Origin of the sequence: Bacteroides sp. 41_26, assembly GCF_949740115.1 — a bacterium.
In the GTDB taxonomy this organism is placed as follows: Bacteria; Bacteroidota; Bacteroidia; order Bacteroidales; family Bacteroidaceae; genus Bacteroides; species Bacteroides nordii.
Genome location: NZ_CATJGZ010000063.1, coordinates 1 through 57,671, shown reverse-complemented (window position 1 = coordinate 57,671; position 57,671 = coordinate 1). Strand labels below are relative to the sequence as shown.

The 57,671-nt window shown below is 42.6% G+C and carries 34 protein-coding genes, 1 tRNA gene and 4 pseudogenes (1 of these 39 running past the window's edge); 14 read left to right on the top strand and 25 right to left on the bottom strand.

The genetic code is table 11. The features are described from left to right. Positions 1-3,169 carry the 3' portion of an ATP-binding protein gene (locus QX565_RS07865; RefSeq protein ID WP_289292322.1) on the top strand. It extends 431 nt beyond the left edge of the window, so the window shows 3,169 of its 3,600 coding nt (coding positions 432-3,600); its start codon lies beyond the left edge, outside the window; it ends in the stop codon at positions 3,167-3,169. 448 nt (positions 3,170-3,617) lie between these two features. Here QX565_RS07865 and QX565_RS07860 read toward each other — a convergent pair whose 3' ends face one another. The 9 genes and pseudogenes from QX565_RS07860 to QX565_RS07820 all read right to left on the bottom strand — a co-directional run bounded on the left by QX565_RS07860 (position 3,618) and on the right by QX565_RS07820 (position 19,037). Continuing rightward, the gene (locus tag QX565_RS07860; protein WP_289292321.1) at positions 3,618-4,976 is read right to left on the bottom strand and encodes a glucoamylase family protein; all 1,359 of its coding nucleotides are present in this window, start codon (positions 4,974-4,976) and stop codon (positions 3,618-3,620) included. Positions 4,977-5,136: 160 nt separating this feature from the next. After that, positions 5,137-7,500, bottom strand: a pseudogene (locus QX565_RS07855) (glycoside hydrolase family 3 N-terminal domain-containing protein); the annotation flags it as partial. Between the two features lie 405 nt (positions 7,501-7,905). Beyond that, positions 7,906-9,438: a RagB/SusD family nutrient uptake outer membrane protein gene (locus QX565_RS07850; RefSeq protein WP_289292332.1), complete on the bottom strand. Its 1,533-nt coding sequence runs from the start codon at positions 9,436-9,438 to the stop codon at positions 7,906-7,908. Between the two features lie 257 nt (positions 9,439-9,695). Beyond that, positions 9,696-12,749 carry a SusC/RagA family TonB-linked outer membrane protein gene (locus QX565_RS07845; protein WP_221651216.1) on the bottom strand — a complete coding sequence of 1,018 codons (3,054 nt, stop codon included), beginning with the start codon at positions 12,747-12,749 and terminating at the stop codon, positions 9,696-9,698. A gap of 461 nt (positions 12,750-13,210) precedes the next feature. Next, a pseudogene (locus QX565_RS07840) lies at positions 13,211-14,095 on the bottom strand (carbohydrate kinase family protein); the annotation flags it as partial. Positions 14,096-14,157: 62 nt separating this feature from the next. Beyond that, positions 14,158-14,239: transfer RNA gene (locus QX565_RS07835), tRNA-Leu, on the bottom strand. A gap of 83 nt (positions 14,240-14,322) precedes the next feature. After that, positions 14,323-15,327, bottom strand: coding sequence for a S41 family peptidase (locus tag QX565_RS07830; protein WP_289292317.1), 1,005 nt, complete (start codon positions 15,325-15,327; stop codon positions 14,323-14,325). A gap of 78 nt (positions 15,328-15,405) precedes the next feature. Next, complete coding sequence (locus tag QX565_RS07825) at positions 15,406-16,269, bottom strand: DUF3316 domain-containing protein (protein WP_289292315.1); 864 nt, start codon at positions 16,267-16,269, stop codon at positions 15,406-15,408. 116 nt (positions 16,270-16,385) lie between these two features. Beyond that, positions 16,386-19,037 carry a DNA gyrase/topoisomerase IV subunit A gene (locus QX565_RS07820; protein WP_221651220.1) on the bottom strand — a complete coding sequence of 884 codons (2,652 nt, stop codon included), beginning with the start codon at positions 19,035-19,037 and terminating at the stop codon, positions 16,386-16,388. A gap of 183 nt (positions 19,038-19,220) precedes the next feature. On the opposite strand from QX565_RS07820, the gene QX565_RS07815 reads away from it, so the two are divergent. The 13 genes and pseudogenes from QX565_RS07815 (at position 19,221) to QX565_RS07755 (ending at position 35,378) form a co-directional block, all read left to right on the top strand. Next, entirely contained in the window at positions 19,221-20,762 is a 1,542-nt protein-coding gene (locus QX565_RS07815; RefSeq protein WP_002558859.1) for a glycine--tRNA ligase, read from the top strand. 11 nt (positions 20,763-20,773) lie between these two features. Further along, the gene (gene bamJ / locus QX565_RS07810; RefSeq protein WP_289292311.1) at positions 20,774-21,412 is read left to right on the top strand and encodes a BamJ family beta-barrel-assembly machinery protein; all 639 of its coding nucleotides are present in this window, start codon (positions 20,774-20,776) and stop codon (positions 21,410-21,412) included. Positions 21,413-21,714: 302 nt separating this feature from the next. Further along, on the top strand, positions 21,715-22,098 hold the full coding sequence (locus QX565_RS07805; RefSeq protein WP_289292309.1) for a ubiquitin-like protein: 384 nt from the start codon (positions 21,715-21,717) through the stop codon (positions 22,096-22,098). A 137-nt stretch (positions 22,099-22,235) separates the two neighbouring features. Further along, entirely contained in the window at positions 22,236-24,914 is a 2,679-nt protein-coding gene (locus tag QX565_RS07800; RefSeq protein ID WP_289292308.1) for an outer membrane beta-barrel protein, read from the top strand. Between the two features lie 156 nt (positions 24,915-25,070). Continuing rightward, positions 25,071-26,615, top strand: a complete 1,545-nt coding sequence (locus QX565_RS07795) for an acyl-CoA carboxylase subunit beta (protein WP_289292305.1) — start codon at positions 25,071-25,073, stop codon at positions 26,613-26,615. Positions 26,616-26,636: 21 nt separating this feature from the next. Beyond that, positions 26,637-28,148, top strand: a complete 1,512-nt coding sequence (gene accC / locus QX565_RS07790; protein ID WP_195348717.1) for an acetyl-CoA carboxylase biotin carboxylase subunit — start codon at positions 26,637-26,639, stop codon at positions 28,146-28,148. 14 nt (positions 28,149-28,162) lie between these two features. Next, positions 28,163-28,684: a biotin/lipoyl-containing protein gene (locus QX565_RS07785; protein WP_221651222.1), complete on the top strand. Its 522-nt coding sequence runs from the start codon at positions 28,163-28,165 to the stop codon at positions 28,682-28,684. 210 nt (positions 28,685-28,894) lie between these two features. Further along, positions 28,895-29,482, top strand: coding sequence for a cytochrome c nitrite reductase small subunit (gene nrfH / locus QX565_RS07780; RefSeq protein WP_221651223.1), 588 nt, complete (start codon positions 28,895-28,897; stop codon positions 29,480-29,482). A 94-nt stretch (positions 29,483-29,576) separates the two neighbouring features. Next, complete coding sequence (gene nrfA, locus QX565_RS07775) at positions 29,577-31,055, top strand: ammonia-forming cytochrome c nitrite reductase (RefSeq protein WP_289292302.1); 1,479 nt, start codon at positions 29,577-29,579, stop codon at positions 31,053-31,055. Between the two features lie 282 nt (positions 31,056-31,337). Continuing rightward, positions 31,338-32,579 carry a cytochrome c biogenesis ResB family protein gene (locus tag QX565_RS07770; RefSeq protein WP_289292300.1) on the top strand — a complete coding sequence of 414 codons (1,242 nt, stop codon included), beginning with the start codon at positions 31,338-31,340 and terminating at the stop codon, positions 32,577-32,579. Beyond that, entirely contained in the window at positions 32,576-33,367 is a 792-nt protein-coding gene (locus tag QX565_RS07765) for a cytochrome c biogenesis protein (protein WP_289292299.1), read from the top strand. The genes QX565_RS07770 and QX565_RS07765 overlap by 4 nt, the downstream gene beginning before the upstream one ends. Before the next feature lie 6 nt (positions 33,368-33,373). Next, positions 33,374-34,641, top strand: a pseudogene (locus QX565_RS07760) (alginate export family protein). A gap of 50 nt (positions 34,642-34,691) precedes the next feature. After that, a complete protein-coding gene (locus QX565_RS07755) occupies positions 34,692-35,378 on the top strand; it encodes a Crp/Fnr family transcriptional regulator (RefSeq protein ID WP_289292296.1) in 687 nt (228 codons plus the stop codon). Here QX565_RS07755 and QX565_RS07750 read toward each other — a convergent pair. From QX565_RS07750 to QX565_RS07675, 16 genes and pseudogenes are all read right to left on the bottom strand, one after another. After that, on the bottom strand, positions 35,375-37,141 hold the full coding sequence (locus QX565_RS07750) for a serine hydrolase (RefSeq protein WP_289292294.1): 1,767 nt from the start codon (positions 37,139-37,141) through the stop codon (positions 35,375-35,377). The two genes, QX565_RS07755 and QX565_RS07750, sit on opposite strands and share 4 nt — an antisense overlap. 206 nt (positions 37,142-37,347) lie before the next feature. Next, positions 37,348-38,163, bottom strand: coding sequence for an N-acetylmuramic acid 6-phosphate etherase (gene murQ / locus QX565_RS07745; RefSeq protein ID WP_002558894.1), 816 nt, complete (start codon positions 38,161-38,163; stop codon positions 37,348-37,350). A 15-nt stretch (positions 38,164-38,178) separates the two neighbouring features. Next, a complete protein-coding gene (locus tag QX565_RS07740; protein ID WP_221651230.1) occupies positions 38,179-39,015 on the bottom strand; it encodes an ATPase in 837 nt (278 codons plus the stop codon). After that, a complete protein-coding gene (locus QX565_RS07735; protein WP_221651231.1) occupies positions 39,012-40,175 on the bottom strand; it encodes an acyltransferase family protein in 1,164 nt (387 codons plus the stop codon). Before QX565_RS07735 ends, QX565_RS07740 begins: the two co-directional genes overlap by 4 nt. A 36-nt stretch (positions 40,176-40,211) precedes the next feature. After that, positions 40,212-43,094, bottom strand: a complete 2,883-nt coding sequence (locus QX565_RS07730) for an FAD-binding and (Fe-S)-binding domain-containing protein (protein WP_289292291.1) — start codon at positions 43,092-43,094, stop codon at positions 40,212-40,214. 2 nt (positions 43,095-43,096) lie between these two features. Further along, the gene (locus tag QX565_RS07725; protein ID WP_289292289.1) at positions 43,097-44,335 is read right to left on the bottom strand and encodes an exo-beta-N-acetylmuramidase NamZ family protein; all 1,239 of its coding nucleotides are present in this window, start codon (positions 44,333-44,335) and stop codon (positions 43,097-43,099) included. A gap of 21 nt (positions 44,336-44,356) precedes the next feature. Then, positions 44,357-45,664, bottom strand: coding sequence for an MFS transporter (locus tag QX565_RS07720; RefSeq protein ID WP_289292287.1), 1,308 nt, complete (start codon positions 45,662-45,664; stop codon positions 44,357-44,359). 10 nt (positions 45,665-45,674) lie between these two features. Then, the gene (locus tag QX565_RS07715; RefSeq protein WP_289292286.1) at positions 45,675-47,024 is read right to left on the bottom strand and encodes a SpoIID/LytB domain-containing protein; all 1,350 of its coding nucleotides are present in this window, start codon (positions 47,022-47,024) and stop codon (positions 45,675-45,677) included. Next, complete coding sequence (locus QX565_RS07710) at positions 47,021-47,959, bottom strand: DUF4922 domain-containing protein (RefSeq protein WP_025868138.1); 939 nt, start codon at positions 47,957-47,959, stop codon at positions 47,021-47,023. Before QX565_RS07710 ends, QX565_RS07715 begins: the two co-directional genes overlap by 4 nt. Before the next feature lie 8 nt (positions 47,960-47,967). Continuing rightward, positions 47,968-49,434: a glycosyltransferase family 2 protein gene (locus QX565_RS07705; RefSeq protein WP_025868139.1), complete on the bottom strand. Its 1,467-nt coding sequence runs from the start codon at positions 49,432-49,434 to the stop codon at positions 47,968-47,970. Positions 49,435-49,457: 23 nt separating this feature from the next. Further along, positions 49,458-51,317, bottom strand: coding sequence for an outer membrane protein assembly factor BamB family protein (locus QX565_RS07700; protein WP_025868140.1), 1,860 nt, complete (start codon positions 51,315-51,317; stop codon positions 49,458-49,460). A gap of 36 nt (positions 51,318-51,353) precedes the next feature. Then, positions 51,354-52,802: a sodium:solute symporter gene (locus QX565_RS07695; protein WP_025868141.1), complete on the bottom strand. Its 1,449-nt coding sequence runs from the start codon at positions 52,800-52,802 to the stop codon at positions 51,354-51,356. A gap of 57 nt (positions 52,803-52,859) precedes the next feature. Beyond that, the gene (locus tag QX565_RS07690) at positions 52,860-54,026 is read right to left on the bottom strand and encodes an exo-beta-N-acetylmuramidase NamZ family protein (RefSeq protein ID WP_289292280.1); all 1,167 of its coding nucleotides are present in this window, start codon (positions 54,024-54,026) and stop codon (positions 52,860-52,862) included. Between the two features lie 303 nt (positions 54,027-54,329). After that, positions 54,330-56,042 carry an ISL3 family transposase gene (locus QX565_RS07685; protein ID WP_002558379.1) on the bottom strand — a complete coding sequence of 571 codons (1,713 nt, stop codon included), beginning with the start codon at positions 56,040-56,042 and terminating at the stop codon, positions 54,330-54,332. A gap of 789 nt (positions 56,043-56,831) precedes the next feature. After that, positions 56,832-57,245: a hypothetical protein gene (locus QX565_RS07680; RefSeq protein ID WP_122201059.1), complete on the bottom strand. Its 414-nt coding sequence runs from the start codon at positions 57,243-57,245 to the stop codon at positions 56,832-56,834. A 173-nt stretch (positions 57,246-57,418) separates the two neighbouring features. Further along, positions 57,419-57,671: pseudogene (locus QX565_RS07675) on the bottom strand (hypothetical protein); the annotation flags it as partial.

Below are 57,671 nucleotides of genomic sequence, written 5' to 3'. Positions count from 1 at the left end.
GATCGACGAGTTGAAAAAGACGATAGAGAAATTGCAGAGCCAAGACTCGGATTTTGCTACCAGAATCAGTAAACTGGAAAATACGGTTGAGAGTCTGAATACTGTGTTGGCAGGTAAGGCTGACCAAACTACAGTTGCTGCATTGTCAACAGCTATCGACGAGTTAAAGAAAAGTGTTGCTGGGGTTGATACAAAAATAGCAGCTGCACTTGATCCGATTCAGAAAAGCATAACTAAATTGCAGGAAGATCTTGCAAAGAAAGCTGATGCAGCTACCGTAGCCGCTGATATCGAGAAGGTGAAGTCGGAAATGACAGCTGTTACCGATGCTCTTAAAACAGAAACTGCTGCTAATCTGGCTGCTGTGAAAGCTGAATTGGTTGGTAGAATTACTGCTTTGGAAACAGCTAAAGGACAGATGGATGTTCAGATCGGTAAACTGGAAACAGATATTACTGCATTGAAAGAGCGTATTACTAAACTGGAAAATCAACCGGCTACAGATCTTAATGCTGTAAAGGCTGATATTGCAGCTAATAAAACAGCAATTGATGGTGCTTTGAGTACAATCGGTAGTATTCAGGGGACGATTACCGGCATTGAGGATAGACTTGATGGGCTTGGAACAGAAGTAGGAGCTGTAAAGAAATACATTGATGAGGCCAATTCTACATTGAATACTGCTATTACTACAAAAATTGCTACTGATATAGCAGCTGCTGTAAGTAGTCTGCAGAGCGAATATGCACAGGCAGATGCTGAACTTGCCGGACGTATTGAAACATTGGAAGGGCTTGATGTATTTGATAAATCTGACTACGACGAATTAAAGCAAAACTTTTCTTCTTTGAAGGAAACTGTAGGTAATGAAGAGTCCGGTTTGATTAAGCAATTGAATGATCTTGAGGTTACAGTTAGTAATTTGATTACGGATGCTCTTGCAAAGACGGGCCCTGGTACTATTGATCAGGCTATTGCTAATAAGATTCAGGCAACTCTGGAGAACAGTGCCGTTATCAAAGCTGCTATTGAGGCTGCAATTTCTGATGTAACAGGCAAGGTTGATAAGATAGACCAGGAGTTGAATTCTGTATTGGAACGTATCCAAAGTATTGTATTTGTTCCTCAGTATAAAGATGCAAACGGTACTACCATTGTTCCTGCCTATACTATTAATGGCGTAAATGGTACAGTAGAAATGACATTCCGTATTGCTCCTGCTGAAAAAGTGGCGGATCTTGTTAAATTAGCACTTGCTAAACCTGAGATCTTCTCATTCTATCAGGAAGATGCATTGGAAACAAGAGCTACAAGTGAAAGCTCATTGAAAATTGTTGCTGGTGGTGTTAAAGTCGGAACCAATGCAGGTACAATTGTAATTAAGGCTAAAGTGAGTGATGCTTTAGTTGATAATCTTTATCCGGTTGCTTTGAAACTTGCTACATCTAAGGAATATGGTACGGAAGAAGAACCGAACAGTAGACCTGTAAATGACGTTACAACTGATTACTTTAATCTTCGTGTTAAGGGTATCACTAACGGAACTTATGCTCTTTCTCCTTCAACAAAAGAGATAGCATATACAGATGTTGAAGAGAAACCTGTTAGTCTGTTTAAAGTAAACTATACGGATGGAAGCAGACCGTTGACGCTGGCTGAATGTGGATTTACTCAGAATCTGGAAGTATACTCTATCTATTGTACAGCAGAAAGCAGATGGGTGGTGTTGGCTTCTACAGCTTCAGCTGACGTGAACGCAATTAAGGCTGAATTAACGGCTAAAGGATTTGAAGTAACAAAAGCTGCTGTTAAATTGAAATCAGTGAACATTAATAATGTAGGTAATGAACTCAAGGTTAAACTGGTGGATAACAACGTATTTGGAGTTAATACACAAAGTGTACCTAATAAGCAATTCGAGGTAACTTATACTGTGACCAATAATACAGAAGGTGCTACTATTGCTTATGGATCAATTGCTAAAAAGGATCTTCAAACAGGGTCTTCTAATGCATTTACTGAGAAAAACGGTGCATTTATGTGGTCTGATAATGCTTCTAACGCGGCGCAAACCTTTATCATCAAGGCTAATAAAGCTAATAACTTTACAGATCAACTTATAGCCGGTGCTACTGCACAAGAGATTTTAGATGCTATCAAGAATCTGGCTTCTGCTAAGATTGAACATAAAGTGGGTAATGCTCTTGCAACTGCTGCTCAACCTACATTTAACTTCGATGTTGATGCTGATAAGATAACAGTTACTTTGCCTGCCAATGCAGAGCGTAAGACTTATGCTATGAGTACGATTTACCATACTGATCTTTATGGTGATATTACACTGACTGCTACTTTGAACCTGTCTTATCCTACAGCAGCTGACTTGTTGAAACATCAGGAAGTACGTTGGACGGATGCCAAGACTTATTTCTTGGAATATGATAAACCGGCCGGTGATGCTGCATATCTTATCAATAATGAATTGAGCATTGGTTACTTCTATTATTCAAATGATGTAGACTATATCTATGAGTTAGTTCCGACTAAAGATTTGAATGGCGACCGTACCATTGATGCAAAAGACATTCCTACAGGTGTGACATTGGATGCTGACGGCAATATTGAATTTACTGAATACGTTGATTTGTCAGAATTCAAAGTTAAACTTTCTGCGAAAATTGCATCGAATGTAGCTGCATCCGAAGAATTCAGTATCAAGATGTATTATCCGTTGAGCGAGCAGATTTCTTCAAAGGATCTGACATATAAGAAGGCTGATATTCTTCTTGGCAATACGCTGGATGTTGCTACTGCTCTTAACTTGAAGGATCGATTTGGAACAGATGTTATCACAAAAGGTGCGATTGTAACTTACGGTAAGACTGTATATACTATGGTAACAGGAACTAAACCTGCTTCAGAAACAGGACAAGTAACTTTCCCTGAAACAGACCGCGTTCGTTACATCGTTAAGGATGGTAAAGTAGGTACTACGGATCAGACATTGTCTGCTAAGGAATATTTCAATATTGCTGGTGGTAAATTCTCATTGAAGAAAAACATCAATCTGACTAAGCCTGTAACTGTAGAAGTTGAAGCAGCTGTTGATTATGTTTATGGTACTCAGAAGAGTGCGAAGTTCACTATTACTATTGAACCAACCGAGTAATTCATTTTAATAAATGGAGAGGTCATTTTTAGTTGAAAGAAGATGGCCTCCTCCTTTGGATATATTGTTTGTTTCTGAAATTACTTCTTGCGACAAGCCGTAATTTCCACAATCAGGCTACTATATTTCATCTCTACCAGATGGCCTGATTGTATTTAGGCAAAAGGGTACTTCCTGTTCATCCCGGAAGTACCCTTTTATATTCATACCTGAATAGAAATGAGCGAAACTTACCACAGAGTATCACAGAGTACTATTTCTCTGATAAAACGCGGATTAACACAGATTAAAAGACTGTATTTCTTTATCTTAGATTTGTTTCCCTTTGCGAAAGTCTGCGTTCATCTGCGTTTCAATAAAGATTTAAACTCTGTGGAACTCCGTGTTACTCTGTAGTGAAATACATTCAAAACTGATGAACGAAGTAACGGCTATACCTTTTCTTTTTTTAAGCCGGCTTGTTGAATCCTAACTTTTTCAATCCTGCCTGAACATCCGGATGACTCATGAAAAGTTTCCATAATAATCCGGTCCGGTAGTTTTCAATCATTACTGCTATTGGTCCTTGATCTATAGCAAGATAGCGCTGCGGGTACCAGTTATCGGTTTCGCTGAATGCATCATAAAAACCGTAAGGGCCAAACACTTTGTCTCCCATGTTATAGAGATGTTGCATTACCTGCAAAGAATACTCCGGTGTATATACAATGGATGACAGGGCGGCAGTAGGAGAGATGACTCCTAAATCTTCCCGTTCATTGGGGGAGTGGGCGGCATAACCATTTACCGAATAACTGGCGGTCAGTCCCCAGCAGTCCGGACCAAATCCTTTGTAATGCTTTGGATTGCGGATGCAGTAAGCGCGGTTGACAAGCGTAAGGTTACGCATTTCATTGAAATAACTTGGGCAGTACTCGTCTTTCAGTCCTACGGGATCAAGCCCCAGGAAGGAATATTGCGCCCAGAAGAGCGGTCCGGCTTCGGTTCCCTGATAGCGCAGATGAAGGTCAATGCCTTCTACTTTGTGCGGAGATACAATGGCTCCGTTCTGTGCCCATCCTTCGTGATATACAGCGGCAGGAACACCGTGAGTGGGTGATGCTGCGGCAAGTATGTACATTATGAGGCATTCGTTATAGCCATGAACGGGGAAGTCCATGTCCCAACCGTATTCCGGACTCCAGTGCCAATAGAGCACGTTCTGTCCTCCTTTACGGTACCAGTTCCAGTCTACCTCCCGCCAGAGTTTATCAATTCTTTGTGCCAACACTTTTTCCTGCGGAGTTCCGTCTATATAATACTGATGTACTGCAAGTAGCCCTTGCATGAGGAATGCTGTTTCTACCAGATCCCCGCCATTATCTTTTTGTCCGAAGGGTTTCACCTTTCCTGTTTCACCCTGCCACCAGTGCGGATAGGCACCTTTGAAGCGGTCAGCACGTTCAAGGAAGGAAACTATTTTCTCCATACGTGCCAATCCGTCTGTACGTGAAACGTAGCCACGGTCTATACCTGCCAGGATGGCCATGATACCAAAACCACTACCGCCGGAAGTAACAACGTCCGGTCCACCGGCGGGATACTTACCGTCCATGTGGATACGTTCGGGAGCAAGACCACTGTTGGGCTCGGCTCCCTCCCAGAAATAGAGAAAGGTACGTCGCTGAACTGTGTCCAGCAATGCGTCTGTAGTCAGACTGTCGGTGAGAGAAGCGTCTTTCTTATCACCTGATTTTTTATTGTTCTGACACGCCCCTGTTGCCAGTAAGAGGCAACAGAGGAGTGTATAAAAAGAGATATGTTTCATGTCTTTGTTAATTGAAAGTTGAAAGTTGAAAATTGAAAGTTGCTGTGCAGCGTGAAACCTTGTTTAGTTGACAGTTGACAGTTGACAGTTGCTGCGCTGTATACTGGCTGCGCAATCATGCTGCATAGCAACTGTCAATTGTCAACTGTCAACTGTCAATTAAACGAATGCTCGCCGTTTGTACATCTCTGCTATTAGGCCCTATCATTATACTGAAGTCTCCGGGTTCTACCACATATTGCAGGTCGTAGTTATAGAACTTCAGCATTTCGGGTGCTATCTTGAAAGTAACAGTGCGTGTCTGGCCGGGCTGGAGATAGATTCTTTCGAATCCTTTCAACTCTTTTACCGGGCGGGTCGTACTACCCACAAGATCACGGATGTAGAGCTGTACAACTTCTCCGCCGGGGAATGCTCCGGTATTGGTAACGTTTACAGAAGCTGTCAGAACTCCCTGCATATTCATACTGGTCTGGCTCAGACTGATATCACTGTATGCAAAGGTGGTATAAGAGAGTCCGAAACCAAATGGATAAAGCGGTTCGTTCGTTACATCAAGGTAATTGCTGCGGAATTTCTCGAACCATTTACCGTCGTGTAAGGGACGTCCTGTATTTTTGTGAGCATAGTACAAAGGTATTTGTCCTACATTTTGCGGAAAGCTCATGGTCAGTTTGCCACTGGGGTTAACGCGACCAAACAGCACATCACCAATTGCATAAGCAGCTTCACTTCCACCAAACCATACATTGAGGATGGCAGGTACGTTGGCTTGTTCCCAGTTCAGAATCAGTGGACGGCCTGTGAACAGTACTAATACGACCGGCTTACCGGTGGCGACCAATGCTTTCAATAACGTTTGTTGTACATCCGGCAGATCCAGATTGGTACGGCTACTGCTCTCGCCACTCATCTCAGAGGATTCTCCCAAAGCGGCCACAATAACATCTGCTTTGTTAGCCGTTGCTATTGCTTCTTTTAGCAGTTCGGCATCCGTACGGTTGTCACGGTTTAAAGAACGGCCAAACATGGTAGCGCGTTCTTCGTAAGCAGCATCACTGATCAGATTGCTACCCTTGGCATACAGTAGATTGATGTCAGCTCCGTTTTCCATCAGAGGAATATACCACGGTTCATTCGGCTGGTTGAGCGGCATTTCGTCCATCCGGCCTACCATTTCGCGGAGTCCTTCAATGAGTGATGGTGAACGGTCCAGTACGGCTGCTACACTCCATGTACCCGGCATATTCGTCCGGGTATCTGCCAACGGGCCGATAACGGCAATCGTTCCGGTTGCTTTCAGGGGGAGAGTCTGATTGTCATTTTTCAAGAGCACAAAGCTTTCTGAAGCAATGCGACGGGCGGCATCCCGGTGTGAGCGGGTGAATATGTCGCGTGCCGGACGTTTCGGATCACAATATTTATACGGATCATCAAATAATCCCAGTTTATATTTGGCTTCCAGAATACGACGACAGGCGGTATTTAGGGTCATCATAGAAACCTTCCCTTCCTGAATCGACTTTTTCAGTGTACTGACAAAACCGTCACTCACCATATCCATATCTACTCCGGCATTGATGGCACGGGCTGAAACGGTTTGGAGATCACCGATACCATGATCGATCATTTCGGAAATTCCGGTATAGTCAGTTACTACAAATCCACCGAATCCCCACTGACCGCGAAGAACATCTGTCATTAACCACTTATTGGCTGTGGCGGGTACTCCGTCTACTTCATTGAACGAAGCCATCACACTGCCTACTCCTGCTTCAATGGCAGCTTCAAAGGGAGGGAAGTATTCGTTATACATCCGTTGGCGGCTCATATCAACCGTATTGTAATCCCGTCCGCCTTCTCCTGCTCCATAAAGTGCAAAGTGCTTGACGCAAGCCATAATTTCATCATTACGTTTCAGCTGGCTTGACGGCTCTTTTCCCTGATACCCATTTACCATGGCCCGGGCAATGAGTGAACCGAGGAACGGGTCTTCGCCGGAACCTTCGGATACTCGTCCCCAACGCGGATCACGGCTGATATCTACCATAGGGCTGAAAGTCCATGAGATACCGTCTGCACTTGCTTCGACAGCAGCGATACGGGCCGATTCTTCAATGGCCTTCATATCCCACGTGCATGATAAGCCCAGTGGGATGGGGAAGATTGTTTCGTATCCATGAATGACATCCATGCCGAATAACAGAGGAATACCGAGTCGGGAATTCTCTACGGCAAGTTTCTGTACGTCGCGGATTTTTTCTACTCCTTTCAGGTTGAAGAGTCCGCCTACTTCACCCCGTTTTATTTTCCCGGCGATGTCGCTGCTCTTGGCCTGTCCGGTGGTGATATCACCGGTCACGGGAAGGTTGAGCTGGCCAATCTTTTCATCCACAGTCATCTTCTTCATCAATGCATCGATGAAACGATTCATGTCTTGTGGAGACTTTTGTGCCTGAACGCTGATTGTACCACTCAGGACAATTGCAAACAGAATACTTAGTTTCTTAATTACTTTACTCATATTTGTTTTTATTTATAATTGATTTGAACTGACAGGCTGATAATATCTTCTTTTATCCTATCCGGATATCACTGTATATGGCATAGCAGTGTTGATATTTATAACTGTTTTTAGCGTCGCCATATATGACATGCTGATGTACCCTTCAGTGACATCGTGATGTCACCACCCATGACATCGGGATGTCATTGAAGGTGACATCAGCATGTCACTAAAGCTACCTTATTTATGTATCTATATCCCTTTAAAGGTAGAACTTTTTATGGGCGTAAGTCTATGAATGATAGGAGATTATCATAGGTTGGGTTTATACCCTTCGGTGTGCTGATACAGCTTGCCTCTTTCTTCTCTATTCTCCCTCTATTTTAAGATTTCATGGACTTTACACTAAATTAATTGATGTCATTAATAGTCAGGATTTTGTACCAATACTCCTTTCGATTTATCTATTTCCGTTTGTGGTAACGGTAATAGTGCATTCTTGGGCTGATAATTCAGCTTTCCTGCTGCATGAAGCACATCAGAAGCAATGCCCCATCGTACGAGATCATAGAAACGGTCGAATTCCATTCCAAGCTCTACCCGTCGTTCGTGCCGGATGGCGTCACGAAGTACAGTCTGATCCATCGATTCTATCTTTGGAAGAATATTCGGATTATTGCCACGTGCCCGTGCCCGTACCATCTCAAGATCGGCATTGGCTTCTCCGGTCTTTCCCAACTCATTGGCAGCTTCGGCCGCCATTAGCACTACGTCTGCATAACGGATAAGCCGGATATTTACCCAAAAACCTTTATTGGTATATTCACGCCGCAAGGCCGGATCTGTATACGCTTTCTTGTTAAAGGCGCGTCCCATAGCCTGAGATACAGGCGATTCATTGTAAGGGGTATTTGTATTTTCAGGAGTGATCGGATCTGTCTCGTTCTTACGGAAGTAGAGGAGGGTTGCATCTCTACGTGGGTCTCCCGCTTCATAGGCATTATACAACTCTTCTGTTGCCATATTGAATCCCCAGCCAAGATCCCATTGACTTGCGCCACGCACTCCCTGTACTTCACAAAACTGGCTACCTATTACATCGCTGGCGGGCATTGCTGCTGTAGCTGTACATTGTAGTTCGAAAATAGAACCACTGTTATTCTCACCTTCGTCTGTAAATATCTTCTCGTAGGGAGTATTCAGATTATAAAGTCCGCTTGACATGACATCGTTGGCGGCTACATAAAGGCTGTCCCAATTATTGCGCATCATGAACGTACGTGCATGGAGTGAACGGGCGGCACCCCAGGTAAGACGACCTAAGTATTCTGTTGTCCACTGTTCCGGCAGTAGCTTTTCGGCTCCGGCAAGATCCTTATCTATTTGTTTGTAAAGATTCTCTGCGGTGGTTTTGGGCACATTTGCCTCCGAAGAATCATTCACTTTAAAAGTGATCAGAGGAACTTCACCGAAAGCACGTACCAGGTTAAAGTAGCAGTAGGCACGGAAGAACATCGCTTCTCCGCGATTACGGAGATCTTCTTCCGTCAGCTTGCCGCTCGCTTCACTCTCTTCAATAGAGGTAAGGATGTCATTGCACTGGAAGATGATTGCGTAATTCTGACTCCAGTATCCACCCAATAAACCATTGGTAGGTGTGTAGATGAAATCGTCGTACATTTCTGCAATGTCCGAACCATCACTGCTTATACTGCCTTTTTGGGCATCTTCACTTCGGAAACTATGGATGGCGAATGCCGGTGTCCCTGCAGTTATGTTAAAGTTACGCATCATGGTGTAAACATTGTAAATCTTGCCATTTACCAATGCGTTCGGATCGTCGTCTTCTGTAAATTGTCCTTGTGGACTACGATCTAAAAAGTCGTTACAACTTGTCAGTGTCATCGCCCCTAGGGCCAACGACAAGGATAAGAGGATATAGATATATCGTTTCATCATTATATGAATTATAGTTTATGAATTATAGCTTATGTAATCGTTCTAAATTATATGATGTTGTTATTGAAACGCAGAAACTCGCAGATTCACGCAAAGCATATCATCGCTCAAGTATAGCGCAGCCATTTAATCTGCGAAAATCTGCGATCATTTGCGTTTCAATAAAACACTGTCATAGTATGAACTAAATTTGAAATACTACTTATAAATTAATACCACCCGAATGGTACTTCCCCGTGCGGGAAGCACAGCACTTAGAATGTTAAGTTGATGCCGAAAGTGTAAACGGCGGGTACAGGATAACTACCGTTATCTACTCCGAAAGCAATGGCGGAACCGCCTAATTCCGGTGTATATCCGGTATTATGCTTCCATGTTTTCAGATTCTGAACATTGAAGTATACCTTCAGCGCCTGCATGCGTGCTTTGGCAATTAACGCTTTATCAAAAGTATACGCCAGTTGCAGGTTGCGGATACGGAAGAAACGTCCGCTTTCAACGTAGTATTCCGAGTTTTCACGGTTAATGGAATGCTTCGTATTCAGCAATGGCTGGCTGTTTGATGTGCCTTCTCCATGCCAACGGTCGAGTCGTTGGGCCATATAGTTGAATTGAGCAAAGGTATAGTTATCCCAGGTACGGTATATCTGATTGCCCCCTTGTCCCATCATTTCGACGCTGAGGTCCCAGTTCTTGTAAGATACTCCTAAAGAAATACCGTAGGTGACGTCCGGCGTCGGATCGCCAATCATGGTACGGTCTTCCGGGGTAATCTTGCCATCACCGTTCACATCCTTGAACTTCAAATCACCCGGAGTTACGGTGGCCAAGGTATTGGTAGGAGAGGAGGCTATATCTTCCGGTGACTGGTACACGCCATCTACCTTGTAACCGTAGAAGTAACCTATCGGATAACCGGCCATTGTATAACTTTGGCTCTTATCTCCGGCGATGATAGAATATCCTTCCTGTACCAGACTTTTTACTTTGTTGCTGATCGTAGTCAGGTTTGCACTTACTGAATATCCCCAATCCCCGATCTGATCACGCCAGGTTGCTGCCAGTTCTACACCACTGTTTCTGATTTCTCCCAGATTACCGATGCCCGGGATAGTACCGGAGATACCCGGAACTTCTGCAAGCAAATCTTTCGTATTCTTTTTATAGAATACTCCTTCCAGATGTAACCGGTTGCGGAGCATATTCGTTTCGAATCCCACTTCCCAGGCTTCCACCTTTTCCCAGCGGAGATTGGGGTTAGGCAAATATGCCAGTTGGTATCCCGGATAGATGATGGACGGTTTACCGAATATAGCCGAATATGCATTTTTCAGTAGCGGTTCGGCCGGATAGGCGGTACTCAGATTCTGATTACCCAATGTACCCCATGAACCCTTCAGTTTCAGCATGTCCAGCCAACTGATATCTTTCATAAACTCTTCTTCACTCATTAGCCAGCCTGCACCTACCGAGTAGAAATTTTGCCATTGGTTGCCTGTATATGAAAAGGCGGAGGAGCCATCCCGACGGAACGAACCGTTGAACAGGTATTTCCCTTTGTAATTGTAGATGACACGTGCCAGCATGGATACGGTTGTTCGTTCCCATTGCGTACTACCATTGGTGGCAGTGGCTGCATCTCCGATACTGACAAACCATTTGTCCGGATCGTTGGGGATAACGAGTCCCACTCCTTGTTTGCGGGCGCCATCCAGTCTGCTCAGTGAATTGTAATAGGTGGTAAAACCGGCAGTGGCTGTCAGATTATGTGCACCGTCAGCGAAACTATTGGTATACGTCAGTACGTAATCGCTCTGTACTTTTGTTTCGTTCTGTTTGAACTGGCTCACCTCTGTCTTTCCAGTTCCCAAAGTTGAAACATTACCCTGCACGGTAGGGTCATATACTTTGATAATTGGTGTGTAAGTTCGTCCGTTGTCCGAAGCATAATCCATAGAGAATGTGGCACGGGCTGTGAAATGTTTCAGGAAATCAATTTCACCATATATACTGCCCGAAGCACGGTAGTTTTCAGCTTTGGTAGTATTGGCTTTCAGATCTACATCCACCATCGGGTTGTTCATCTGTGCTTTCTGAAATTCCGGCAGGGCTGTGTAAAGGCCATACTCTGTATTGTATACAGGTGCAACCGGTGTGGTACGTATAGCGCCCAATACCTGTTTGGCATCGGCGGGTAAGATACGTGCGCCGTTCAGTTGGAAGCCAACCTTAAAAAAGTCTGTTAGCTTATACTCGTTACTTGCATTGATGGTTACTTTACTGAACTTCTCATGCTTGATGTTACCCTGTTCGTGGGAATAGCCTACACCCAGATAGAAGCTATGCTTCTCGGAAGCACCTGTAATGCTGATATTGTTATTGGTAATGAATCCGTTCTGGAAGATTTCGTCTTGCCAGTCTGTATTAGCGTTCCAGTTGCTGAAGTCAAAAAGAGCAGTCTCTTCATTGGTCAGCTGTTCATTGTATAATTCTTTAAACTGGTCGGCATTGGTCATTGCTATTTTGTCCACAACTGATTTCCAACCGAAAGAAGTATTGATATTTACTCTGGTTTGTCCTTCTTTTGCTTTTTTAGTGGTGATAATGATTACACCATTCGCACCACGTACACCGAATATGGCTAATGAAGAAGGGTCTTTCAATACCTCCATTGATTCAATATCTTCCGGATTAAGGAAGTTTATATTGTCGTTGAAGAGTCCGTCTACAATATACAAAGGTTTGTAGCCGTTGATAGAATTCGTTCCGCGGATACGTATTTCAGGATCATCACCGGCGCGTCCGTTATTGATAATCTGTACACCGGCAATCTTTCCTTGCAGAGAAGACAGTGGGTTGGTAGCAGGCTTGTTAGCAATTTCTTCACCTTTTATATTGGTGATAGAACCGGTAAGGTCGCGTTTTTTAGCACTACCGTATCCTATGACTACGGTCTCACCCAGCATCTGTGAGTCGTCTTTCATCACAACGTTGATTACCGTTTGCAGTCCCACAGGAATCGTCTGTTTCTGCATACCTACGTATGAAAATTCAAGTACATTATCCGGAGTGACAGAAATAGAATAATTTCCATCCAGGTCAGTGACCGTTCCGGTGGAAGTACCTTGTATCAGTACTGATGCCCCGATCAGGGGTTCATTCAGCGCGTCGGTTACTGTACCTGTCACTGTTCTTGTTTGGGAAAACAGAGATGACGAAGTCAGTAACAGACAGGCTATGGCAAGGATATTCCTTAGCCAGGAGGTTCTCTTCTCTTCAGGAAGATGTTGTAAAGGTCTAGGTCTCATTGCGTTAAATTTTACTATTTACATGAACTACTTTATTAGAATACTCTCTTGGGCCTTATTGTCACATTAAGTGGCGACGAAAATATTAAAGTGAACAAACAAGTAGTAAAAAAGATTAGGATAAGAGTGTTAATCGTGATTTTTAACAGTGGGAAAGAGGACGAAGATGGGGAAGGTGAGATGGCTTGAATCTGATCGGAATGAGCAAAACTCACCACAGAGTAACACAGAGTTCCACAGAGTAGTATTTCTCTGATTGAAACGCGGATTAACACAAATGAACGCAGATTAAAAGACTGTAGTTCTTTATCATATATTTGTTTCCCTTTGTGAAAATCTGCGTTAATCCGCGTTTCATCAAAGATTTAAACTCTGTGGAACTCTGTGTTACTCTGTGGTGAAATACACTCAAATCCGTTCGAATAGTAATCACCGCTTGGCGTACTTCCCTGTGCGGGAAGCACCTCTTTTGCATGCTTCATACATTGCAATATGTTTTCTTCATTTCCGCAGAATGGACCTGATTTTTCTATTTTCAGTGTAGACATTGCTGCGGCAAAGCGTCCGGCTTCTTCGATACTTGCTCCTGCAACCCGCTGGTACAGGTAGCCAATTGTATATGTATCGCCGCATCCGGTGGCATCTGTCACTACATTTGGCTTGTATGCCGGAATCTGATAAAAGGTTTTTCCGTCGAAGATAACCGAACCCATGCTACCAAATGTGAGCAGAACTTCTTTTACTCCCCATTCGTGGAGTCTGTGGGCAGCTTCTGTTACATTGTCATATCCGGTTAATACTTCCATTTCGTGTTCATTTACTTTCAGGAAATGTACGTATTTCAGTGCTTCCCTTTTATTGGCCCAATCCACCGGATAGACGTGTGTATCGCGTACCTCACGCAGGTATCCTTGAGAATCAATAGCAACCAGCCCTTTACCGGCAAGATGTTTGATGACATCTATCGAAAAATCATCAGCCAGCAAAGACCCCAGATGAAAAATATCCGCTTCGATGTTCTCAAGTTGTTGTACGGTGAATGGATCTGCTTTGGCGAGTACTCTTTGGGTACGTTCATCCTGATTTTCGCCATATATGTTTTCGAAGTAAACGGAATATTTGCTGGGAAGGGTGGTTACATCAATACCGGCATCACGCATTTTGTCTATAACGTTCAGCTCACTGTCTCCTACTGCAGTAACCAATTTATAATCAACATCGTTCAGATGCCGGATAGCATATGAACAGTAATAAGCAGTTCCTCCTGGCATGAATACCGTGGATTGAGGCGTTACTACCTTATCTAAAGTGATGTGTCCGATGCAACAAAGAGTATGTTTCTTCATTTTAATCTTTGGTTAAATGAAAAAGCCTTCAAGAGTAGTTCTTGAAGGCTTTTTAGTGTTTGTGCGGCTGAAGGGACTCGAACCCCCACGTCGCGAGACACCAGATCCTAAGTCTGGCGCGGCTACCAATTACGCCACAGCCGCAAAATCCGTGACTAATTTTTTCTTTAGCGGTGCAAAGATAGATATATTTTTTGTTTTGCCAAACGAAAGATGAATAAAAGTGTTTATTTTAGTAATTTCCGTGCTTCTTCTATAATCGTATCGAGTCCATTGACTTCATCTTTGTAGTTTATATCTACTTTTACATCCGGATCAATTCCCCACTCAATGTGGTTCATGTTTTTGTCAAAGTGCGGGCTGGCAGAAAAACGGATCGTCCAGCCATTAGGGAGTTCGGATGAAAAAGGCATGCCTGATCCTCCTCCGGTTTTATCACCTACGATTGTTACATTAGGAAGACATCTCATATGATTTACGAAATCGTTGGTAGCACTGTATGAATGCCGATTGGTGAGTACGGCTACTTTCTTTTGCCAGCGAATACCTTTGGCAGGTTCCAGATAGATAGCATATGGTTTTGAGAAGTCATTGTGTCCTGGACCTGTTTTATGACAGATATACCCTGTTAGTATTTTCTTTTCTGTAAATCTCGAAGCTATTTTTGCCGAGTTTGTTGCATTCCCTCCGGAATTTTGGCGGACATCAATAATGAGTCCTTTGCAGTTAGAAAGATAAGAGAAAACCCTGTCTAAATCATTATTATCAATACCTTCGGAAAATTTTTCATAATAGATATAACCTATTTTATCGTTCAGTATTTTATATTTGAAACCGGCTGTCTGTTGATAGTTTTGCCCCAGATAATAGTTGCTTTCTATCGTTGCTTCACTGAAATTGCGTGGTGAGTCAAGCCAGAAGTCAAAGTGTGTCTGATTGTCAGTAGAGGTTAAGTTGACATGTCCGTCCTGGAGTTCGTACAACATATCGCTGAGTATCTGAAAGAGATCCCGATCATCCATATCCTGATCAATAAATTTACGTTTTCTTTCTCCGATCTTTTTCCAGTCGATGCCTTTATAGTCCAGGAAACAATACCGTTCGTCAATGATTTTCCAGAGTTGTTCAAAGTTTCCTGCTGGGTCATTGGTGTACTCTTCTTCCCCGATGCAGGCGGTTAACCCACTCAGGCAACAGAATATAAGCACAACTTTAATCCACCAGTTTCTCATCTTTCCATTTACAATTTACAAATTACAATTGTCTACGCTATCACTCTGCATAGTACTTCTCCCCTTTCCATTCTCCCTTTAATACGCTCTTATTGAAGCCGGCAATGGTGTTCCGTTTTTGTTACGGATCAGATACAGGTCTTTTACGAATCCTACCATGAATACGTGTGAATATGTATGTGTCCGGATATCATTAACATCCGATTGCTGTAAATCTGCTATATAACTGAAGCGCATCTTTGCATAGCGAATCGGGAAGTCTATGGATAACATTTGTCTCATGGAGGGTTGGTTGTGTAGTGAAGTAAATTGTACTACTCCGCTGGAATTACCCAATGTGAATATTTCGTAATAAGATTGACCGTAGTGAGGTGAAAACATAACTCCTATTACCGGCACATTGACTTGATAGCGAAATGTGAGTGGATAATTTTTTATTTTAGCATGCCAGATTGCCATGCCGGAAGCGTCGAGATTGAGAAATGCCCGTGCTGATGCCGGGTTATTGGTATTGCGCAGATTGTATACAAACCCTCCGTTAATGTCTGCCAAAGCACCTGCCAGCAGTTTAAAGTTTTCTGTGATACGGAATTGGTAATGCAATCCATAATTCCAATTCACTAATCCGGCAAAGGTATTATTGTTATCTACCCGGTTATGTGTATATCCAATGTTTGCCTGAAAAAAGTTTTGTACGGATACTTTTCCATTAAGTAACTTAGTCATACGCATTGTTTCCCGTGAGATACGAAAGTCGATACCTTTATATTCCTGTGGCGACAGATAGGTGTCGAATATATTGGTATAACCTATTCCGTACATAGTGGCACGGGTCACATAGCGGTTGGCTTGCAACGAATCTACCTGAGCATACAGTCCATGGCAGAGAGCCAGCAGATAATATCCGGTTAGACCAATCTTTAACAGTATCTTCTTTTTCATTGACAAACCTTTATTTAGTTGAAAATTGAAAATGGAAAGTTGAAAATGGGAACCGGTTTTATGACAAGGTATAATGCAGTTGCCCTCATTTTCAACTTTCAACTTTCAATTTTCCATTATTCAAACAGCTTCATCTGTCCAGTCATCTCGTCCAGAATATCCCCTTCACTTTTGCCGTGATCCGGATCGAGAATCTCTTTTTCCTCCTCTGTCTCCTCTTCTTCTTTAGGGGCGGGAGGTTCAGGGAAGCGTGTCGGTTCCAGTTCGTTGATCGTTTCTACCGTATAAGTAGTGATACGTTTACCTTTTGCCTTAAAGCCTTTGACAGCTATAAATTCATCGGCATCTATCACCATCGGATCTCGGAAACTGTCATGACCGCTAAAGATGACTTCCAGACGTGGATAATATTCATCAGTCAACAGAATCAGTTGATTCGCTTTATTTTCTCCCAGATAATTTTGTTTGCGGGAGGCACTTTCAAAGCAGAAACGTTTCAGATATGGATAGTTCTGCTGATCAGCGTCGTATAATACGGCTGTCCAAACTTTGTTGGAATCAAACTTCTCAACGATACTTACATTGTTTTCGTAATGGTTGCTCACATCGAAGTTTGTTGTATAGAACTCGCCTGTATTGAGAACTACCAGGATAGAGTCGTCGCTCTGGAACTCTCCCAGATATTCACCTCGTCCGTCATAGTTGAGGCGTAGTACATCCCGGTCGAACCAGACTTTACGTCCCCCAAGCGTAGAACCTCCGCGTTGCTTTAAGGCTATCTTGTGTACCGGCAGACGAGTCAGAATAACTCCCTGTGCCTGGCGACTCTTAATACCAATCTCGCTGAAATCCCGTTCGAAGATGATGCGACGTACGCGTGGGTTCGGTTTCAACGTCACTTTTATGATCTCGGCTTCTCCGTTCGGGTTTGCGCTGAAATAAGTGATCCGTGATTCGGGAGTACCTTGTGTTACGTCATATTCGCGATCCCGTACGATGGAGGTTACGGCAAAACGTTTTATATAGGTTGTTCCCTCTTTTCCGTCGCGGTAAGTTACATTATAGATCGTTCGTTTATCATTCTTCTTGAATACATTGACATACAGTATGTTTTTACCTACGAACTTTTTGTCGGCTACAGGAGTGATCATATATTTACCATCTCTGTAGAAGATGATTACGTCGTCTATATCCGAACAGCAGGCTACGAATTCATCCTTCTTTAGTGCTGTGCCGATAAATCCTTCTTCTCGGTTGATGTATAGCTTTTCGTTAGCTTCCACCACTTTGGTTGCTTCGATGGTATCAAAGTTACGTAGTTCTGTACGGCGAGGGAAATTCTTACCATATTTTTCTTTCAACATCTGGTACCAGCTAATAGTGTATTCCACGATATTGGCCAGATGATTGTCTATTTCGGCAATCTCCGATTTCATCTTAGCAATATTTTCCTCTGCTTTGTCTGAGTTGAACTTTAGGATACGTCCCATTTTGATTTCCATCAGTTTCAGGATGTCTTCCTTGGTTACTTCCCGTACGAATTGCGGATAGAAAGGAGTTAATCGGTTATCAATATGTTCGCACGCAGCATCCATATCTTTGGATTGTTCAAACTCTTTATCCTTATAAATACGTTCTTCAATAAATATCTTTTCGAGTGAAGCAAAGTGGAGGCTTTCCTGTAACTCACCTTTGTGTATTTCAAGCTCCTGACGAAGAAGGTCGAGTGTATTGTCCGCCGACTTTCTTAGTACATCACTGATAGCCAGAAAGTGTGGTTTATTATCATCGATTACACAGCAGTTGGGTGATATGCTTACTTCACAATCGGTAAAAGCATACAACGCATCAATGGTTTTGTCCGATGAAGTTCCTGCTGCCAGGTGTACCAATATCTCTACGTTGGCAGAGGTGTTATCATCTACTTTGCGTACTTTGATTTTCCCTTTATCTACGGCTTTCAGAATGGAATCGATTACTGTTGTAGTGGTTCTTCCATAAGGAATTTCCGTAATCGCTAATGTTTTGTTATCAATCTTATTGATTTTGGCACGTATCTTCACAGAACCACCCCGTTCGCCGTCATTATACTTGGATACGTCTATAGAGCCTCCTGTTTGAAAGTCCGGGTAGAGTTTAAAGCTTTCTCCATGCAGATAACTGATAGATGCGTCACACAATTCATTGAAGTTGTGTGGCAATATTTTAGAAGAAAGTCCTACTGCGATACCTTCTACTCCCTGTGCCAATAGTAGCGGAAATTTAACAGGTAAAGTAATAGGTTCTTTGTTTCGTCCGTCGTAAGACAACTTCCATTCCGTTGTTTTTGGGTTGAATACTACGTCGAGTGCGAATTTAGAGAGACGGGCTTCGATATAACGTGGAGCAGCTGCACCATCACCGGTGAGAATGTTACCCCAGTTACCCTGACAATCCACTAGCAAATCTTTTTGCCCCAGCTGTACCAGTGCATCTCCGATAGAAGCATCTCCGTGTGGGTGAAACTGCATGGTATGTCCCACGATGTTTGCCACTTTGTTGTAACGTCCGTCATCCAGTCTCCTCATGGAGTGTAGTATACGGCGTTGTACAGGCTTCAGTCCATCATTGATATGGGGGACGGCACGTTCCAGAATAACATACGAAGCATAGTCCAGAAACCAGTTCTGGTACATACCTGTGAGTTGATGTTTTACGCTTTCGTTGTGGGAGTCCGCCGGCTTATAGTCTGAATGTTCTTCCGTTATCTCGTTGATTTCGTCACTCATATGGTTAATATTCCTCTTGTTTTAACAACAAATTATCTTTTTTACATCATTATAGAACGATGTGCACGCAAAAATACGAATTTTCTCCAAAAAAATCATTTACTTTGCGAATTATTTCCGAGTGTGATTTACAGGCAGATATCGGAATCGTAAATTGTAAATGATTAAATTGTAAATAAAACAATGGCACAAGAAGACGTTTTTAAGAAATTGGTATCACATTGCAAAGAGTATGGTTTTGTATTTCCTTCAAGTGATATTTACGACGGACTGGGAGCTGTATACGACTACGGCCAGATGGGAGTTGAACTCAAAAATAATATTAAGAAATACTGGTGGGACAGCATGGTATTGCTGCACGAGAATATTGTCGGCATTGACTCTGCAATCTTTATGCACCCCACTATCTGGAAGGCTTCCGGACACGTTGATGCATTCAATGACCCGTTGATTGATAACAAAGATTCTAAAAAACGCTATCGTGCAGACGTACTTATCGAAGACCAATTGGCTAAGTACGACGATAAAATGAATAAAGAAGTAGCTAAGGCTGCTAAAAAGTTTGGTGATGCTTTTGATGAGGCACAGTTCCGCAGTACAAATGGCCGTGTCCTTGAACATCAGGCTAAGCGTGATGCGCTTCATACCCGTTTTGCAAAAGCATTAAACGATGGTAATCTTGACGAACTCCGTCAGATAATTATTGACGAAGAAATCGTTTGTCCTATTTCCGGTACTAAGAACTGGACAGAAGTCCGTCAGTTCAACCTGATGTTCTCTACTGATATGGGATCTACTTCGGAAGGTGCAATGAAAATATACCTTCGTCCGGAAACAGCACAAGGTATTTTCGTGAACTACCTCAATGTACAGAAAACCGGTCGTATGAAAATACCTTTTGGTATTGCACAGATTGGTAAAGCTTTCCGTAATGAGATCGTAGCCCGTCAGTTCATTTTCCGCATGCGCGAATTCGAACAGATGGAGATGCAGTTCTTTGTAAAGCCGGGTACTGAACTGGAGTGGTTCCCAAAATGGAAAGAAATGCGTTTGAAATGGCATAAAGCACTTGGTTTCGGCGATGATCATTATCGTTTCCACGACCATGATAAGCTGGCTCACTACGCTAATGCCGCTACAGATATCGAATTCCTTATGCCGTTTGGTTTCAAAGAAGTAGAAGGTATACATTCACGTACTAATTTCGACCTTAGCCAGCATGAGAAATTCTCCGGAAAGAGTATCAAATACTTCGATCCTGAGCTAAATGAGTCATACACTCCGTACGTTATCGAAACTTCTATCGGTGTGGATCGTATGTTCCTCAGTATCATGAGTGCTGCTTATTGCGAAGAACAACTCGAAAATGGTGAAAGCCGCGTGGTATTGAAACTTCCTGCAGCTCTTGCTCCGGTGAAGTTGGCCGTAATGCCTTTGATAAAGAAAGACGGACTGCCCGAAAAGGCCCGCGAGATTATTGATAGTCTTAAGTTCCACTTCCATTGTCAGTATGACGAGAAAGACAGTATCGGAAAACGTTATCGTCGTCAGGATGCCATTGGTACTCCATATTGTGTAACGGTTGACCATCAAACGCTGGAAGATAACTGTGTGACTTTGCGTAATCGCGATACCATGCAGCAGGAACGTGTAGCGATCTCTGAACTGAACAATATCATTGCTGACAGAGTAAGCATCACTTCGCTTTTGAAAACTTTACAATAAATCCTTGACGAATGAATAAGAAAATCTATTTATTACCAATCCTATTGCTGGCACTTGTCTTTACTTCTTGTGAAGAAACGAAAGAGGTGAGCAGATATGATAATTGGCAGGCACGAAATGAGGCGTTTATCGACTCTTTGTATAATGTTTATACTACGGAGGCCGATCATGGTGGATTGGATAGCATTCATCTTATGTCTGCTCCGGGTGCCTGTATCTTTTATAAGGAGCTGAAACCGATAACGAATGATCCAAAGTTAAATCCGAATCCGACAAATCTGGATGAGGTTATCGAAGGATATGTTTCTCAAGATATGCAACCTTTTTATACAGATAGTGTATATATGTATTATAAAGGTACTTTAATTATTGGAGACCGGTTTGATGGATTCAAAGGTGCTAACCCTACAGCCTTTGACTCTCCGAAGAAATTCAAAGTAACAGGTGTAATTACTGGTTGGACTGAGATGCTTCAGCGTATGAAAGTAGGAGAGCGAAGGTTAGTTTACATACCTTGGAACTATGGTTATGGTTCCAGTGGTAGTGGTAGCATTTTAGGGTATTCCACATTGATTTTTGATATGCAGTTGTATAGTATCGAAAATCGTAGTTCGAATTCGCTGTCGACCTTGGCTGTAGAAGAAAAATAGACATTTCTGTATATATTAATAGAAAGAACAGCTTGTTTCTCACCGTAAGTGGAGAAGAAACAAGTTGTTTTTTTGTTGATAGAGGAACTGTTTTGATTTAACTCTATTGTGCAGCCAGTGATGAATGGACTGACTGTGTTGTACCGATGTAGCGTGACCCATTAGGTGTATTACTCCTCATTATTCCTATTTTCAATAAATTCAAAATAGATTCTAAAGTAATTACAAGAAAATTTATATATATCGATATTTATATGTATCATTGTAGATTATTTTATTTATTCACTTTGATTCTATATATTATGAAAAGAGTTTATTGTTATTTATTAGTTTGTGTATTATCAGGAACAGGTTTGTTGAATAGCCTGTTTGCTAATAGTGGTGTTTCTTCTAATTTCCTCGAAGAGTCTGAAGCTTTTATAAGTGATCAGGTTTCTCCACGATCAGGCTTTAATGTTTATGTTAAAATAATGACAAATAACAAGACGATTACGATTGCAACTGATCCATATGAAACTGTAGCACAGCTTAAGTCTAAGATTCAGGCTAAGGAGGGAATTCCACCTAATCAACAGAGGCTTATTTTTGCCGGAAAGCAGTTAGAGGATGGAAGAACGTTACAAGATTATGCTATTACAAAGGAATCTACTCTCCATTTATTAATAAATTTCCGGCCAAGTCGTTAACGCACAATTATAACTTTACTTCATATGGTTTTAATATGCTTGTGTTTTACTAGCTCATAAAAATAAAATCAGTTAATTTGTGGAACAGTTAGCTGATTTTATTTATTATAGCTCTTTTATAACCCAATGAAAGGGATATGAAATATTTACTTAGTATTCTATTTTTTATTATAACCTTTTCCTTATCTGCTCAAGAAGCTGTTTCGGTAGCCGGATTTATCAAAGATAAGAACTCCGATGCTATTGAAGGAGCAGCGATACGTGCACTTACTGCGGATAGTGTTTTCCTTTCGGGTACTACGTCTGATGCCGGAGGTTACTTTATTTTAATGCTTCCCCGGAAGAAATGCATCCTTGAAATCAGCTACTTGGGTTATCAAAAGTCTTACAGAACGATTCCGGCAGATACAATCTGCAAAAACTTATTGGCGGATACTATAAAACTACAGGATGAAAGCATTAATCTGGCTGAAGTAATGGTGACCGGAAAGGCTGCTGCTATGCAAATGAAAGGGGATACTTTAGAATATAATACGGGCATCTATGCGCTTTCGGATCAGGCCTCGGTGCGTGATTTGTTGAAATTGCTACCTAATGTCACTGTTACAGAACATGGACAAATTCTAGTTCAGGGGAAACCGGTAAGTAAAATTCTTGTTGATGGAAAAGATTTCTTCTCCAATAATCCGGAGATGGCATCAAAATCACTTCCAGGCAAAATAGTGGATAAAGTACAAGTTATTGACCAAAGCTCTGAGGTGGACCGACTTACCGGATTCGATAACGGGGATAAAGAAACAGTACTTAACTTGTCCGTTAAAGAAGAAAATAAGGTAGGCGTAATGGCTCAGGCAGCTGTGGGGGGCGGGCGTGATATAAACGATAATAAAACGCGATATGAGCAAAATGCGTATATAAATCTGTTGAAAAGGCAGGATATGTTTTCTCTCATGTTACGAAATGACAATACGAATAGCGGAACCGGTAGTTCGCAGACAGGAGATAACTCTGTTGGGCAAATCGGGCTTTTGATAAATAAAGAATTTAGTAACCGCTTTAATGTTTACAGTAATGTAACATATACCTCAATGAAGTCGGTAGAGAATATGCTTACAGACCGGGAGACAATACTCTCGCCGGAATCCTCTCTTTTTGATAGTTCAAATCGTTTATCCGATACTAAAAATAAAGTTCTGGACGTTGGTATAAGGACAGAATGGAACCCCAATGATAAAAATACGCTTATAACGCAGGTGTATTTGAATTATTCGAAAAAGAATCGTTGGGATAATGAGCTTTTTAATAGCTATAATGGCTTGCGTGATACCCTCTATAATGGACATTCTGCCACAGAAAACAATGGTAACAACTACTCTCTAAATATTTCCATTGACTATGCACATCGGTTAAAGAAGAAAGGTCGGGTTTTTAGTACGTCGCTCTATGGTATCATAAATCAGGGTGACGCTCGTGAATCTTATTCCTGGAACCGCCGGATGTATGATGATAATGTCTATCAGTATGATTCACTTGTGAACCAACGGACGGTTAACGAGAATTCAGGTAAGCAAATCAAATTGGGTTTGTCGTATGTTGAACCTATCACGGAGAAACGTTTTATGCAAATTGCCTATACGGCTCGTCTTTCAGATGATCATGTCGGGAAAAATACTTATAAGGTTGGAGAAGATGTTTCATCTGATAACCTCCAATTACTACCCAGCCAAAGTCCGGGCACATCGCAGAGTATATTTAATCAGCGCTTTACATTAAATTACAAATCATTGGGAGAGAAAACCGACTATACGATGGGAATGAACGTAGATATTGACGACTCTGAAAATAAAACCCGTTTTCCGGATGACTCTTTCAGGTCCAATGTAAATCAAAAAGTTACCAACTACTCTCCGGTATTGAATATAAAACATCGGTTCAATAAAAGTAACACGCTGACACTTGATTATATGGGGACAATGACATCTCCGACAGGTACTCAGTTGCAGGACTATACCGATATAAGCGACCCTACTAACAGTATTAAAGGAAACCCTGACCTTAAACCGCAGTTTGCAAATGATGTGGCACTGAATCTTTCCGGTTCTAATTCCAAAACTCAGGGATTCTACGATGTCGGTTTGTTCGGTGGATACACAGCGAATACTATTCAATCTTCTTACAATATTAATCCGGAGACAGGAAATCGAACCACTTCTTACAAAAATGTAAATGGTAATTGGAATGCGCAATTTCGATGCATTTATTATACACCGATAAACGAAACGAATTTTACAATAAGCAATGGGCTTAGAGGCGGATATGACAAACAGAAGGGGCTCATCAATGATGAGGTAAGCGTCATGGGTTCTTTTACTATTGATGAGAATCTGGTTCTCAGATATTATACTCCTGATTTCTATTTTAATATTCAGGGATTATTCAAATATGTGATTCTAAAGGGGCAGGGTCAATCTACCGATAATATGGAAACCCGGGATTGGGGAACAGAACTTAATGCCTCCTATCTGCTGCCTTATAAAATAAGATTGAGTTCTTCTTTCAGATGGAGTTTAAAGAAAGGCTACAGTGGTGAAACCGGAAATATCAGAGAAAATATTCTGGATGTTGCTATAGAAAGAGATTGCTTCTCAAAGAAGTATGGTACAGGTACTATTCAAATATCTGCATTTGATTTGCTGCAAAGCAGAAGAGATTTATCAAGGAACGTAGGGGCTTCCTATATCCAGAATACAAGAACATCTACCATGGGCAGTTATTTTATGTGTCGTTTTGTGTACAGTTTTAATTTCTTTCCTTAAGTCTTACTGTTAATCCGGATGTTTAACGGCATATTTCCTAACTTTTCTTCGGAATGGTATGTTATATTTAGTAGAATACACCCCTGATGTAATCTGCATTACATGTATTCACTGTAATTATTTCTATTTTTACATCGTACTTAAATATGAATGCCCATGAAAGAACTCATCAACCATCTGGAAGAATTAAACAGAAAAGCTGAGAACGGCGGCGGAGATGCCCGAATTGAGAAACAACACTCAGTAGGAAAGCTGACAGCCCGTGAACGTATTGATTTACTTTTGGAGAAAGGATCGTTTATCGAACTTGATAAACTTGTGACGCATCGTTGTACCGACTTTGGTATGGAGAAACAGAAGATACCAGGGGATGGGGTAGTTACCGGTTACGGTATGATAGGCAAACGACTGGTTTATGTTTTTGCTCAGGACTTCACAGTGTTCGGAGGGGCACTTTCGGAGACGTATGCCAAAAAGATCTGCAAGGTGATGGATATGGCCATGCAGATGGGTGCCCCGATAATCGGGCTCAATGATTCCGGGGGTGCCCGTATTCAGGAAGGGGTTTGTTCGCTGGCCGGATATGCTGAAATATTTCTTCGTAACTCGATGGCATCGGGGGTAATACCGCAAATCAGTGCCATCATGGGCCCATGTGCCGGTGGTGCTGTGTATTCTCCGGCTCTGACCGATTTTATCCTGATGGTGAAGAATTCCGGTTATATGTTCATTACCGGACCGGACGTAGTGAGGAGTGTGACACAGGAAGAGGTGAGTAAAGAAGAATTGGGTGGAGCTGCTGTACATACTTCTATATCCGGGGTAGCACATCTGGCTGCTGAAAATGATATTGAATGTATCAATTATATTCGTGAACTAATCTCCTTCCTGCCCGGAAATAATATGGAAGAACCTCCATTTGTTGCTACTTCCGATTCGCCCACGCGGCTCACACCAGAGCTTTCTATGCTGGTACCTACCAATCCGAATCAACCCTATAATATAAAGGAGATGATCGAGGCAGTGGCCGATGACAATAGTTTCTTTGAACTTCAGGCAGAGTATGCGGCGAATATTGTCATTGGTTATATTCGTCTGAATGGGAAAACTGTGGGAGTGGTGGCTAACCAACCGCTGGTACTTGCCGGTACATTGGATATTGATGCTTCTGTCAAGGCGGCTCGTTTTGTCCGCTTCTGTGATGCTTTCAATATTCCGCTACTGACTTTGGTGGACGTACCGGGTTTCTTGCCGGGAGTTGACCAGGAATATGGTGGCATTATTCGTAACGGTGCCAAGTTGCTATATGCTTATTGTGAGGCTACCGTACCTAAGGTGACGGTTATCACACGCAAAGCTTATGGTGGTGCCTATGATGTAATGAGCTCCAAACATATCCGGGGAGATGTGAACTTTGCTTTTCCTACGGCCGAGATTGCCGTGATGGGGCCGGATGGGGCTGTGAATATTCTGTTCCGTAAAGAAATAGACAAAGCAGGAGATCCTGAAGAGAAACGAAAAGAGCTTCAGACTGAATATCGCGAGAAATTTGCAAATCCTTATCGGGCTGCCGAACTCGGTTATGTGGATGAAGTGATTGATCCGGCTATTACTCGTATGCGGTTGATCCGTAGTTTTGAGATGTTAGCTAATAAACGCCAGTCCAATCCACCCAAAAAGCATTCTAATTTACCGCTTTAATATTGTAGGAGGAAACATATTATGATAAAAAAAATATTAGTAGCCAACCGTGGTGAGATTGCTATGCGTATTTTCCGTACTTGCCGGGTGATGAATATTGCTACGGTAGCGATTTACACACGGGTAGACCGTGGAGCGTTGCATGTGCGTTACGCCGAAGAAGCCTATTGTATATCTGATTCACCGGAGGATACCTCTTATTTGAAACCGGAAAAGATTCTGGAAATAGCCAAAAAGACTGGGGCTGCCATTCATCCGGGCTATGGTTTCTTGTCGGAGAATGCTGATTTTGCCCGTCGTTGTGAGGAAGAAGGAGTGATTTTTATTGGTCCGAGTGCTGATATTATTGCCCGGATGGGTATTAAGACGGAGGCGCGGAAGATCATGAGAGAAGCTGGCCTACCCATTGTTCCGGGCACAGAACAGCCGGTTCAGGGCATTGCCGAAGCTAAAAAGGTAGCAGCAGAAGTCGGTTATCCGATTATGCTGAAAGCATTGGCAGGTGGTGGCGGAAAGGGAATGCGACTGGTGCGTTCCGAAGAAGAGGTTGAGATGGCTCTTCGTCTGTCCCAATCCGAAGCCGGAACTTCATTTGGAAACGATGCGGTTTATATAGAAAAGTATATCGAAAATCCCCATCATATCGAAGTGCAGATATTGGGTGATAAATATGGGAATGTAATTCATCTGTATGAACGTGAATGCTCCATCCAACGACGAAACCAAAAGGTAATAGAAGAGTCTCCTTCTCCTTTTGTGAAAGAGGAGACGCGGAAACGGATGTTGAAGGTGGCTGTAGAGGCTTGCAGGAAAATAGGATATTACAGTGCCGGGACTTTGGAGTTTATGATGGATAAAGACCAGAACTTCTATTTTCTTGAAATGAATACCCGGCTTCAGGTAGAACATCCGGTAACGGAAGAATGTACCGGTGTTGATCTTGTACGTGATATGATTCTTGTTGCTGCCGGCAATCGCTTGCCTTATCATCAGGAAGATATTGAGTTTAGAGGCGCGGCCATCGAATGTCGTATTTATGCCGAAGACCCGGAAAATAACTTTATGCCGTCGCCGGGAGTCATTACGGTACGTGAAGCTCCCGAAGGACGTAACGTTCGCCTGGATAGTGCCGCCTATGCCGGATTTGAGGTGTCATTGCATTATGATCCGATGATTGCCAAGCTCTGTTGCTGGGGAAGAAACCGTGCTTCTGCCATATCAAATATGGCCCGTGCTTTGCGGGAGTATAAGATACTGGGTATTAAAACCACCATTCCGTTCCATCAGCGTGTCTTGAAGAATGCCGCTTTTCTGAAAGGGGAGTATGATACTACGTTTATTGATACTCGGTTTGACAAGGAAGATTTGAAACGGCGTCAGAATACCGATCCTACCGTAGCTGTAATTGCAGCTGCGCTGAAGCATTTTGAGAAGGAAAAAGAGGCAGCGTCAAGGGCTACTACTCTTCCGGTGGTAGGAGAATCCCTTTGGAAATATTATGGTAAACTGCAGATGACTGCCAATAACTATTAAAAACATCAGAGATTATGAGTACAACATTAGCAACCTATTATGCCCGGCTTCTGGACATGCCCGACAATGAGTATAAAGTTGAGATTCTTGAAGATGGCCCTGTGAAGAAAATAGCTGTCAATGGAAAAGTGTATGAGGTGGATTATAACCTTGGCGGTGATTCCATTCATTCTATAATCATTGATCATCATTCTCATGGAGTGCAGATTTCTTCTTCCAATTCTACATATACTATCATGAACAAAGGAGAACTTTATCAGATAGAACTGAAAGGCGAAATGGAAAAGATACACAATTCCCGTAATGCTGCCGAATCTGTGGGGCGTCAAGTAGTTCAGGCGCCAATGCCCGGAGTGATATTGAAAACATATGTAAAGAAGGGAGATGTAGTGCAGCGAGGAGACCCGCTTTGCGTACTGGTAGCTATGAAGATGGAAAACGAAATCCGTTCGCTAACGGACGGTATAGTCAAAGAGATCTTTGTAGAAGATACGGCAAAAGTAGGGTTGAACGACCGTATTATGGTGATTGAGTAATAATGTGCCAATATGCTAATGTGCCAATGCCTTTCGGCAGTACAGCGCAGCATATTGGCAAATTAGTATATTGGCACATTATTAAAAATAATTTCTTTCATATGTAATGTAGATTACACATTTATTAGCTTTTATTTTGCTCCTTTGCACAAGTAAAGAGAATATGGGTTCTGTTAACCGGCCGGTAGTATACTTAATATTTAGTGTCTTATGAAAATAAAAGAGATTATTCATTGGCTACTTCCTTCCAGGCGCTGGAAGATGGTAGCCATTGCCTTGTCCGGTCTGATTATCGGGGGAGGGTTGTTTTTCTTGTATATGCTCCGGGCGCATACCTATCTGGGCGACGACCCGGCCGCTTGCGTCAATTGCCATATCATGGGACCCTATTATGCTACTTGGATGCACAGTTCTCACGGACGGGATGCTACGTGTAATGATTGTCATGTACCTCATGAGAATCCGGTAAAAAAGTGGGCGTTCAAGGGCATGGATGGTATGCGTCATGTTGCGGTGTTTCTCACTCGTGGCGAACATCAGGTAATAAAAGCAAATGATGAAAGTGCAGAAGTAATCATGAACAATTGTATCCGTTGTCATACACAGCTCAATACCGAGTTTGTGTCTACCGGGCGTATCAATTATATGATGTCTCAGGTAGGAGAAGGAAAGGCCTGCTGGGATTGTCATCGTGATGTGGCACATGGGCAAAACAGCCTTTCTACTACCTCGGATGCACTGGTTCCTTATCCGGAATCGCCAGTGCCGGAATGGCTTCGTAAAATGATAAATAAATAAATTCATAAATAGATCTGTCAATTATCCTGTTTTCAATTGCTGTATGAATAGCATTGGTACATTTGGCTTATTGGCACATTAGCACATTATCAATATGGAAAAGAAATTAAAGGCATGGCAAGGATGGCTGTTGTTTGGTGGAGCAATGGTTGTTGTATTCGTTTTGGGACTGGTGGTCTCTTCATTAATGGAACGCCGGGCAGAGATAGTCAGTGTATTCAATAACAAACGGGTAGAGATTAAAGGTATCGAGGCTCGTAATGAGGTTTTCGGAGAGAATTATCCCCGGCAATACGACACATGGAAACAAACTGCGCAGACTGATATTGAAAGCGAATTTAATGGTAGTGAAGCAGTAGATGTACTTGAAAAACGTCCTGAAATGGTGGTTCTTTGGGCTGGATATGCTTTCTCTAAAGATTATACAACTCCACGTGGACATATGCATGCCATTGAAGACATCACCCGAAGTCTTCGTACCGGTGCCCCGATGGATCCTCACAGTGGTCCGCAGCCTTCTACTTGCTGGACTTGTAAAAGCCCGGATGTACCCCGTATAATGGAAGCGCTTGGTGTTGACTCTTTTTATAATAACAAGTGGGCTGCTTTTGGCAATGAGATTGTAAATCCCATTGGTTGTGCCGATTGTCATGAACCGGAGAATATGAAGCTACACATCAGCCGTCCGGCGTTGCGTGAGGCATTTGCCCGTCAGGGAAAAGACATTGATAAGGCTACCCCGCAGGAGATGCGTTCATTGGTATGTGCACAGTGCCATGTGGAATATTACTTCAAGGGTGACGGTAAGTATCTGACTTTCCCTTGGGACAAAGGCTTCACAGTGGAAGATATGGAGGCATACTATGATGAGGCTGATTTTGCCGATTATACACACGCGCTGAGCAAAGCACGTATCCTCAAAGCACAACATCCCGACTATGAGATTTCTCAGATGGGTATCCATGCACAACGTGGCGTATCATGTGCTGATTGCCATATGCCGTATAAGAGTGAAGGGGGAATGAAGTTCAGCGATCATCATATACAAAGCCCGTTAGCGATGATTGATCGTACTTGTCAGGTGTGTCATCGCGAGAGTGAAGAAACACTTCGTAATAATGTATACGACCGTCAGCGTAAAGCAAATGAAATCCGTAACCGTCTGGAACAAGAATTGGCAAAAGCTCATATCGAAGCTAAGTTTGCATGGGATAAGGGGGCTACAGACCTGCAGATGCAGGAGGCACTGAAGCTGATTCGTCAGGCACAATGGAGATGGGACTTTGGAGTCGCTTCACACGGGGGCTCTTTCCATGCTCCACAGGAAATTCAACGTATTCTGGGTCATGGCTTGGACAAAGCTTTGCAGGCGCGTTTAGCTATTTCTAAGGTTTTGGCCAATAATGGATTTACAGGTGAAGTACCAATGCCGGATATTTCTACCAAGGCCAAAGCACAGGAATACATCGGTCTTGACATGAAGAAAGAACATGAGAATAAAGATAAATTCCTGAAAGAAGTTGTTCCGCAATGGCTGAAAGAGGCAAAGGCTAACGGGCGCTTAATTAGTTGAGAGTTGAAGGTTGCTACGCAGTGTAAGTAACTGACTCTCCACTGTATAATAACTAACTTTTAACTAAGTAATACATTACAATTAAATGCTTATTTAGCAGGTTATTATTGAAACGCAAATAAACGCAGGTTTTCTGTAAGGAATATTGTTTTCAAGCATAATGCAGCAATCTAATTCGCGAAAATCTGCGTTTATTTGCGTTTCAATAAATATTAATCAGCAGTATATTCATACTGCATAGTAACTTTCAACTTTTAACTCTCAACTTTCAACTTAAAAAAGATGTGGCAAAAACCATGGGGATATAAAGAAGGGTTTGCTGTTTGCGGTGGGCTCTTTCTTGTGGGTACTCTCTGGCAGGTAGCGCTCGGAAAGTGTACGCTTTCTTTGCTCGCCTGGCCGGTGAATATTTATGCGGGAGTAGTCTATGTACTTCTGTTACTTGTATTGTATATTTTCTTTCGTAAGTACTACTTTGTTCGTTGGATGAGCAGTTATCAGGCAGCTGTCAGCGCTATGATTTCTTTAGTGGTGATAACGGTTATTATGGGGTTTACCCGTCAGTACCGTCCGGAAGTTGCCGTTACAGGAATTGAAGGTTGGCTGGGATTCTCGCAGATGCTTTCCGCTTGCTCTTTTGTATTACTCTTCTTCTGGTTTGTTACATTGCTGGGGATGGTCATTCTCCGGCGGATCCATCACTTTAAAGTACGTGATATTCCTTTTCTGTTTAATCATCTCGGATTATTTTTAGCTCTGACCGGTGCTGTGTTGGGAAGTGCCGATATGCAACGGCTTGAAATGACTACTCAAACGGGTAAGGCAGAATGGCGGGCGTTTAATAAACAAAAAGAGATGCTGGAATTGCCATTGGCGATAGAACTGCATGATTTCACTATTGATGAATATCCACCCAAACTTATGTTGATAGACAATGAATCGGGAAAAGCACTTCCGGCAGGACAACCGGTGAATGTGCTGATAGAAGATGATTTCAGCAAAGGAGAATTGCAGGATTGGGAAATTGAGGTAACGGAAAAGTTGCCCATGGCGGCCAGTGTAGCTACCGAAGACACCGTTCGGTTTGTAGAGTTTCATTCAATGGGGGCAGCGTGTGCAATCTACGTGAAAGCTCAAAATACAATGAGTGGTGAGCAGCGTGAAGGGTGGGTGAGTTGCGGTAGCTTTATGTTTCCGTACAAAGCGCTTCGCTTGAATCAGAAAGTAAGTCTTATTATGCCCGAACGCGAACCGAAACGTTTTGCATCCGAAGTAACCGTTTATACACAATCCGGAGAAAAGGCAGAAGCCACGATTGAAGTAAATCGACCTTTTGAAATAGAGGGCTGGAAAATATATCAATTGAGTTATGACGAGTCGAAAGGACGTTGGAGTGATATCAGCGTGTTCGAGTTGGTTAGTGATCCCTGGTTGCCTGTGGTTTATACGGGCATATGGATGATGATAGCCGGTGCTGTCTGTATGTTTGTATTGTCACACAAAAGAAAGGAGGAGAAAGTATGAGTTGGGATCTTTTCGGATGGTTTGCTGCTGTGTCTCTTTGTCTTTGGGGCTTTGGAGCTCTCACTGCCTGGAAAGGTAAGTCAATGGGTTGGGTACTGGGACCTACATTGGCAGGATTGCTTGTCTTTTTTGCCTTTATCCTTGGGATGTGGATTTCATTGGAGCGTCCACCCATGCGTACAATGGGGGAGACCCGTTTGTGGTATTCCTTTTTCTTACCATTGGCAGGTATCATCACTTATGTTCGCTGGCGCTATAAGTGGATACTCAGTTTCAGCTTTGTATTGTCACTGGTGTTTATCTGTGTCAATCTTTTTAAGCCTGAAATTCATAATAAGACACTGATGCCTGCTTTGCAAAGTCCCTGGTTTGCACCGCATGTCATCGTATATATGTTTGCTTATGCCATGCTTGGGGCAGCCACGGTAATGGCAGTTTATCTGTTATGGATAAAGAAGAAACCGGCAGCCGAACGGGAAATGGAACTTTGTGATGATCTGGTGTATGTGGGGCTCTCGTTTATGACCCTGGGGATGCTTTTCGGTGCTTTGTGGGCTAAAGAGGCATGGGGACACTACTGGAGTTGGGACCCAAAAGAGACGTGGGCAGCTGCCACATGGATAGGTTACCTCTGTTATATTCACTTCCGGCTTCATCAACGCAGGAGCCATCGCAAGGCACTCGCCGGATTATTGGTTTGTTTTCTTTTACTTCAAATGTGTTGGTATGGCATCAATTATCTGCCTTCGGCACAAGGAACGAGTGTACATACTTATAATTTAAACTAATATTGTATGAAACTGACTGCTATTATTTTAACCGGATTAGTACTGTGCTCTTCTGTTGTCTGCGCACAGGAAGAGAAGAACGAGTTTAGTATTGATGCACAACTGCGTGCCCGCGGTGAATATCGCAATGGCGTACTTAGTCCGCGTGATGACGGACAACTGCCTGTCTTTTTTATAAACAATCGTGCCCGTTTTTCACTTGGATACAAGCGGGATCGTCTGCAAATGAAGCTTTCTGCCCAGCATGTAGGTGTATGGGGCAGGACCCTCAGATAGATAAGAACGGACGTTTTATTCTCCATGAGGCATGGGCAAAGCTGGATTTGGGGAAAGGTGTCTTCGCGCAGTTGGGACGCCAGTCATTGGTATATGATGATGAACGTTTGCTGGGTAGTCTCGATTGGAATGTGGCGGGACGTTTTCATGATGCATTGAAGTTGGGATACGAAACCGGGAAGCACAAAATGCACCTTGTCCTCGCTTTCAATCAGAATGATGAAAAAACGATAGGTGGCAACTATTATGATCCTTCTAAAGCACAGCCTTATAAAACCATGCAGACTTTATGGTATAACGGTCAGTGGGCTAAGAATTTCAATGCCTCTTTGCTTTTCATGAATGTAGGCTATGAGACCGGAACGCCCGAAAAAGGAAAAACGAATTATATGCCTACCACCGGAACTTATCTCACCTATACTCCAGGTAACTGGACGTTAAACGGAAGTGCTTACTATCAGTTTGGTAAAAGGAAAGTGGGCGATGAGGTGAAAAAGGTCTCAGCCTATATGTTCGGTGTGAAAGCGGGATATAAAATCAATCAGCAATGGTCCGTCAGCATATTGACCGATTATCTGAGCGGTGATCCGGAAAGTAGTAAGGCCTCTACATTCGATCCGCTTTATGGCACTCATCATAAGTTTTATGGTGGTATGGATTACTTCTATGCTTCTGCTTACAATAAAGGTTTGTGGGACAAGCAGCTGAGTGTTGACTTTAAACCCACTTCCCGTTGGGCTCTGTCACTGAATTATCATCACTTTTCTACTACTTATGACGTAACAGTAGAGGGAGATGAAGGACGTAGTCTCGGATCAGAGTTCGACTTGCAGGTAGATTACACAGTGATGAAGGATGTGAAACTGACGGTTGGTTACTCAACCATGCTCGGGACGAAATACATGGATGTGGTGAAAGGCGGTAGCCATGATGCCTGGCAAGACTGGGGATGGGTCTCCCTCAATATCAACCCACGTATTTTCTTTGCTAAATGGTAGGACTGTAACGGAAAAAGAGCTATTTTTGTCACAAACCAAAGAGAAGTACTGTGGTAAAAATCGATTTTACAGATGAGTATAAACAACTGCTGTGGCAGATACCTCTTTTCCGGGACTTAGATGTGAATGTAAAACATCGTCTAATGGACGAACTTGAATTTACATTGTACAAGGTATCCCGTAAAGAGGTGGTGCTGCAACAAGATACGCGTTGCAATCATTTGTATGTGCTGCTGAAAGGCGAGCTGGAGGTTAATATCATCGATGTAGCCGGCAATCTGGTAAAGGTAGAAGAGATCATCGCACCCCGCGCCTTTGCTACTCCGCATCTGTTTGGCGAAAACAATATTCTGCCTGCCACCTTTACCGTAAGTAAAGATTCTATTCTTCTGATGGCCACCCGTACTTCGGTTTTCAAACTGATAAGTTCCGTGCCACAGTTACTCCATAGTTTTCTTTGTGTGACGGGCAACTGCAATAAATGTACCGTTACCCGTTTGCGTATCCTCTCTTATAAGAACCTTCGCAGTCGTTTCGTTTATTATCTCATGGAGCATCGCACCTCTGCTGGTATCGCTTTGTTGGAGCATAACCAGGTACAACTGGCAGATTATTTAGGAGTAACCCGTCCTGCCCTGTCAAAAGAGATTAATAAGATGATAAAAGAGGGACTGATCTCTGTGGATAAGAGAGAGGTTACCTTGTTGAATGCGCAAGGATTGAAGGAGTATATTTAAAGATATTTCTTCAACTTCCTACTCCATATCTGATACCCTTCTTCCGTCAGATGTAATCCGTCTGTCGTCAGTTCCTTTCGTAGAATATTTGTTCCCTTTTCTGCAAAGAGAGGGAATAAGTTGATAAATGGTATTTTCCGGGAAGTAGCGAGCGTTTCCAGTTTTCGGTTAATTTCCGGTACAATATCTGTTTTATCGATCATTGTTTTGTATTTACATACGGATTCATTGATAGGGAGCAGGCTTTGCAGATATAGTTTGGTATCGGGTGATTCTCTCTGTATTCTGTCTATCAGGAGGGTAATTAGAGTCACGACACTGTCTGCTGTGAGATCATGTGATACATCATTGATGCCTATCAATAAAAAGAGCTTTGCCGGATGCCCGGGGAGAATCTGGTGCAGACGGTCGTATACACCCATTGCTTCGTCTCCGATGATGCCCCGGTTACGTACATGTTTCTTTTTTAGTCGTACTCCCCAGTCTTTGCCACCTTCGGTGAGGCTATTGCCCAGCATGACGATATCTTTGGGGCTGATGGCCGGCTCATCTTCAAATTCGAGAAAGCGTTTGTAGTAATGTTCAGTATATGTCCGCTCGGTAGGGTAGATAGAAGCAGCAACTGCGTTGGCTACCAGTGAACGAAGCCGGGTTGCTTTACCTTTGTCATCCGGATGTACGCTGTTGGTCAGCAGAATAACGGCAGTGTCATTGTCGGGATCAATGGTGATGGAAGTACCTGTATATCCAGTATGTCCGTAGGTGTTTGGCCCAAACAGATCACCGTTATTAGATGCATACGGAGAAAAGAGATCCCATCCTAATGCGCGTCCCAGACCGGGGATATGCCGGGGAATACTTCTCATTGTTTTTACTCCTAATGGACTGAGGATACGATGTCCGTTATATTCTCCGTTGTTGAGTAACATTGCAGCGAGTATAGCCAGGTCATTGGCATCGGAGAAAACACCTGCATTACCCGAGACACCTGCGTTCATGATACGTGCCAACGGATCGTGAACAATTCCTTTGAGAATACTACCGTCCTTTTGCTTTTCGGTAGGAGCACACCGTTCCAATGTTTCTCCGGTAGGACAATAACCGGTATGTTGCATACCCAACGGATCAAAAATATGCGTTTTTGCAAAATCACGCAGGCTTTGTCCACTGACTGTTTCAATGACATGTTGCAGGGCAATATAGTTGAGGCAGCTGTATTGGAAGTCTGTCCCCGGCTTGAAATTAGTTTTGCAACCGGAAATGTATTCTATGAGCCCTTTAGGATTCGGAGCGCCATATTTAGCCGTTAATTCCTTAACTGGAGCGTAAGGTGGGAGTCCGGAAGTGTGTGTCATGAGGTCGGCGATACGGATATCTTCGGAGAATCCCGGAATATAGAGATTGACACGGTCTGTAAGCCGGAGTTGACCGCGTTCAATGAGAATCATGGCACTGATAGCGGTTGACATGGCTTTGCTAACGGAAGCCATGTCAAATACGGTATTGACATTCATCGGTTCTGTATCAGGGAGCAGTTGCTTATTTCCATAGGCTTTCAGATAAGCCAACTTGCCATGGCGTACGATGGCAAGTACAGCACCGGGAATTTCTTTGTTGTTTATAGCTGTTTCAATAGCTTTATCAGCATATGTAAGTTGACGGGAGTTCATACCTGTTTGTTCGGGAGCTACGCGTTGTAACGGTTGCCCTAAGGCCTGGAAAGAGAGAAAGAATAGGCTCAATATTAGGAAGGATGTTTTCATATGAATACGTAGTTTAGATAAAGTTGGATAAGATAAGGGTGGTATTATTGAAACGCGGATTTATCCGGATTTTCGCAAAAAGAAACAGATGTAAAAGAAGGAATTACCGTCTTTAATTCTGCGTTAATTCGCATAAATCCGCGTTTTATCAGATAAAAGTAATACTCTATGAAACTTTGTGGCCTTTGTGGTGAACTGAGTTTTGTTTATTGTCCCGCTTTGTAAGCGTCTACGGCTTTTTTTACTGAACCATGCATCAGCAACAGGGCTTTTGCCTGGTCATAATCCAACCCAAGTTCTTCAACGATCATACGCGTGCCACGATCTACTAATTTCTGATTGCTGAGTTGCATGTTAACCATTTTGTTACCTTTCACACGTCCCAACTGAATCATTACAGAGGTAGTGATCATGTTCAGAATCATTTTTTGTCCTGTGCCCGATTTCATACGTGAACTTCCTGTCACATATTCCGGTCCTACAATCATCTCAATAGGGACATCGGCTTCTGCTGCCATGGGTGAATCGGGGTTACTGGTGATGCACCCGGTTAGAATCCCGTGTTCGCGTGCAGCATGCATGGCTCCGATGACGTAAGGAGTGGTACCCGACGCAGCAATACCGATAACCGTGTCTTTATCATTGATGTTATGTTCCATCAATTCTTCCCAGCCACGGGTTGTATTATCTTCGGCATTTTCTACAGGGTTACGAAGGGCTGTGTCTCCACCGGCAATCAGTCCGATGACCAATGTGGGAGGCATACCGAAGGTTGGAGGTATTTCCGAAGCGTCAAGTACTCCCAGGCGTCCGCTTGTTCCGGCACCCATATAGAATATACGTCCTCCCTGCTTCATGCGAGGCACGATCTGGCTTACCAGTTTCTCTATTTGCGGAATGGCCTTTTGTGTGGCAAGCGCTACTTTCTGGTCTTCCGTATTGATATCTTCCAGTATTTCCCGGATAGACTTTTTCTCTAAATCGTTGTAGAGCGAAGGTTGCTCTGATATTTTGATAAACATTGGGTAAATTATGATTTATGAATTATGAAATGTCATCAGGCCTTGCATGGGGCTTTTGACGATAACTCCTATTTGTACTCCCAGTTCTTGGGCGGCTTCGTGTAATACCTCCTGATAATGGTAGGCAACGGAGCCGATAAAATGTGCCGGATAATTCTGATAATCATACTGCATCACGTTACGTTTCAGGAAAGCCTTGAAACTGCCAAGAACGAGTGCATGCACAGATGGCTCGTGAATGTTCTCTGCCAGAAACGGAGAAAGGCTTGCCAGGAAACGGTTTGGGAACGGCTGACGATATACGCGGTCGATAATTTCGGGAGGTGTCAGGCCGGTTTTTTTCATAAACTTTTCTTTCAATTCCGGTGTCATCTGGTTTTTCAGAATGTCGCCTATCAGAAGTTTTCCTAATACAGCACCACTACCTTCGTCTCCCAAAATGAATCCTAACGGGGAAACATTGTTCACAATCTTTTCGCCGTCATAGAAACAGGAGTTCGAACCGGTTCCTAAAATACAGGCGATGCCCGGTTTGTGTCCACACAAACTACGGGTGACAGCCAGCATATCCGTATTGACTTCAATGCCATTCTTGACGTTCAGATGGAGAGAGAGTGCATTGTGCATCATTGGCACCTTGTCCGGCACACACCCTGCTCCATAAAAGTAAACAGCGTCGAGCGCATTGGTTTCCAGGTGGGGGAGTAGTGCAGTAGCTATCTCATTCCCTATTTCTTCCTCTGATTGAAAGAAAGGATTCATACCTTTCGTTACTATCTGTCGGACGAGTTGTCCTTGTCCTACAACGCACCAATCGGTCTTTGTAGAACCACTATCTGCTATTAATATCATATCTTTATATATATTTTTTTCTTATACAATAGGTAACCGATGCTCCAGTTGAGTATCACAAATAGAAGGGCGAATGCTAATGAGCCGGGGTAATCGCCCAATAGAGGCTGAAGAATACCGCTATAGATGTAACCATGCAGGCTGGTTGTTGCTCCATCCAGTGTAACTCGTATGCTGCCCAATAAGATAGAAAGTACAGCTGCCAGTACATAGATAAAGAGTGGATTTACGCCAAACGATTCAAAGAACCGGCTCCACGATTTATAGCCTTTTACATCGATAATCCAAATAAGTAATGCCAGGAAACTGGAACCCAGTCCGCAAGTGACAATGGCGAAGGTAGGCGACCATATTTTCTTATTGATCGGACAGCCGTAGCTGAGCAGGAATCCTAAAAAAGTAAGAATTGTTCCGATAAGGAACAGGCGTTCGAGCTTTTCGTTGATGTCCTTTACTTCCATTAGCAGTTTGCCAACGCAGAAACCTATCAGCACGTGTGCAATGGCCGGGATAGTACTTAACAGTCCTTCGGGATCAATACCGTTATCCTTGTACATATGTGCTTCACCAAGCACAGCACGGTCAACGACGGAAAGTATGTTCGTGTCGTTATATTCGAACCCATTACCAGTGATAAGCAGGATAAAATAACCTGCCAACAAAGTTACAATCAGATAGGGGATATATTTGTGCTTCATCGTTAAAGCGATGATAGCAGTTGCGCCATAGCACAGTGCTAAGCGCTGCATCACTCCTAAAATACGAATATGATCGAAGGTCCAGACTGATTGCCCAAGCCGTGATAAAAAAGAGATTTCTTCACCGGAAAGAGAATTCCAGGTGCGGCAAAACATAGAGAACCAGGCAATACCCAGACCAATGGCAAAGATGACGATGGTGCGTTTAAGAATCTTCAGGGCGGCTGAGTGACTGAATTCAAAGTTATACTTCCGCAGGGAAATGTAAGTAGATATTCCCATGATAAACATGAAAAAAGGGAATACAAGATCGGTTGGTGTTAAACCATTCCACTTAGCGTGTCCTAACGGGGCGTAGACGTATGACCACGAACCGGGGTTGTTCACCATAATCATTCCCGCTATGGTGATACCTCTTAATATGTCGAGGGCTAAGAGGCGTTTGCTGGTTGTTTTATTCATTTCTAATGGCTTTATGTGTTAAGTTTATATTTGGGGTTAACGGGCTTTAGTACATTCGTCTACCAGATAGGCGATAGATACATAGGCAATACCTGTGTTGGTAGCCAGGCCAATTTCGCAGGTACGACTATTGGAATATCCGGTTTGTATTCCCGCCTTTTCCAATTGCGGACGCAACTTGCGTAAAGCATAACTGTTGACTTCCGGGTGGGTGAAACCTTTGTCTCCGGCAAAACCGCAACAACCTACCTCTTCGGGTATGACGACTTGTGTGGAACAGAGCCGTGCCAGGGAAAGCAGGGTGTCTGCCAATCCCATTCTACGCATAGAGCAAGTGATATGAACAGCTACCGGACGGTTGATGGGGGTGAATTCCAGTTTATCACGTAAAAAGACATAGATGAATTCTGCTGGTTCATACAACTTCATTTTCTTTATGGTTTCACGCATACGGTGAAGGCAAGGGCTCTGGTCGCACAATACCGGATATTTTCCATTTTCGGAAGCCTCCCATAAAGAAGCTTCCAGCTCTGCTGATTTTCGGTCGGCAATATCCGGCATGCCTTTGCTCTCCCAAATCGTACCGCAACACAGTTTCTCCATATCTTTAGGAAAGATGACTTCGTAACCCGCTTTTTGCAGGAGGGATAACATCTTATCTACGAGAGGTTGGCTTTCACGTGATTTACCGGGTAACCCCATTGTCTGGTTGATACAACTGGGAAAATAAACAACCTTATTTAATTGAAAATTGAAAGTTGAAAATTGAAAATTAGCTGCGCTATCGCCCTGCATATTCTTTCCCTTCTCCATTCTCCCCTCTCCCTTCTCCCTTCTCTTATAGCTTTTAGGCATAGCCGGAGTCCATTGTGGGACACCCAAGACATTGTGCATCCCTTTGGTGAGGGAAGTCATAGCAGAAGTTCCTAATACGGAATGGGCTGCATTTGCGAGGGTTAACATCGGACGCAGACAGCTTTTTATACCGGCAAAATGATTGGCGGCAAAGTTTCCTACAGAGTAGCCAAAGCTATTTTGCGGAAGCTCTTCCTGACGGATGTCGTGCGTCAGGTCACCTGTGTTGATACCCATAGGACAGGACATTGAACAAAGGCCGTCTCCGGCGCAAGTCTGGTTCCCGGGGTAGCGGTATTGTTTTTGTAGAGTGGCGAGGCGTTCGGGATCATTACCGTTTTGTTTCAGCCTGGATATCTCACGGCGTAATACAATGCGTTGACGTGAAGAAAGGGTAAAACCACAAGTCAGGCAATTGACTTCACAAAAACCACACTCGATGCATTTGTCTACATGTGGATTCGTGAGTGGTAACGGCTTGAAGTTTTTGATATGGCACAGCGGGTCATCATTAAAGATAACACCGGGGTTTAGCAGATTTTGCGGATCGAAAAGCGTTTTTATCGCTTTCATAATCTCATAAGCTTTTTCACCCCATTCGTATTTTACGAACGGTGCCATATTACGTCCCGTACCGTGTTCGGCCTTTAGTGAACCGTCGTATTTATCCACCACTAATGTTTTGACATCATTCATTAGTTCTTCGTAGCGTTTTACTTCGGCATCGGTACTGAAAGACTGATTAATGATGAAATGATAGTTACCTTCGAGGGCATGTCCGTAAATACAGGCGTCATCATATCCATGGCGTGCAATGAGTTGCTGCAACTCAGCTGTTGCCTCGGGTAAGTCTTCTATGTGGAAGGCTACGTCCTCGATGAGGCAGGTTGTTCCCGGTTGACGGGTTCCTCCCACAGAGGGGAAGATCCCCGAACGAATGGCCCAGTATTTGGAGTATTCTTCCGGTTTATCTGTAAAACGAACCGGTATATAAGTATTGAAGGATGCTAAAGTCTCTTCTATGGCAGTTATGTTTTGAGCAAGTTCTTCTTTGCTATGTGCTTTAGTTTCTGTAAGTACAGCTGTTAGTCCCTCACCAGTCGAATCGTTGACGGATGCCAGAGATTTCCAATCAAGCAGTTCGGCACCTTTCACAATCCATTCACCTTTTTCGTTGGTGAGTTTCTTCATTGCCACCACCGCCCGGCATGCTTCTTTGATGTCGCTGAAATAGAGCATTGCACTGGCTTTGTGAGGATAATCATACTCCGTTTTCATAGTTACCTCTGAGAGGAAAGCCAATGTACCTTCCGAACCTACCATTAAATGTGTGATAATATCAAACGGGTCATCGAAGGCGATGAACGGTAGTAGATTTAATCCGGTGACGTTTTTAATAGAGTATTTGTAACGAATGCGTGCGCTCAACTCTTCATCTGTACGAATCAGGTCGCGTAGTGTCTGAATTTGTGTAATGAATCCGGTATGTCTCAACAGGAACTCTTGTTTGCTGATATCACTGCCAGTATCCAGTATCGTTCCGTCCACAAATACAATACGTGCCGACAATAACATTTTGTCACTATTGGCATGTGTACCACAATTCATACCCGAAGCATTGTTCATTACGATACCGCCGACCATGGCACTTTTTACAGAGGCCGGGTCGGGAGCAAACTTACGTCCGAAGGGCTGTAACAGTTCATTAACACGTTGTCCGATAATACCGGGCTGGAGGGTTATTTGTTCGTAATCGGAGGAAATACTGTATTTCTCCCAGTGTTTTCCTGCCACTATAAGGATAGAGTCACTGATGGCTTGCCCTGATAAACTGGTCCCCGCTGCACGGAAAGTTACCGGCAACAGATGACGGGTTGCCGCACATAATAAATCCGAAACCTCCTGCTCATTGGCGGAGCGGATTACAATTTGGGGAATGAGGCGATAAAAACCTGCATCCGTTCCCCATGCCAACCGGCGAAGTTCGTCAGTATAAATTCTTTCTTGCGGGATGAATTGTGAAATCTCCTGCAAAAATGCCAAGTGCTTACTTCCTTTATTCATTTCTACTTGTATAAATAATATTTCTTTGACAGTTGGCGGAAACTATCCACGTCTTTATACCAATAGTCGCGGATGTCTTCCCAGCGATTACGTTTACTGAACCGTTCGCGTATTTCGTTTGAACCACTTACTTTATCAAACATGTCAAAACGTCCTTTATCTGCATGGTCAAATATAGCATATTCCGGATAGAGAGTGGCTATTTCCTGCATGACAAGGAATTGTATCTCACTCAACACAGCTTTCCGATAGTCCATGATATGCACTTGTACGCCTTGCAGATGTTCGCCTTTGCCTACAGAATAGAACGGTTTAAGATGTATCGGGCGGAAGATGACTCCGGGCAACTGCAACTTATTCAGATTATCTGCCAGTTCTTCAGCTTTCACCCAAGGAGCAGCAAACATCTGAAACGGAATAGTATAGCCCACTCCGATAGACATATAACCGAGTTCTCCAAGTATTCCCGATACAGGATAGAAGAAGGCAGAGTGCGGATGCGGGATGTGCGGAGAGGAAGGAATCCATTGTAAACCTGTTTGAACATAATCCATTTTACGTTTCCAGCCTTTCATTTTCACCACGTGCAGGTTGCACTGCTTGCCTAACATCTTTTCACCGTTCAGCATCAGGGCCAACTCACCACAAGTGAGTCCGTAAAGGTACGGAATCTTAAATTGACTAACAAAAGAAATGTATCCCTCTTCTGTCAGGTTACCTTCAATTTTTTCCCCTCCTACCGGATTGGGGCGGTCAAGTACGATAAATTCCTTTCCATTTTCGGCAGCAGCTTCCATAGCTACCCCCATAGTACTGATATAGGTGAAAGAGCGGCAGCCGATATCCTGTATGTCGTATACAAGCACGTCGATGTCTTTCAGCATTTCCGGAGTGGGTTTGCGTGTTTTCCCATAAAGAGAATAGACGGGCAGTCCGGTAGAGGAATCGGCTGAATTATCGACTTTATCTCCGGCATGGACATCGCCCCGTACACCATGTTCGGGGCCATATAATGCTACCAGATTCACATTGGGGGCTTCGTGAAGAATGTCAATCGTAGATTTCAGCTGGTTGTCTACACCGGTAGGATTGGTGATCAGTCCCACACGTTTACCTTCGAGGCATTTGAAGTTCTGTTCTTTCAGAACTTCAATGCCCGTCTTAATTTTGATTTTCTGTGCCTGTGTGGTGAGGGCCAGCAGGCAACAAGTGCTAAGAATAATAAATCGAAATTTGTTCATAAGTTTTTCTGTTTCGAATCGTTATTGTTTTTCGGGGGTTTCTGTTTCTGTAACTTCTTCTTTTTTACCGTAATTAGGGTCAATCTTTATAAATGCGCAAACAGCAATGGTTGCTGCACAACAAATCATTACCCAGATAAAGAATTTCTCGTAACCGATATGTTCCTGTAACCAACCGGCCATCATGCCTGGTAACATCATACCCAGTGCCATGAAAGCAGTACAAATGGCATAATGTGCCGTCTTGTGTTCGCCGTCCGAATAATAAATCAGGTAAAGCATATAGGCTGTAAATCCAAATCCATAACCAAACTGCTCTATAAATACACAAATGTTAATGGTAAGAAGGTCTTGTGGTTGGAAATATCCGAGATAGACAAATGTAATACAAGTTAGGGAGATGCTCCATGCCATGGGCCATAGCCATTTCTGTAATCCTCCTTTGGCTGCACAGATTCCTCCAATGATTCCTCCGAGGGTAAGTCCGATAATACCGATAGTACCATATACCCAACCCACTTCGGCCGTGCTCAATCCTAAACCTCCTTTTTCAATAGGGTCCAGCAAAAAAGGATTGATGAGTTTTACTAATTGGGCTTCAGGCAAACGGTAGAATAACATAAAGAGTATGGCAACACCTGCTTGTGGCTTTTTAAAGAAAGAAGTAAAAGTTGCAAAGAACTCTTTGAATATATTACTTGCCGTGACATTGCCTACTGCTGGTTTATCAGCGGAAGGATGTGGAAGGATATAGCTGTGATACAAATAGAATGCAATAAATAATCCCGCAAGAATATAAAATGTGATACTCCATGCCATGGCTATAGTAGAAGTCCGTTTTTCCAGTTCTCCTGCCAGTACAACCAGAAGTCCCTGCCCTGCTATAGTGGCAATGCGATAAAAAGTGCTTCGTATTCCGACATACATGGCCTGGTCTCGCACGCTTAAAGCCAGCATATAAAATCCGTCGGCAGCTATGTCGTGTGTTGCCGAGCTGAAAGCCACTAACCAGAATATAGCGAGAGTTATCTGAAAGAAATTAGGCATGGGAATAGTAAAGGCTATTCCGGCCAGTCCGGCTCCTACGAGAATCTGCATGGTCACTACCCACCAACGTTTTGTTTTTAATAAGTCAATAAAGGGGCTCCAGAAAGGTTTGATTACCCAGGGAAGGTATAGCCAACTGGTATATAGAGCAATATCTGTATTAGAGATACCTAACTTTTTGTACATAATAACTGAGATAGTCATTACGGCTACATAAGGCAGTCCTTGTGCAAAATAAAGTGTTGGTATCCATGCCCACGGTGATAGTTTCTTATTTTTCATAATGATTGTTTTAATATCGTTTTTCAATAGCAGCTCCAATATAATAATGTAGCAGAATTGTGTCATAAGTATATCCCTGCTCACCCATTACTGCGGCACCAATCTGACAAAGACCTACACCATGCCCCCAGCCGGCACCGGTGAGAATGAATTTGCCCGGAATAGTATCTTTTATATCTGTTTTATCAATGACAAATGCCGAACTGTACAGATGAGAAGGTGACAATGTCCTTCTGATTTCAAGCTCCTTGCCAATGGTCATTGTTTTCTTTGTACCAATGATTTTAAGTTTTACGATTCGGGCAGACGTTCCGCGTTCTACAGGAATTAAGTCGATTATCTGTCCATAATCAATACCGGAACGTTTGAAGATAAGTGCCGCTAATTCCTCTTGCGTGTATTCTACTTTCCAGCGATAAAAATCAGTAGTTTCCTGATCGTAATTGTTTAGCACCTGGCTGAGTATCTTATTTTCTGTCGTATTACAGAAAGCTTCCGGAGAGTTTCGTATCCACTTTTCTGCTTCTGCTTCCATGCGAAGATCGGGTAGGAGAGCCGTTGTCTTGCTATCCCGTTGTTTGACGAGATAAGGATGTTTCACATCTTCCCAGCAATATTGGAACTCTTCGAAAGCGCCTCCGCAGCATTTAGAGAAGCGGGCATCGCAAATTTGTCCGTTATAGGTCAGCACTTGTCCGCGGGTAGCATGAATGGCTTCCTTCACGATTTCGGTAGATGCACGGGTGATTCCCTGATAACGCTGGCAATGATCGTCGGCACACACATCAAAGTGAGTATGGTCTTCCTGATCGTACCACTTTATTAGTTGACAGTTGACAGTGGACAATTGACAGTTGGCTGCGCTATCATGCTGCATAGTAACTGTCAATTGTCTACTGTCCACTGTCAATTGTCCACTGTCAATTGTCAACTTATTAAGTAGCCAGCTGCGTGAAATCACTGCATGTGCTTTCAGTAATTCCAGAGAAGCGTTGGCACTCATTTCCGAGGAGATGACACTGACTAAATAATCCTCTACGTTTACGCGGTTGATACCGGTGAGGGTATTGTTTTCTATGATAATTTTCAGGGCTCCCTGGAAACGTTGGTTTTCTTTTCGTTCCCAGTGAAAATTGATACCGATGGTGACATCCTGCAATTCGAAAGAGTCTGTAGCCTCGTACAGAGGTTCAAACAGTAGTTCTTCATAATGATGGTTTCTCCAAAGAATTTTTCCATCATCGAAAAGAGCGGTTTGTTTCCCACTTACTTCTGCACCGTTCATGCGATAGGTATTCAACAGAGTGAATTCTATCTTTTGTCCGGACAGGATACCTACATGTACTTTAGGCTCTTTCATAACTGTTCTTTTATGCGTTGTCTTAATTTGTAAAATTCGTCTGTACTGAGGCAGACTTCTCCGAGGATTGCCGCAATATCCGTTGCCGTTAGTTTCTCAAAATCTTTTTCCAGTGGGGTGATGAATACTCCTCCCATATCTACGGATGCCGGACTGATAAGAATATTGGCATCTCCTTCGGCTGTGTAGCAGGAAGGACGGTGTTTGGAACGCGGGAAAATACAGACTACCCATTGTCCGCCTTCAACCCAGGTAAGCAGATTCATCATTGGCTCTTCCTCACCCGGTTTCTGTTCCATGGCGTTGTATACTACATTGAATAGGATGATGGCATCTTCCCGGTTGGTTGCTTCCAGGACCAATGTATTACGGGGGGCATCGTTCAGATAAGATAGTGTAGCCGTTTGGTAAGTCACAATTTTGCCGGCCTTCTTGTTTTTCCACTCTTGTTCAAGAGGGAGAAAACCTTTGTTTCCTGCCTGGAAGTGTACATGGTCGGGGGCGGATGCTCCGCATTTGGGACCGTTGTAGAAAACTACATAGTCCTGAGCATAAGTTGCTAAGTCCAGCATGTCGCCAAAGCGATTTTTAATACGTTGGTCTACATGCTCTAAAGCCGGTACAGTCAGATGTTTCGGAAAGATAGGAAACGGATTGACCAGTATTTGGTAATTCTCTTTGAACGGAAGCCCTCTTTGCACAGCCGGCAGATTGGCGGGACAAAGGAAGCATTTTCGTTCCTGTATAGACTTTGTATCCACTTTAGCTGCCGAAGAAACGATACGTGCAGGATTAAACTGTACTTTATAGTGCGTACCGTTCACATCCAGTTCTTTTACTTTGACCCGGCTTAGAGCTGTATAATTGTTTTTTGCCAGCTCCCATGAAGAGAGCTGGTCACTGAACAATTTTTCTATTTTTAATTTTGTATCCATCCCTATTATTACATTTGACGACGATTCATTGCTATACGGGCTTGTAATTCCCAGGTACGAATACGGTCTTTATACAAATTGTGCCCGTTCATTTTCACTACATCCAGTGCTGCATCCGAGTTGTCATCCCAACGGCGACACAGATAGACTACATCGTACACACGTCCTATCTGGTATTGGCGGGAGAAGTTCAATCCTAAGGCATAATCTTCCCCATAACTGGTGTTAGGAACTTTGATTTCGCGTAATACCGGGGTATAGAATGCGCGTGGAGCACCTAAACCGTTGATGCGTAAAGCATTGTTACGTCCGTTCTCGGGAGTCCATTCTTTATGGTCGATAATGCCCGGGGCGATCATATTCATATTGAAGTCCGTCATCATGTATGTACCTACCACCATTGCACAATTCTGTTCATAGAATGCCTGCACCATTGTTGTCAGGGTATTTTCATCTTTATACACATCGTCGCTGTCCAGTTGTACGGCAAACTTGCCACATTTCTCATGATGTACACCCAAATTCCAGCAACCGCCTATACCCAAATCATTCCGTTCGGGGACGATGTGGATGAGGTGCTCGTCGGAGGTAAATTCACGAATAGCATCTGTCGTTCCGTCGGTAGAGTGATTGTCGATGATGATGAGGTTGAATTTGAAATCTGTTTTTTGATTTAATACCGATCGTATGGCATCTTTAATCGTACGGATACGGTTGCGTACCGGGATAATGACAGAAGCTTCATATTCAAAATTACCGGCACTGAATTCGATTTTTTTGAATTCGGGAGCCAGATAGCCACCTATCTCTTTCAGATGTTCTGTGCAGGCTTGTTCCATCTCTATTTGTAGTCCCCGGTTTTTAGGGTCTACATAGTCGAATATTTTTTCACCACTTTTGCGGGTATCGTTTTCCACTTCGGAGTACAGGTATTCGTTAATGTGAACCAGTGCTTCTTTTTGTGACAATTTCAAGCGTAGATCATACAGTCCGGCAAACTGATAATCAGCTTTCATACGACTCACTGCTTCTTTCAATGCACTGGCTTTGTATAGTAACACCGAACCGAAGTTGAAATCATCACGGAGGCTTCCCGGCTGATAATCTATTACCGGTGCATTCTTTTGAACACCTTCCGCCACCTGATAATGATCGGCATACACCATACCTGCGTTGCTGTCTTCGGCAATATGGATCATACGTTCGAAGGCGAACATACCTGGTGACAGTGTTGTATATTTGGTATAAAGCAGGGTATAGTCCGCATCGGAGTGTGCAGCAACAGCGCGCATTGCTGCACTGGAGTTAAGTGCAGATACGGTTAATATGTCACAACCCGGAAGGGGAGTGGCTGTCGTTTCTGTTGTGAGCAGATAGATTTTCTTTATCAGATCGGAGCTTTGTAAGCTCAGAACTGTTTTTTCAGCTTGCGCTGCATTTGCAAAAGGGATAAAGCAATTGATTGTAGTTTTCATATCTTAGTTCTTTATTATTGTTTTTATTCTTTCCATTCCAATAATCCGGTTTCGCCTCCGGTTGCGGTGAATAACACCTGGTGGCGGTTGATAGGAACAACCGTACTGATAAGCGAGTTGCCTGTTTTATGCTTCCATAATATCTTGCCTGTCAGTGGTTCCAATGCAAAGATAAGTCCTCCTTTGGTGCTGCCAAACATCACTCCGTCTTTTTCTACTTGCATGGAAGGGGCATGCTCATAGCCAAAACCGACGTTGGAACTCCACAGTTGATCCGGTTTATCGCCTTTCGTTGAAAAACAGACAATGCTGTCATTCATTGTTTTACTGTATATCCGTTCTTTATCGGCAGATAGACCGATTGTTTCGCGTACGGTGGACTGGAAAGTACGCCATACGGTTTCTCCGGTTTCCAGATCAATGGCGGTCATGGCACGTTGAGGATCGGTAATGAAAACTTTGCCATTTGCTGCTACCGGCCATACTGCCGCAGGAGAGAAGTGCATGCGGGTCAGTCCGCCCGTCCATTTCCATAACTCTTTACCTTCTTTTTTACTCAAAGCATAGAGCGTATTGTCCCATGCACCAAAGATCACTTTGTCACCTTCAACGAGCGGACGGGTTTCTATATAGCCTTTTACGCCTGTATATGCCCATATGAGTTTCCCGGTCCTGATGTCAATGGCACGGAAGGTATGATCACTGGCACCTATGTAGGCTATTCCGTTGTCTATCGTTACAGCTCCCAACACCGGTTCTCCGGCTTCTATTTTCCAGAGTAATGTTCCGTCTTCGGCATTCAAACCATAAATATGTTTATCTGCAGAGCCAAATACAACGATACCATCGGCTGCGGCAGGAGTACCAACAATACGGTTGCCGGAGCGGAAACTCCAGAGCTTTTTCCCTTTTTTCAGGCTGTAGGCGGTTAAGATGCCCATGTCGTCACCAACGAAAACCTGTTCTTTCTCTATGGCCGGTGAGCAATAGATACCCACCCCCGTTTGTACGAGCCATTTTTCTTTTACCTGTGGATATTCTTTGTTGACAGAGAAATCGGGATATTTGTCTGTTGCTCCTTTCGCATTGTAGTATGGTTTTGTTAAGGAGAGTGCGCACCACTTTTTAGGTTGTTCACCAATTTTCTGTTCATAAACGAATACAGAATCGGGAGTTATCTCATAGACACTGTATCCGCCTACCGGATCTTTCCCCCGCAGATTGGAACGGTTGATAATTCCCGGAATACCGTCATAAGAGAAAAACTGATTTTTGTGATAATGCCCACCCATGAACGCACGGATGTTAAAGGGGCGCACTGCATCAGTTACGTCATACCAATTGTCCACATCTCCTTTTAACAGCGGATAGTGGGTAACCAGAAATACAGGCTTTTCTTTTCCTGCCTTTTTCAGTTCGTCTTTCAACCATGTAATGTCCTGAGGCACTACATGGCCGTCTGCCATGCGCATTAACGGGCCGGAGTTGAATCCTAAAAAGAGAAAGCCTTTGTGCTCAAATTTAAAACGCTCTCCGCCAAAGATATGTCCGAAGTCGGTCACACCGCTTTCACTCCATTTTGTTTCATGGTTTCCGGGAATGATGTAATATTTCACCTTTAGTTGCCCGAGAGCTGTTTTTACTTTTTTCATAGAGGCACGATCTCCTTCTTCGGTTATATCTCCGGTTACCAGTACAAAATCAATTCCTTGTGTCTTGTTCACCTGATTGATGGAGTTCTGGAGATCTTCAAAGGCTGTTCCCTTATTCGTGACATGAATATCTGTGAGAAGAGCGAAACGAAAATGCTCTCCTGCCTGCGCCTGAATTGTAGTGTACACTACAAATAGGAATGCGATACAGGTATATACTTTTCTGTTCATCTGAGTGTGTTTTTTGTTTTGGATTAAAATAATTTGTTATTTGCTCTTTTTTATGAGCAGGCAGAGTCCGATAAAAGTAAATAGTGCATTGAATATTAGCAATTCATAGCTGAACTGATACCCGTTGAACCATCTTTCTGAGTTTTTCTGTAATATGAAGCATAGGATGGGGGAGGCAATGGCTACCCAGGGAATATACTTGTCGCGAACCTGCTTTTTGGTGAAAATGCCAAAGGCGAAAAGTCCCAGGATGGGGCCGTAAGTATAGCTGGCAAGAATATAAACGGCATCAATCACGCTTGTGTTATTCAACAGATTGAATACAAAGATAACAACCCCCATCGTTATTGCCATACCGATGTGCACACGTTTACGTATCTTTACCAGTTCATTTTCCGCTTTATTTTTAGCGCCTAATATATCTACTGTAAATGAGGTAGTCAGGGCGGTCAGTGCCGAACCGGCTGCAGAATAGGCTGCTGAAATCAGACCGATGATAAACAGAACTCCTACGATGGCAGGAAAATAGTCACCGGTAGCTATCATCGGGAATAACTCATCACTTTTCTCCGGATTTTCAATGCCTTGCCGGGCTGTGAATATATAGAGCAATACTCCCAACATAAGGAATAGTAAGATGACGAAGAATTGAGAGATACCACTGGTGATCATGTTTTTTTGTGAATCTTTGAAATTCTTGCAGCTTAGGTTTCGCTGCATCATGTCCTGATCCAGTCCTGTCATGGCAATCATGGTGAATACTCCTGCCAAAAATTGCTTGAAGAAATAACGTTTGTCGTTCACGTCATCAAAGAAAAACATGCGTGAGAAGTCATTTTCGGATATAGTAGCAATCATACTTCCGAAACCCAGGTTAAGATCGGAAGCAATGTAATATATACATAGTACTACAGATACTACCAGACAAAATGTTTTTAATGAATCTGTCCATATTAATGACTTTACTCCTCCACGGAAAGTATAGAGCCAAACAAGAGCTACGGTGATAATCACGTTCAGTATGAACGGGAGATGGAAAGGCTCAAAAACAAGTAGTTGTAGTGTGAGGCAAACAAGGAATAATCTTACGGCTGCTCCCAGCATTTTTGAAATAAAAAAGAACCATGCACCTGTCTTATAAGAAGAAATTCCAAATCGGTTTTCAAGATACTCATAGATGGATACTAAATTCATCCGGTAGAAAAGCGGTATCAAAACAAAAGCTATAATAATTTGTCCTGCAACAAAACCAAGTACCATCTGTAAATAAGAGAATCCGCTTGCAGCAACCATACCCGGTACCGACACAAATGTAACTCCTGATATACTCGAACCAATCATGGCAAATGCTACTACATACCAGGTTGATTTACGATTCCCTACAAAGAAACCTTCATTATCGGCTTTTCTGCCTGCAATGTATGAGATTGTGAACAGGATAACGAAATAGGCTGCAATAGTAATTAAGATGGCAATTGGACTCATGGGGCAATTTACATTTTTATAGTTTAACAATTTAAGATAAAAAACAGAGAGAAACGGCTATTCTTCATATAAAAGGTAAGGTCTGCGTTGTACTTTAAACTTTTCTACGTCCTCTTTCCACATTGCTTTTATCTCATCGGCATCTTTTCCTTGTTCGATCATTTTGCGGACATAATCCGTACCTATCAGTCGTTCAAAGAATGGGCGGAAAAAGTAATCATCCATATTCAGGTTTCGGTAAGCGTCAATAAGGTAGCTCAAATCTACTCCTTTTTTTCTTATTTCTTCCTCACTTAACGCGCTTAAATTCACACCGTGGCAAAGCCTGCCAAGTTGGGGAGGGTTTTTGGCTCCTGATGTGCTTTGTGGCGTAAAGCTATAATTGTATCCTGTCATATTGGGGTGACCGTATACCTGAAAAGGCAGTTGTGTTCCTCTTCCTAAACTGACGGGAGTTGCTTCAAAATAGCAAATAGACGGGTAGAGGTATACTGCTTTCATATTGGGTAGGTTAGGAGAGGGAAGGATAGGCAGCTGATACATTGTCTGGTGGGTGTAGTTTTTGCATTTTATTACTGTAACGTCACAGATACGGGAAGCCGGCAACCAGCGTTCACCATTAACCATGAGTGCTAATTCTCCCAAAGTCATCCCATGTACTACCGGGATAGGAAGCCAGCCAACTCCCGATTTATATTTCATATCTAAAATAGGGCCGTCTACATAATGCCCGTTTGGATTGGGACGGTCCAGAATCAGCATTTTACGGTTATACTCCGCGCAGGCATCCATCAGGCGTACCATAGAGGCATAATACGTATAAAATCGTAAACCTACGTCTTGTATATCGACTATCAGCAAATCGAATTTGCGCATGGAATCCTCACTGGGTTTACCCAATTGGCCATCATATAACGATAGAATAGGTACCCCTGTTTTTTGATCTACCGAACTTGAAACATGCTCTCCTGCATCTACATTACCACGGAAACCGTGCTCCGGAGAGAAAATTGCAACTACATTAATCTTATTCTCTAATAATACATCCAGCAGGTGCTTATTTCCCACCATACCGGTGTGATTTGAAAAAATAGCAATTCTCTTATTCTTTAATATAGGTAAATAGTCATTCGTTTGTTCTGCACCTACAATCACCCGGCTTTGTTTTGCCTGGCAGTGGAGAGTGATGAACGCTAAAATGACTATAAATAGAATCTTTTTCATAATATATTATATAAGGGAGAGTTCTTTATCTGCAAAGATAATATATGTTTTAATATTAGAAACATATATTTTTATATTTTTGGAATTATAATCAATAATTTGCAAATTGATAATCTTGCGTTTTAAAGCATATTTTAGTAGAATGTAAACATATTTATTGGATGGAGCAATGGAATGAGAAGGTTGTATTTTATCTCTGTACTTTGTTGAATATAGGACGATTACAAGAATGTACACTTTTATATGATAGGAGTGTACATTAATATATTGCGAAAGTGTACATTCTTGTGGTTCTTCTTCAATTTAGTTGAAAAAGACATGTTCCATCACCATCTTAATTCTTAGCAACTCTAATCCTGCCCTTCCATACATAGTTCGCTTCACTGCCTTTAGTTTGTTAACAAAGCCCTCGGTAATCCCATTGGTAATGTTATACTTGATTGTATTTTTGACGGCTTTATAATCTTTCCTTATTCCCAGTATAAATGTTTTAAGCGTTTGTATCTCTGTATTCCAATATTTTTTCATCCATCTTATTAGATCATATGTTTCTGTGCCTGTAATAATACAATAAAAGGATTTGGCTGCTTCATGCATTTGTCTAAACCAATCAAATTGATACAATGTCTCAATCAGTTCTTCTTCCGACTTATTCATATTTCCTTGATAGATTGATTTGGCAGTGATAGTAGATATCCGCTTGAGAGGTAATATCCTTGCCCTTTCGTCGGTCTGTTTCACTCTTCGGTTGGGTTTGAAATATTTGGATCTAAATCCCCTGTGTCCATCACTCAAGTATCTGTAGTGGGCATAGAATGGGGCCAGACTTCCTTTGAAGCCCATGTTGCAAATCTGGGCATAAAGGGTACTCAGGGGTGTTCCATTTGCAACCCCGTCTTCAATGTGCTTGTCATACAAATGGTAATCGGTCCTGGCTTTGCTGTTTCGCGGAGCAAGTTCTTGCATTCTGCAGAATTTGAGTGCAGTCGGGCGGGCTATTCCCAACTTTTTAGAAATGGCAAAGGGGTTGAATCCCTTGAGCTGCAGTTCTTTCACCTCTTTAAACTTTGTCATGCGGGAGTCTGCTTTCGCTTTCTTTGGAGGTATATGGATCATGGCAGTCTGTTTTGGCTGTAAAAGGCAATCGTCCATGGATTCTTTCTCCCTGATTTTATTGCAGTATGCTGCATAATGCCCGCTTAGGAGCTTGTCCATACATTCGTGTATGTTTTTAATAAGATGGAATTTGTCTGCAACCTCCACAACATGCCGTCCGGTAGACGCAATGGCCGAACTATAACCGGTAGCCCTGTCTCTGCTGACGACATTTACACATGGGTGTTCTTCCATCCATTCGAGGAAACTTTTCGCTTCACGGTCACCCAACAAATCAACCGGATACTTATTTAATAAATCGATAACGATGCTGCCATATGACACGCCTTTGCGCCAAGCCCAATCGTCAACTCCAACTTGTTCAATCTCCTTGTTATCAGGAGGGCAGAGCTGATGTAGGCAACGCAGTATTGTTGATGAACTTAGATCTACGCCACAATACGAAAGTAGTTTACTGATGGTTCGGGAAGACATCATAAGACCATTACGAATGACAGTTAACTCTAATCGGCGTGTACGCCTGCGGTAGCGGAAGACTTCATTGCCGGGTTGTTCGGCAAATGTCTTTGGGGGGCAATCTGCATTTTTGCAGAAGAACTTGCGCGATTCCAAGATCAAAACAACCTTCTTGCCAAGTATGGACAAATCATTTATTGTTCTAGTGTATCGACTATGAACGTGATGACTTTCACCCCCACAATAAGGGCATACCGCACTCCGCTTTGAACCTTTGGCATATAGAACTATCGTATTACCTTCATACCCTACATCTTCAATGGAAAGGTCGGATGATTCGTAAATAAAAGAAAAACTATTGTCTTTATGGAATAGGGTTGAACACAAGCCATTGTTTAATGAGCTTTTTATCGTAACTTTGTTACCGTTAGGTTTATCGGGCATTCCTTGATTCTTTGTGTTTGGCGATATAAAGATAACAAAAATGCCGGAAAACCTAACTCTTTTAGGAGATCAGTTATTATCAGTGAACAGAACATTAAACTGATAAAAGAATGAGCGTTGATGATTTTGAATCCCATAGAGCCTACTTTGCAAAAGTGACTTATCAAACACGGTTCAACTAAATTGAAGAAGAACCATTCTTGTGTGTATAAAGTGTACACTTTTATTTTAGAGGAATTAGTTTAAAATAAATGCTTGTTATGGTGGATGATAATTTATTACAATGAAATGAATCCTCTTCTTGGGTGTTTATGGAAAAATGTAATGTCTTATAAATTTTCGGACTGTTTGTCGTAGAGAAAACGTTCGAAACTCTACGAGGAATTGAGTGTTTCTCGTAGAGTTTTGAGTCGTTCCTCGTAGAGGGAAAAACGCAATGCTTAACTGTTTGATAATCAATTGATTGTATTTTGTTATTTTTGTTGTTATATTTCTTTGTTTTTCATTCCCTCTTTTAACCTTTTATGTGTTTTTCTGTTTTGAAAAATAATTATAAATATTTGCCTCAAATTTTATATGCCATTTATCTGAATAAATAAAAAGTGGTTTAAAGATATATTCATTAGGGTAAAAATCGGAATGAATATAATAGATGAAGAATAATTGTGTTTGTAATTATTATTGTAATGTGATAAAAGGTGCATGTTTAACGAAATGTTAAAAAATGCACCTTTGTGTATGAAGTAAATCCTATATATGGGATAGCTTTTTCTCTTATCGTTTTCGTATTTATTTCATTAGGCTTCCATCCGGCAGAAAAATATCTCCATCGGTTCCGCTGACGTCAAAGAAACCTACGCCATGTTTTTGTGCCAGCCGTTTTGTAAGCTCGTACGCTTCTTCTGTTGTAGACCAACTGAAAGCGGCATAAATGACATTACGTCCTATGGCATAGTCTGTGAGGTGTGACTCTAAGTCTTCGTCCTCGTCCAGTTGTTCGTTAGTAGGAGCATCGGGTCCGTTCATGTTTGGGAATGTTTGTATCATTTCACGATACCATTTTTGTAGTGCGGGCGACGATACAGTAGGGTCATTATACCCGTGATCTTCGGTCCATTCTGTTTCTTTCTCATACCAATCAAGAAAATCCTTTTGTTTTGAGGGAGCTTTCTCCCTTTCAAATACCATTAAATCATAACTCATAATTTTTTCTCCTATATTTTATATTTGGGTGAATAGATTGTTTTTCTTTTGAGAGTATTAATTTTGTATTATATGGACTATGTGCTCTTGTTTTTCTGTTTGATTTGTAAATATAGACATTTTTCATGATTTATATAGCCCATATAACGTTTAAAATAATTTCATAAGTGAATTTAATTAATTTCATCCGGAAGATTCTCTTTAGAAACTGAATCTACATTTTCCTCATTCAATATTCTTTTGAAGTTCTCCACAAACTCCATGTAATATTTTAAAGCATTATTTTCAACCATTATAAAGTACCCATCTTCTCCAGCTAATCTTTTGGCACTTTCATAATCTTCTTTAGTAGGCCATTCGGACTTTTTCTTAATATGCTTTTCTATATGTTCTAATGCTTTCGCCTTTTCGTTATGTATATAATAT

What these genes read in the sequence shown, in the direction of transcription:
- QX565_RS07735 (WP_221651231.1), bottom strand. Translation starts at nt 40,175, where the DNA reads ATGAATAAAACAACCAGCAAACGCCTCTTAGCCCTCGACATATTAAGA.
- QX565_RS07690 (WP_289292280.1), bottom strand. Translation starts at nt 54,026, where the DNA reads ATGAAAAAGATTCTATTTATAGTCATTTTAGCGTTCATCACTCTCCAC.
- QX565_RS07795 (WP_289292305.1), top strand. Translation starts at nt 25,071, where the DNA reads ATGAAAGAACTCATCAACCATCTGGAAGAATTAAACAGAAAAGCTGAG.
- QX565_RS07850 (WP_289292332.1), bottom strand. Translation starts at nt 9,438, where the DNA reads ATGAAACGATATATCTATATCCTCTTATCCTTGTCGTTGGCCCTAGGG.
- QX565_RS07815 (WP_002558859.1), top strand. Translation starts at nt 19,221, where the DNA reads ATGGCACAAGAAGACGTTTTTAAGAAATTGGTATCACATTGCAAAGAG.
- QX565_RS07720 (WP_289292287.1), bottom strand. Translation starts at nt 45,664, where the DNA reads ATGAAAAATAAGAAACTATCACCGTGGGCATGGATACCAACACTTTAT.
- QX565_RS07785 (WP_221651222.1), top strand. Translation starts at nt 28,163, where the DNA reads ATGAGTACAACATTAGCAACCTATTATGCCCGGCTTCTGGACATGCCC.
- QX565_RS07715 (WP_289292286.1), bottom strand. Translation starts at nt 47,024, where the DNA reads ATGAAAGAGCCTAAAGTACATGTAGGTATCCTGTCCGGACAAAAGATA.
- QX565_RS07695 (WP_025868141.1), bottom strand. Translation starts at nt 52,802, where the DNA reads ATGAGTCCAATTGCCATCTTAATTACTATTGCAGCCTATTTCGTTATC.
- QX565_RS07845 (WP_221651216.1), bottom strand. Translation starts at nt 12,749, where the DNA reads ATGAGACCTAGACCTTTACAACATCTTCCTGAAGAGAAGAGAACCTCC.
- QX565_RS07710 (WP_025868138.1), bottom strand. Translation starts at nt 47,959, where the DNA reads ATGGATACAAAATTAAAAATAGAAAAATTGTTCAGTGACCAGCTCTCT.
- QX565_RS07770 (WP_289292300.1), top strand. Translation starts at nt 31,338, where the DNA reads ATGTGGCAAAAACCATGGGGATATAAAGAAGGGTTTGCTGTTTGCGGT.
- QX565_RS07805 (WP_289292309.1), top strand. Translation starts at nt 21,715, where the DNA reads ATGAAAAGAGTTTATTGTTATTTATTAGTTTGTGTATTATCAGGAACA.
- QX565_RS07800 (WP_289292308.1), top strand. Translation starts at nt 22,236, where the DNA reads ATGAAATATTTACTTAGTATTCTATTTTTTATTATAACCTTTTCCTTA.
- QX565_RS07765 (WP_289292299.1), top strand. Translation starts at nt 32,576, where the DNA reads ATGAGTTGGGATCTTTTCGGATGGTTTGCTGCTGTGTCTCTTTGTCTT.
- murQ (WP_002558894.1), bottom strand. Translation starts at nt 38,163, where the DNA reads ATGTTTATCAAAATATCAGAGCAACCTTCGCTCTACAACGATTTAGAG.
- QX565_RS07730 (WP_289292291.1), bottom strand. Translation starts at nt 43,094, where the DNA reads ATGAATAAAGGAAGTAAGCACTTGGCATTTTTGCAGGAGATTTCACAA.
- QX565_RS07820 (WP_221651220.1), bottom strand. Translation starts at nt 19,037, where the DNA reads ATGAGTGACGAAATCAACGAGATAACGGAAGAACATTCAGACTATAAG.
- nrfH (WP_221651223.1), top strand. Translation starts at nt 28,895, where the DNA reads ATGAAAATAAAAGAGATTATTCATTGGCTACTTCCTTCCAGGCGCTGG.
- accC (WP_195348717.1), top strand. Translation starts at nt 26,637, where the DNA reads ATGATAAAAAAAATATTAGTAGCCAACCGTGGTGAGATTGCTATGCGT.
- QX565_RS07705 (WP_025868139.1), bottom strand. Translation starts at nt 49,434, where the DNA reads ATGAAAACTACAATCAATTGCTTTATCCCTTTTGCAAATGCAGCGCAA.
- QX565_RS07700 (WP_025868140.1), bottom strand. Translation starts at nt 51,317, where the DNA reads ATGAACAGAAAAGTATATACCTGTATCGCATTCCTATTTGTAGTGTAC.
- nrfA (WP_289292302.1), top strand. Translation starts at nt 29,577, where the DNA reads ATGGAAAAGAAATTAAAGGCATGGCAAGGATGGCTGTTGTTTGGTGGA.
- QX565_RS07685 (WP_002558379.1), bottom strand. Translation starts at nt 56,042, where the DNA reads ATGCCCGATAAACCTAACGGTAACAAAGTTACGATAAAAAGCTCATTA.
- QX565_RS07750 (WP_289292294.1), bottom strand. Translation starts at nt 37,141, where the DNA reads ATGAAAACATCCTTCCTAATATTGAGCCTATTCTTTCTCTCTTTCCAG.
- QX565_RS07680 (WP_122201059.1), bottom strand. Translation starts at nt 57,245, where the DNA reads ATGAGTTATGATTTAATGGTATTTGAAAGGGAGAAAGCTCCCTCAAAA.
- QX565_RS07860 (WP_289292321.1), bottom strand. Translation starts at nt 4,976, where the DNA reads ATGAAACATATCTCTTTTTATACACTCCTCTGTTGCCTCTTACTGGCA.
- QX565_RS07830 (WP_289292317.1), bottom strand. Translation starts at nt 15,327, where the DNA reads ATGAGAAACTGGTGGATTAAAGTTGTGCTTATATTCTGTTGCCTGAGT.
- QX565_RS07825 (WP_289292315.1), bottom strand. Translation starts at nt 16,269, where the DNA reads ATGAAAAAGAAGATACTGTTAAAGATTGGTCTAACCGGATATTATCTG.
- QX565_RS07725 (WP_289292289.1), bottom strand. Translation starts at nt 44,335, where the DNA reads ATGAACAAATTTCGATTTATTATTCTTAGCACTTGTTGCCTGCTGGCC.
- QX565_RS07740 (WP_221651230.1), bottom strand. Translation starts at nt 39,015, where the DNA reads ATGATATTAATAGCAGATAGTGGTTCTACAAAGACCGATTGGTGCGTT.
- bamJ (WP_289292311.1), top strand. Translation starts at nt 20,774, where the DNA reads ATGAATAAGAAAATCTATTTATTACCAATCCTATTGCTGGCACTTGTC.